General features: G+C 63.2%; 54 protein-coding genes and 1 tRNA gene. 23 read left to right on the top strand and 32 right to left on the bottom strand.

Features of this window, described 5'->3' with window-relative positions; all coding sequences use genetic code 11:
- Positions 1–4: 4 nt before the first annotated feature.
- Entirely contained in the window at positions 5–94 is a 90-nt protein-coding gene (locus BraRD5C2_RS36980) for a K(+)-transporting ATPase subunit F (RefSeq protein WP_016846764.1), read from the bottom strand.
- 496 nt (positions 95–590) lie between these two features.
- On the opposite strand from BraRD5C2_RS36980, the gene BraRD5C2_RS36975 reads away from it, so the two are divergent.
- From BraRD5C2_RS36975 to BraRD5C2_RS36950, 6 genes are all read left to right on the top strand, one after another.
- Positions 591–1,055, top strand: coding sequence for a hypothetical protein (locus BraRD5C2_RS36975; RefSeq protein WP_223976964.1), 465 nt, complete (start codon positions 591–593; stop codon positions 1,053–1,055).
- A gap of 13 nt (positions 1,056–1,068) precedes the next feature.
- Positions 1,069–1,344, top strand: a complete 276-nt coding sequence (locus BraRD5C2_RS36970) for a hypothetical protein (RefSeq protein WP_223976961.1) — start codon at positions 1,069–1,071, stop codon at positions 1,342–1,344.
- A 114-nt stretch (positions 1,345–1,458) separates the two neighbouring features.
- Entirely contained in the window at positions 1,459–1,713 is a 255-nt protein-coding gene (locus tag BraRD5C2_RS36965) for a hypothetical protein (protein ID WP_223976959.1), read from the top strand.
- 9 nt (positions 1,714–1,722) lie between these two features.
- Positions 1,723–2,640, top strand: coding sequence for a 4-hydroxy-tetrahydrodipicolinate synthase (gene dapA / locus BraRD5C2_RS36960; protein ID WP_223976957.1), 918 nt, complete (start codon positions 1,723–1,725; stop codon positions 2,638–2,640).
- A gap of 121 nt (positions 2,641–2,761) precedes the next feature.
- Positions 2,762–4,156, top strand: a complete 1,395-nt coding sequence (locus BraRD5C2_RS36955) for an NfeD family protein (protein WP_223976955.1) — start codon at positions 2,762–2,764, stop codon at positions 4,154–4,156.
- On the top strand, positions 4,153–4,914 hold the full coding sequence (locus BraRD5C2_RS36950) for a slipin family protein (RefSeq protein ID WP_223976952.1): 762 nt from the start codon (positions 4,153–4,155) through the stop codon (positions 4,912–4,914). Before BraRD5C2_RS36955 ends, BraRD5C2_RS36950 begins: the two co-directional genes overlap by 4 nt.
- Here BraRD5C2_RS36950 and BraRD5C2_RS36945 read toward each other — a convergent pair.
- Both BraRD5C2_RS36945 and BraRD5C2_RS36940 read right to left on the bottom strand, forming a co-directional pair.
- Positions 4,884–5,075 (bottom strand): hypothetical protein, encoded by a 192-nt coding sequence (locus BraRD5C2_RS36945; RefSeq protein ID WP_223976950.1) that lies wholly within the window; start codon positions 5,073–5,075, stop codon positions 4,884–4,886. The genes BraRD5C2_RS36950 and BraRD5C2_RS36945 overlap by 31 nt on opposite strands.
- A gap of 1 nt (position 5,076) precedes the next feature.
- Complete coding sequence (locus BraRD5C2_RS36940; protein WP_223976949.1) at positions 5,077–5,352, bottom strand: hypothetical protein; 276 nt, start codon at positions 5,350–5,352, stop codon at positions 5,077–5,079.
- Between the two features lie 263 nt (positions 5,353–5,615).
- Here BraRD5C2_RS36940 and corA point away from each other — a divergent pair, with 263 nt between their 5' ends.
- From corA to lon, 3 genes are all read left to right on the top strand, one after another.
- Positions 5,616–6,632, top strand: coding sequence for a magnesium/cobalt transporter CorA (gene corA, locus BraRD5C2_RS36935; protein ID WP_223976947.1), 1,017 nt, complete (start codon positions 5,616–5,618; stop codon positions 6,630–6,632).
- Positions 6,633–6,811: 179 nt separating this feature from the next.
- Positions 6,812–7,219: an Hsp20/alpha crystallin family protein gene (locus tag BraRD5C2_RS36930; protein ID WP_223976945.1), complete on the top strand. Its 408-nt coding sequence runs from the start codon at positions 6,812–6,814 to the stop codon at positions 7,217–7,219.
- An 11-nt stretch (positions 7,220–7,230) separates the two neighbouring features.
- A complete protein-coding gene (gene lon / locus BraRD5C2_RS36925; protein ID WP_223976943.1) occupies positions 7,231–9,606 on the top strand; it encodes an endopeptidase La in 2,376 nt (791 codons plus the stop codon).
- 172 nt (positions 9,607–9,778) lie between these two features.
- On the opposite strand, the gene BraRD5C2_RS36920 is transcribed toward lon, so the two are convergent.
- The 5 genes from BraRD5C2_RS36920 to mobB all read right to left on the bottom strand — a co-directional run bounded on the left by BraRD5C2_RS36920 (position 9,779) and on the right by mobB (position 13,377).
- Positions 9,779–10,054: a hypothetical protein gene (locus BraRD5C2_RS36920; protein ID WP_223976941.1), complete on the bottom strand. Its 276-nt coding sequence runs from the start codon at positions 10,052–10,054 to the stop codon at positions 9,779–9,781.
- 124 nt (positions 10,055–10,178) lie between these two features.
- Positions 10,179–10,457 carry a hypothetical protein gene (locus BraRD5C2_RS36915; RefSeq protein ID WP_092116219.1) on the bottom strand — a complete coding sequence of 93 codons (279 nt, stop codon included), beginning with the start codon at positions 10,455–10,457 and terminating at the stop codon, positions 10,179–10,181.
- 89 nt (positions 10,458–10,546) lie between these two features.
- Positions 10,547–12,199: an OFA family MFS transporter gene (locus BraRD5C2_RS36910; RefSeq protein WP_223976939.1), complete on the bottom strand. Its 1,653-nt coding sequence runs from the start codon at positions 12,197–12,199 to the stop codon at positions 10,547–10,549.
- 324 nt (positions 12,200–12,523) lie between these two features.
- Positions 12,524–12,793 (bottom strand): sulfurtransferase TusA family protein, encoded by a 270-nt coding sequence (locus BraRD5C2_RS36905; RefSeq protein ID WP_173638168.1) that lies wholly within the window; start codon positions 12,791–12,793, stop codon positions 12,524–12,526.
- A 56-nt stretch (positions 12,794–12,849) separates the two neighbouring features.
- Positions 12,850–13,377, bottom strand: a complete 528-nt coding sequence (gene mobB, locus BraRD5C2_RS36900) for a molybdopterin-guanine dinucleotide biosynthesis protein B (protein ID WP_223976937.1) — start codon at positions 13,375–13,377, stop codon at positions 12,850–12,852.
- Between the two features lie 256 nt (positions 13,378–13,633).
- On the opposite strand from mobB, the gene BraRD5C2_RS36895 reads away from it, so the two are divergent.
- Together BraRD5C2_RS36895 and BraRD5C2_RS36890 are read left to right on the top strand one after the other, a co-directional pair.
- Positions 13,634–16,195 carry a fused MFS/spermidine synthase gene (locus tag BraRD5C2_RS36895; protein WP_223976935.1) on the top strand — a complete coding sequence of 854 codons (2,562 nt, stop codon included), beginning with the start codon at positions 13,634–13,636 and terminating at the stop codon, positions 16,193–16,195.
- Positions 16,196–16,309: 114 nt separating this feature from the next.
- Positions 16,310–16,618 (top strand): hypothetical protein, encoded by a 309-nt coding sequence (locus tag BraRD5C2_RS36890; RefSeq protein ID WP_223976933.1) that lies wholly within the window; start codon positions 16,310–16,312, stop codon positions 16,616–16,618.
- A gap of 167 nt (positions 16,619–16,785) precedes the next feature.
- Here the strand turns inward: BraRD5C2_RS36890 and BraRD5C2_RS36885 are convergent, their stop codons facing one another.
- Both BraRD5C2_RS36885 and BraRD5C2_RS36880 read right to left on the bottom strand, forming a co-directional pair.
- Positions 16,786–18,735, bottom strand: coding sequence for a molybdopterin biosynthesis protein (locus tag BraRD5C2_RS36885; protein ID WP_223976931.1), 1,950 nt, complete (start codon positions 18,733–18,735; stop codon positions 16,786–16,788).
- A 9-nt stretch (positions 18,736–18,744) separates the two neighbouring features.
- Positions 18,745–19,866 carry a molybdopterin-binding protein gene (locus BraRD5C2_RS36880; RefSeq protein ID WP_223976929.1) on the bottom strand — a complete coding sequence of 374 codons (1,122 nt, stop codon included), beginning with the start codon at positions 19,864–19,866 and terminating at the stop codon, positions 18,745–18,747.
- 183 nt (positions 19,867–20,049) lie between these two features.
- On the opposite strand from BraRD5C2_RS36880, the gene BraRD5C2_RS36875 reads away from it, so the two are divergent.
- Positions 20,050–21,261 carry an ABC transporter substrate-binding protein gene (locus BraRD5C2_RS36875; protein WP_374708094.1) on the top strand — a complete coding sequence of 404 codons (1,212 nt, stop codon included), beginning with the start codon at positions 20,050–20,052 and terminating at the stop codon, positions 21,259–21,261.
- Positions 21,262–21,387: 126 nt separating this feature from the next.
- Here the strand turns inward: BraRD5C2_RS36875 and BraRD5C2_RS36870 are convergent, their stop codons facing one another.
- Positions 21,388–22,356: a TAXI family TRAP transporter solute-binding subunit gene (locus BraRD5C2_RS36870; protein WP_223976927.1), complete on the bottom strand. Its 969-nt coding sequence runs from the start codon at positions 22,354–22,356 to the stop codon at positions 21,388–21,390.
- Positions 22,357–22,475: 119 nt separating this feature from the next.
- On the opposite strand from BraRD5C2_RS36870, the gene BraRD5C2_RS36865 reads away from it, so the two are divergent.
- From BraRD5C2_RS36865 to BraRD5C2_RS36840, 6 genes are all read left to right on the top strand, one after another.
- Positions 22,476–23,444, top strand: coding sequence for a Bug family tripartite tricarboxylate transporter substrate binding protein (locus tag BraRD5C2_RS36865; RefSeq protein ID WP_223976925.1), 969 nt, complete (start codon positions 22,476–22,478; stop codon positions 23,442–23,444).
- Positions 23,445–23,559: 115 nt separating this feature from the next.
- Positions 23,560–23,635: transfer RNA gene (locus BraRD5C2_RS36860), tRNA-Ile, on the top strand.
- 128 nt (positions 23,636–23,763) lie between these two features.
- A complete protein-coding gene (locus BraRD5C2_RS36855) occupies positions 23,764–24,504 on the top strand; it encodes a Csu type fimbrial protein (protein ID WP_223976923.1) in 741 nt (246 codons plus the stop codon).
- Between the two features lie 84 nt (positions 24,505–24,588).
- On the top strand, positions 24,589–25,332 hold the full coding sequence (locus tag BraRD5C2_RS36850; RefSeq protein ID WP_223976921.1) for a fimbrial biogenesis chaperone: 744 nt from the start codon (positions 24,589–24,591) through the stop codon (positions 25,330–25,332).
- Between the two features lie 40 nt (positions 25,333–25,372).
- Positions 25,373–27,772 (top strand): fimbria/pilus outer membrane usher protein, encoded by a 2,400-nt coding sequence (locus tag BraRD5C2_RS36845; protein WP_223976919.1) that lies wholly within the window; start codon positions 25,373–25,375, stop codon positions 27,770–27,772.
- Between the two features lie 87 nt (positions 27,773–27,859).
- On the top strand, positions 27,860–28,852 hold the full coding sequence (locus tag BraRD5C2_RS36840; RefSeq protein ID WP_223976917.1) for a Csu type fimbrial protein: 993 nt from the start codon (positions 27,860–27,862) through the stop codon (positions 28,850–28,852).
- Positions 28,853–28,962: 110 nt separating this feature from the next.
- Here BraRD5C2_RS36840 and BraRD5C2_RS36835 read toward each other — a convergent pair whose 3' ends face one another.
- Genes BraRD5C2_RS36835 through BraRD5C2_RS36825 form a run of 3 tightly spaced genes read right to left on the bottom strand, consistent with a single transcriptional unit; the run spans position 28,963 to position 31,217 of the window.
- Complete coding sequence (locus BraRD5C2_RS36835; protein WP_223976915.1) at positions 28,963–30,090, bottom strand: iron-containing alcohol dehydrogenase; 1,128 nt, start codon at positions 30,088–30,090, stop codon at positions 28,963–28,965.
- A 26-nt stretch (positions 30,091–30,116) separates the two neighbouring features.
- On the bottom strand, positions 30,117–30,554 hold the full coding sequence (locus BraRD5C2_RS36830) for a cupin domain-containing protein (protein ID WP_092116247.1): 438 nt from the start codon (positions 30,552–30,554) through the stop codon (positions 30,117–30,119).
- Positions 30,555–30,557: 3 nt separating this feature from the next.
- Positions 30,558–31,217 carry a helix-turn-helix domain-containing protein gene (locus tag BraRD5C2_RS36825; protein WP_223976913.1) on the bottom strand — a complete coding sequence of 220 codons (660 nt, stop codon included), beginning with the start codon at positions 31,215–31,217 and terminating at the stop codon, positions 30,558–30,560.
- A 185-nt stretch (positions 31,218–31,402) separates the two neighbouring features.
- Here BraRD5C2_RS36825 and BraRD5C2_RS36820 point away from each other — a divergent pair, with 185 nt between their 5' ends.
- A complete protein-coding gene (locus tag BraRD5C2_RS36820; RefSeq protein ID WP_223976911.1) occupies positions 31,403–32,608 on the top strand; it encodes an ABC transporter substrate-binding protein in 1,206 nt (401 codons plus the stop codon).
- A 46-nt stretch (positions 32,609–32,654) separates the two neighbouring features.
- On the opposite strand, the gene BraRD5C2_RS36815 is transcribed toward BraRD5C2_RS36820, so the two are convergent.
- The 7 genes from BraRD5C2_RS36815 to BraRD5C2_RS36785 form a co-directional block, all read right to left on the bottom strand.
- Complete coding sequence (locus tag BraRD5C2_RS36815) at positions 32,655–34,208, bottom strand: MFS transporter (protein WP_223977048.1); 1,554 nt, start codon at positions 34,206–34,208, stop codon at positions 32,655–32,657.
- 401 nt (positions 34,209–34,609) lie between these two features.
- Positions 34,610–35,275, bottom strand: coding sequence for an isochorismatase family protein (locus BraRD5C2_RS36810; RefSeq protein WP_223976909.1), 666 nt, complete (start codon positions 35,273–35,275; stop codon positions 34,610–34,612).
- A complete protein-coding gene (locus BraRD5C2_RS36805; protein ID WP_223976907.1) occupies positions 35,272–36,330 on the bottom strand; it encodes a M29 family metallopeptidase in 1,059 nt (352 codons plus the stop codon). The genes BraRD5C2_RS36810 and BraRD5C2_RS36805 overlap by 4 nt, the downstream gene beginning before the upstream one ends.
- Positions 36,317–37,168, bottom strand: coding sequence for an alpha/beta fold hydrolase (locus tag BraRD5C2_RS36800; RefSeq protein ID WP_223976905.1), 852 nt, complete (start codon positions 37,166–37,168; stop codon positions 36,317–36,319). Before BraRD5C2_RS36800 ends, BraRD5C2_RS36805 begins: the two co-directional genes overlap by 14 nt.
- The gene (locus BraRD5C2_RS36795; RefSeq protein ID WP_275945294.1) at positions 37,165–37,965 is read right to left on the bottom strand and encodes a maleate cis-trans isomerase family protein; all 801 of its coding nucleotides are present in this window, start codon (positions 37,963–37,965) and stop codon (positions 37,165–37,167) included. Before BraRD5C2_RS36795 ends, BraRD5C2_RS36800 begins: the two co-directional genes overlap by 4 nt.
- 19 nt (positions 37,966–37,984) lie before the next feature.
- Positions 37,985–38,953 carry an amidohydrolase family protein gene (locus BraRD5C2_RS36790; RefSeq protein ID WP_223976903.1) on the bottom strand — a complete coding sequence of 323 codons (969 nt, stop codon included), beginning with the start codon at positions 38,951–38,953 and terminating at the stop codon, positions 37,985–37,987.
- A 78-nt stretch (positions 38,954–39,031) separates the two neighbouring features.
- Positions 39,032–40,231, bottom strand: a complete 1,200-nt coding sequence (locus BraRD5C2_RS36785) for an ABC transporter substrate-binding protein (protein ID WP_223976902.1) — start codon at positions 40,229–40,231, stop codon at positions 39,032–39,034.
- Positions 40,232–40,411: 180 nt separating this feature from the next.
- Here BraRD5C2_RS36785 and BraRD5C2_RS36780 point away from each other — a divergent pair, with 180 nt between their 5' ends.
- On the top strand, positions 40,412–40,957 hold the full coding sequence (locus tag BraRD5C2_RS36780; RefSeq protein ID WP_223976900.1) for a MarR family winged helix-turn-helix transcriptional regulator: 546 nt from the start codon (positions 40,412–40,414) through the stop codon (positions 40,955–40,957).
- Positions 40,958–41,046: 89 nt separating this feature from the next.
- Here BraRD5C2_RS36780 and BraRD5C2_RS36775 read toward each other — a convergent pair whose 3' ends face one another.
- The 10 genes from BraRD5C2_RS36775 to BraRD5C2_RS36730 form a co-directional block, all read right to left on the bottom strand.
- Positions 41,047–42,186, bottom strand: coding sequence for a xanthine dehydrogenase family Fe-S subunit (locus tag BraRD5C2_RS36775; RefSeq protein ID WP_223976898.1), 1,140 nt, complete (start codon positions 42,184–42,186; stop codon positions 41,047–41,049).
- Complete coding sequence (locus BraRD5C2_RS36770) at positions 42,183–43,022, bottom strand: FAD binding domain-containing protein (RefSeq protein WP_223976896.1); 840 nt, start codon at positions 43,020–43,022, stop codon at positions 42,183–42,185. Before BraRD5C2_RS36770 ends, BraRD5C2_RS36775 begins: the two co-directional genes overlap by 4 nt.
- Complete coding sequence (locus BraRD5C2_RS36765) at positions 43,019–45,397, bottom strand: xanthine dehydrogenase family protein molybdopterin-binding subunit (RefSeq protein WP_223976894.1); 2,379 nt, start codon at positions 45,395–45,397, stop codon at positions 43,019–43,021. The genes BraRD5C2_RS36770 and BraRD5C2_RS36765 overlap by 4 nt, the downstream gene beginning before the upstream one ends.
- Positions 45,398–45,477: 80 nt before the next feature.
- Positions 45,478–45,990: an aromatic-ring-hydroxylating dioxygenase subunit beta gene (locus BraRD5C2_RS36760; protein ID WP_223976892.1), complete on the bottom strand. Its 513-nt coding sequence runs from the start codon at positions 45,988–45,990 to the stop codon at positions 45,478–45,480.
- 21 nt (positions 45,991–46,011) lie between these two features.
- Positions 46,012–48,864: an FAD-dependent oxidoreductase gene (locus tag BraRD5C2_RS36755; RefSeq protein ID WP_223976890.1), complete on the bottom strand. Its 2,853-nt coding sequence runs from the start codon at positions 48,862–48,864 to the stop codon at positions 46,012–46,014.
- A 403-nt stretch (positions 48,865–49,267) separates the two neighbouring features.
- Positions 49,268–49,828 (bottom strand): hypothetical protein, encoded by a 561-nt coding sequence (locus BraRD5C2_RS36750; protein WP_223976888.1) that lies wholly within the window; start codon positions 49,826–49,828, stop codon positions 49,268–49,270.
- 138 nt (positions 49,829–49,966) lie between these two features.
- Complete coding sequence (locus tag BraRD5C2_RS36745) at positions 49,967–51,076, bottom strand: ABC transporter ATP-binding protein (RefSeq protein WP_223976886.1); 1,110 nt, start codon at positions 51,074–51,076, stop codon at positions 49,967–49,969.
- Between the two features lie 12 nt (positions 51,077–51,088).
- A complete protein-coding gene (locus BraRD5C2_RS36740) occupies positions 51,089–51,910 on the bottom strand; it encodes an ABC transporter permease (RefSeq protein WP_223976884.1) in 822 nt (273 codons plus the stop codon).
- Complete coding sequence (locus BraRD5C2_RS36735) at positions 51,910–52,761, bottom strand: ABC transporter permease (RefSeq protein WP_223976882.1); 852 nt, start codon at positions 52,759–52,761, stop codon at positions 51,910–51,912. The genes BraRD5C2_RS36740 and BraRD5C2_RS36735 overlap by 1 nt, the downstream gene beginning before the upstream one ends.
- 25 nt (positions 52,762–52,786) lie before the next feature.
- Positions 52,787–53,800 (bottom strand): ABC transporter substrate-binding protein, encoded by a 1,014-nt coding sequence (locus BraRD5C2_RS36730; RefSeq protein ID WP_223976880.1) that lies wholly within the window; start codon positions 53,798–53,800, stop codon positions 52,787–52,789.
- A 199-nt stretch (positions 53,801–53,999) separates the two neighbouring features.
- Here BraRD5C2_RS36730 and BraRD5C2_RS36725 point away from each other — a divergent pair, with 199 nt between their 5' ends.
- From BraRD5C2_RS36725 to BraRD5C2_RS36715, 3 genes are all read left to right on the top strand, one after another.
- Entirely contained in the window at positions 54,000–54,524 is a 525-nt protein-coding gene (locus BraRD5C2_RS36725) for a thiamine pyrophosphate-binding protein (RefSeq protein ID WP_223976878.1), read from the top strand.
- Complete coding sequence (locus BraRD5C2_RS36720; RefSeq protein ID WP_223976876.1) at positions 54,518–55,147, top strand: thiamine pyrophosphate-dependent enzyme; 630 nt, start codon at positions 54,518–54,520, stop codon at positions 55,145–55,147. The genes BraRD5C2_RS36725 and BraRD5C2_RS36720 overlap by 7 nt, the downstream gene beginning before the upstream one ends.
- Before the next feature lie 177 nt (positions 55,148–55,324).
- Positions 55,325–55,654: a hypothetical protein gene (locus BraRD5C2_RS36715; protein ID WP_223976874.1), complete on the top strand. Its 330-nt coding sequence runs from the start codon at positions 55,325–55,327 to the stop codon at positions 55,652–55,654.
- A 66-nt stretch (positions 55,655–55,720) separates the two neighbouring features.
- Here BraRD5C2_RS36715 and BraRD5C2_RS36710 read toward each other — a convergent pair.
- Positions 55,721–56,081, bottom strand: a 361-nt coding sequence (locus BraRD5C2_RS36710; protein ID WP_223976872.1) for an NAD(P)(+) transhydrogenase (Re/Si-specific) subunit beta, incomplete at its 5' end; no start/stop codon positions are given.

Below are 56,081 nucleotides of genomic sequence, written 5' to 3'. Positions count from 1 at the left end.
CCGCCTAGAAGCGTTCGGGCCGCAGCAGTGCGTAGGTGAGGTAGAACAGCAGGCCGAGCGAGACGAGGCCGGCGAGCGAGTAATCGAAGATCATCGCCGCCTCCCTTACAGCCGTTCGCAGGCGTAGGCGTAGCCGATGCCGGCCGCGAAGAAGCCGATCGCGAGCGCCGCCATGAGAATGTCCATCATGAGAGACTCCTATGCGTCCAAGGGGCGCGGGCGACCGTATAAGCGCTCCGCGCCGGATGACCGTGAGGTGCCATCCGGGGCATAGGTTTTCGAGATGTGACGCATAAGGACGTTATAGGAATCCTATAAGTGGCAAAGTGCCGGCCACGTTCTCAGCCGTCGTCCCGGCGAAGGCCGGGACCCATAACCACAGGGCGAAATTTTTGCGATGGCTGGGGCCCCAGCGTGACGCAACAACCAAATTCGGTGGTTATGGGTCCCGGCCTTCGCCGGGACGACGGTTTGGTCTTTATGGAATCCCTATATCTCCGTCCCTCGGCTCATCTCGTTTTCAAATGGCTATCCGGCCATTTTGGGCCTGCGGCCAATATCTTCGGCCGCATCTTCGACGAGATGACGCCATGTCCGTGCTATCCCAACCCACCTCCACCGATCTCGGCGAACGGCTGCGCGACGCCTATGCAGTCACCGCCGAGTTCATGGCCGACATCGTCAGCCAGACCTGCCGGCGGTTTCCGTCGGCCGGACAGAGCGGCAAGAGCGCCCGTGTCGAGCGCCTGATCCAGTCCGGCGCATGGACTGATGCAGCGATCGCGCTGCTCGACCTCGAGCTGCCGCAATGGCAGATCCGCCGCCTGGTCTATGACGAGGGCGAGTGGCACTGCGCGCTGTCGCGCGAACGCGAGCTGCCCGACTGGCTCGACCAGTCGATCGAAACCCACCATGCGGATCTCGCGCTCGCAATTCTCAGCGGCTTCGTCGAGGCGCAGCGGATCTCGACGCCCGAGAACCGCACCAGCGTCCCGACCGTCCATCGTAACACCAGCTCGCTTTACGAGCCGCTTCTCGTCGACAATATCGGCTGATGGCGGCGCCGTCGTGAACGCAAAACAACTGCCGCAGCAGCTGCAGTCGGTCCAGGTCATGGTTCGGTTCGGTTTCCGGATTGCCATCATGATCGGCTTTGCCGTGTTCGCCGGCGCGGGCTTCGGCAGGGGGATCGTCGCGCTGCTGTGGATGTCGGCGCTGATCTGCGCATTCGCCGGGCTCGTCAAGCGCGAGATGCCGTTTTCCGCAAACCTCAATCACTGGGACGAGATGACCGCCTATGTCGCGCTGTGCGCGCTCCGCACCGGCATCGTCCAGCACATCTAAGCCCACCCCTCAAATCCTATGCCGCTCCTATGAAGTCGGCCGTCCGCCGCGCTCGATTTCATATCCGGCAATACAGACATTGAACGCGTGATTTCCACCTGAAGGACTGCAATCGTGAAACTCGTCGAACCTCCCTCGTGTAGCGCAGCGTCCACCATCGTCTTCATCGGCCGCAACCACCGCGGCCAGTGGGTCGCCCAGCAGCAGAACGGCCTCTATGGCGGTCTGTTCGTCAACCGCGCCCAAGCCGTCAAATACGCGCTGTTCGAGAACGGCCAGCACCCCGAAATGATCGTCGAGCTGTCGCGCGAGCTCGAGCTCGACATGCGCGGCGAGACCGCGCCCCTCTCCGCAAGCCGCGTGGCCTGAGCCACCCCCATGACTGCGAAAGCGGATTCGGCGGCATGGCTGTCGGGCTTCATCCCCGATCTTCCGTCCCCCTTCAACCATCGAGACGAAATCGACACCGATGCGTTCGGCCGGCTGTGCGAGCGTCAGATCGCGGCCGGCGCCTCGGCGTTGGTGGTCGGCGAGACCGCCGGTGAGAGCTCGACGCTCGAGCTCGCGGAACGCGCGGAGCTGGTTCGCATCGCAGCCCACGTCGCGCGCAGGCGGGTCCGCATCATCGCCGGCGCCGGATCGAATGCGACGGATCGCGCCGTCACGTTCACGCGCGCGGCGGAAGCGGCCGGCGCCGATGCGATCATGTCGGTCGTGCCGTATTACAACAAGCCGATGCCACGGGGCATGGCGGCGCATTTCCGCGCCGTCGTGGACGCCACGGCATTGCCTGTTATCCTGCACGACATCCCGGCACGGACGGTGAAGGAGCTGGCAGACGAGATGCTGGTCGAGCTCGCAGCATCGCCACGCTTCATCGGATTGCGCGACAGCAGCAGCGATGTCGCCCGCCTCAGGCGCCTGCGTCCACGCCTGCCGTCGACGTTCCGGATGCTGACCGGCGACGACACGGTGTCGCTCGCCTATATGGCCGCCGGCGGTGATGGCTGCATCTCATCGGTATCGAACGTCGCGCCCGATCTATGCGTGGCGGTGGCCCGGCATCTGCGTGAGGGCCGCCTGTACCAGGCGCGTGAGCTGCATCAGCGCCTGGTGCCGCTCGCGACCATGCTGGAGCGCGAACATCCCGCCGCCCTGAAATTCGCACTGACGCTGTTGGGCTTCATGCAGCCGGCGACACGACTGCCGATCGTTCAGCTGGGTACAACGGCAAAGGCCGAGGTCGCGCAGGCGATGGCTGAGCTTGCCGACGAGTACCTCGCCGCCGCGCAGTGAGCCTTACCGACCCGACGCCCGCCATCGCAACGCACAATGGAATCAGCCCCACGTCCGTGACACCGCGCCATATTGAGGTTCCGGAACGCCATCCCATATCCACGGCAAGGGAGTGCTTGCCGTGCAGACCTTCAAGGCGGCTCTCGTTGTGGCGATCACCCTGGTCGCTCTGGTTGTTTCCATTGGTCCCGGTACGGCCGCGGACAACAACCGTCTTGCCCTGACCATTTCGATCGATGGAGCGATCGGGCCGGCATCGGCCAGCTACGTCAAGGACGGCCTGGCGAAGGCCGCCGAGCGGCGCGCCGAGATCGTCATTCTGCGGCTGAATACGCCGGGCGGTCTCAGCACCAGCATGCGCGAGATCATCACCGACGTGCTGGCCTCACCCATCCCCGTCGTCGGCTATGTTGCGCCCTCCGGCGCCCATGCCGCGAGCGCCGGGACCTACATTCTCTATGCGACCCATCTCGCTGCGATGGCGCCCGGCACCAATATCGGCGCCGCGACGCCGGTGCAGATCGGCCCGATGCCGAGTCTGCCGGGCGGCACCCCGGACAAGGACGGCAAGGACCAGAAGGACGGCGGCAACCCGCCCACGACCAAGGATACCATGACGGCGAAGATGACGAATGATGCCGTCGCCTTCATCCGCAGCCTCGCCGAACTGCGCGGCCGTAATGCCGACTGGGCCGAGAAGGCGGTCCGCGATGCCGCCACCCTCTCCGCCAATGCCGCGCTGCAAGCCCATGTCATCGAGTTCACCGCACATGATCCGGCCGACCTGCTCAGGCAGATCGACGGCCGGACAGTGGAGCTCGCCGGCGGCAAGACGCAACGGCTGACGACCAAGGATGCCGTGATCGAAGCCCTCGATCCCAACTGGATCTCGCGCGTGCTTGCTGTGATCACCGACCCCAACATCGCATTCGTGCTCCTGATGGTCGGCATCTACGGCCTGATCTTCGAATTCATGTCCCCCGGCGCCGTGGCGCCCGGAGTGGTCGGCACGATCTGCCTGCTACTTGGCCTATATGCGCTCAACATGTTGCCGATCAACTATGCCGGCTTCGCCTTGATGCTGGTCGGGATGGCGCTGCTCGCGATCGAAGCCTTCAACCCGACCGTCGTGATCGGCCTCGGAGGCATCGTCGCCTTTGTCCTCGGCGCCGCCATGCTATTTCGGATCGAGGCGCCCGGATACCATCTGTCATGGCCGCTCATCGGCATTGTTGCGGCGATGTTCGCAGGTCTCATTCTGGTCGTGCTCGGGGCGTTGCGCCGCGCGCGTAACGGTCCGCTGCGGACAGGTGCGCAAGCCATGCGCGGGTTATCGGCCGAGGTGCTCGACTGGTCCGAGACATCAGGTCACGTCTTCACCAACGGCGAACGCTGGCAGGCGCGCGGCACCGAGGCGTTCAAGGCCGGAGAGAAGGTCCAGGTGGCCAACATCGTCGATTTGACGCTGGTGGTGCGGCGTGCGCCGGCTTCCGCCGGCGAAGGAGGTACAGCATGATGCTTGATTATTTCACCTATGCGGCGGTCGTCCTGCTTGTCATCATCTTCCTGACCCAGGCCGTGCGCGTGCTGCGCGAATACGAGCGCGGCGTCATCTTCACGCTCGGCCGCTTTACCGGGGTGAAGGGCCCGGGGCTCATCATCCTGATTCCGGTGGTGCAGCAGCTCGTGAAGGTCGATCTCAGGGTGATGGTGCAGGTCGTGCCGCCGCAGGACGTGATTTCCCGCGACAACGTCTCGGTCAAGGTCAACGCTGTCCTCTACTTCCGCATCGTCGATCCCGAACGCGCCATCATCAAGGTCGGCGACTACATGGCTGCGACCAGCCAGCTTGCCCAGACCACGCTGCGCTCGGTGCTCGGCAAGCACGAGCTCGACGAGATGCTGGCGGAACGCGACAAGTTGAACGCCGATATCCAGGAGACCCTCGACAAGCAGACCGACGTCTGGGGCATCAAGGTCACCGCGGTCGAGATCAAGGATATCGATCTCAACGAAACCATGGTGCGGGCGATCGCCAAGCAGGCCGAGGCGGAACGGTTGCGCCGCGCCAAGGTGATCAACGCGATGGGTGAGCAGCAGGCCGCCGAGAAGCTCGTCGAGGCCGGCCGGATCCTCGCCCAGGAGCCGCAGGCGATGCAGCTCCGCTATTTCGCGGCGCTCCATGACATCGCCGGCGAACGCTCATCGACCGTGGTCTTCCCGCTCCCGATGAATCTGCTCGATCACCTGATGCGGCGAAGCGAAGCCACCTGACCCGGCTGATGCTTGGCCCGCCACGCCGGTCCTGGGCCGCGCATGTAATGCGCCTCGGGCCGGTAGCCTCTGATCGGCTCCTCGCCGATCCAGGCGAGGAATTTGAGCAGTCCCTCCGCGGCGCGACGCAGCAGGGCAGAGATGAATGAAGCCGCGCGCATCTCAATAGTCCCACTTCTCGCCGAGCACGACCGGCGGGCGGGGATATTTCTCGGCATCGCCGCCGAGCATGCCGACATGGAGATGGGTGCGTGCCCAATCCTCATGGCCGCGATGCAGCAACAGCTCGTTGCGCAGCCGGTGGATCTTGGCGGCGGCGATGGCGCGGTGAACGGTCCTGAAGGCGAGGCCGATCCGCCGGATCGCCCGCCGCAGCGTCGCCGGCATGGCGCCGACCGAACCATGCGACCGGGCATCGTGGTAATGGAGCAAGGTCATGTCCCACCTTCCTGTTGGAGGCGCGCGAGCGCACCGCGTCAGGCCAAACATGCTGGCAAGACCGTAGGAATTCGAGAGGGCCCGCCGCGGTGCGGCATAGGCGCCGTATAAAGACCAGCCGCGCCGCCTGCTGTGACGGGGTGCCCACGGACCGTCGGAACAGGACGGACCCGCGCGTGTTGACCAGCGCCCATTCGGTGCTAGCCTTTTTGATCACGAATTGTCATCAAGCGGATTCGATAACCGCGTCGAGGGTGGAGACCATGAACCTCGCATCGCCAACTGTCGCAACCGCCGGGCCCGTCCACTCTGATGGCGTCATCGCGGCAGGCGTCTACGTCGAGGGACGGCGCGTTGCCAATATCGGGATCGATGAAGCGGCGGACTGGCGCAACAAGCCGGATCACGTCGTGTGGATCGGCCTGCACGAACCCGATATGGCAATACTCAGCAGCTTGCAGCGGCAATTCCAGCTGCACGACCTGGCCATCGAAGATGCGGATCACGCGCATCAGCGACCGAAGATCGAGCAATACGGCGATGCGCTGTTCATCGTGGCCCGCACCGCGCAGCTCGACGGCGAAAGTATCGCATTCGGCGAGACGCATCTGTTCGTCGGCGAGGGATACATCGTCTCGGTCCGACACGGCGCCTCGACGTCCTACACGCGGGTCAGGGAGCGCTGCGAGAGCTGCCCGCGCGCGCTCGCCCGGGGCGAGGACTACATCCTCTATGCCATCCTCGATTTCATCGTCGACAACTACTCGCCGGTGCTCGAGACGATCCAGGACGAGGTCGAGGCGATGGAGGCGGAAGTGCTGGCGAGCGCGATGACGCGGGCGCAGATCGAGCGGCTCTATCTGCTGCGGCGGGATCTGCTCCGGCTGCGCAACGCGATTGGACCGCTGGTGGAGGTCTGCCGCAGGCTGGAACGCGACGACTTGCCGATGGTGCGCGACACGATGCGGCCCCTGTTCCGCGACGTCACGGATCACGTCCGCACCATCCAGGAGCGGATCGACTCGCTGCGCGAAGTGCTCGCCTTTGCGTTTGAGGCAAGCCTGCTCGTCGGTCAGGCGCAGGAAACGGCGATCTCCAAGAAGCTCGCCTCATGGCTTGCGATCGTTGCGGTGCCGACCGCCGTCGCCGGTATCTACGGCATGAATTTCAAGTACATACCGGAGCTACAATGGGAGTACGGCTATTTCGTCGTGATGGGCCTGATGCTGGTCGCATGCGGCGGGCTGTTCTGGCAATTCCGACGTTCCGGCTGGCTGTAGGCGGCGATCCGAACATCGAGCCATTCCGGTCCGGGCAGAGTGCGGCGGCGCATCGCGCGCCATGCCGCAAATCGCGAGATTTCGGACAATTTTACCCTCGATCGGCGGCACGAGGGGCCGGTTTACGGTCGGCGGCAAGACCGGTAACCTCGCCTGTAAATGCGACGTGGAGAGTGGCGATGCGGCCCAAGGATCAGATCAACTGGATGCTGACGGATGCGATCGAGGCGCTCGCCCGCGCCGAACGGTTGCACCAGAGCTTCCTCAATTTGCACCCGCGCGCGGGCGGCAGCGAGCCGAGCTGGGAACCGCCGATGGACGTGATCGAGACCGAGGAGGAGATCCTGATCCTGGTCGCGCTACCGGGGGTCGACCCCGACGAGGTCGAGGCCGCGCTCGACGGCGGCACGCTGGTGATCTCCGGCCGCCGCATCTTGCCCGCTGAACTCCGCAACGCCCGCATCCTGCGCCTCGAGCTGCCGCAGGGCCGCTTCGAGCGCCGCATCGCGCTGCCGACCGGCCGCTACACCATCAGCCGCTTTGCCGCGCATGGCTGCGTCGGTCTGCGGCTCGGAAAATCGAGCTGAGGGATTTCGACATGGCCGCTTCAGACATTTCAAATCCGGCGAACTCGGCGCCGATCCCGAGCGACGCGACGATCATCGTCCCGGTGCGCAACACCGTGCTGTTTCCGGACGTCATCATCCCGATCACGATCGCGCGCGCAACCTCGATTGCCGCCGCCCAGCAGGCGGTGCGGGAGCAGCGGCCGATCGGCATCCTGCTGCAGCGTGATCCCGAAGCCAACGATCCCGGCCCCGACGGGCTCTACCGTGTCGGCACCGTCGCCAACATCGTGCGCTACATCACCGGCGCCGACGACAGCCATCACCTGGTCTGCCAGGGCGTGCAGCGCATGCGCGTGCTCGACTATCTGCCCGGCACGCCGTTCCTCGCCGCCCGCGTGCTCCAGATTCCCGAGCCGACCACCACCTCGCCGGAGATCGAGGCGCGCTTCCTTAATCTGCAGCGCCAGGCGCTGGAGGCCGCGCAATTGCTGCCGCAGACGCCGCCCGAGTTGATCGCCGCGCTGCAGGGCACGACCTCGCCGGCGACGCTCGCCGACCTCGCGACCTCCTATATGGACATCAAGCCGGCGGAGAAGCAGGACATCCTCGAGACCGTCGATCTCGTGGCACGGATGGACAAGGTCTCGCGGCATCTCGCCGAGCGCATCGAGGTGCTCAGGCTGAGCCAGGAGATCGGGCAGAAGACCAAGGCGGTGTTCGACGAGCGGCAGCGCGAGGCGATCCTGCGCGAGCAGATGGCGACCATCCAGCGCCAGCTCGGCGAGGGCGACGGCAAGGCCGCCGAGGTCGCCGAGCTGACCAAGGCGATTGCGGATGCCAAGATGCCGCCGGAGGCCGAGAGCCAGGCGCAGAAGGAATTGCGCCGTTACGAGCGGATGCCGGAGGCGGCGGCCGAATCCGGCATGGTGCGCAGCTATCTCGACTGGCTGATCGACCTGCCCTGGAGCATTCCGGAGGAGAAGCCGATCGACATCGCCGAAGCGCGCAAGATCCTCGACCAGGACCATTATGGCCTGGAGAAGATCAAGAGCCGCATCATCGAATATCTCGCGGTGCGCAAGCTCGCGCCCGGCGGCAAGGCGCCGATCCTCTGCTTCCTCGGGCCGCCCGGCGTCGGCAAGACCTCGCTCGGCCAATCGATCGCGCGCGCGATGTCGCGGCCGTTCGTTCGTGTCAGCCTCGGTGGCGTGCATGACGAGGCCGAAATCCGTGGCCACCGCCGCACCTATATCGGCGCGCTGCCCGGCAATATCATCCAGGCGATCAAGAAGGCCGGTGCGCGCAATTGCGTGATGATGCTGGACGAGATCGACAAGATGGGCCGCGGCATCCAGGGTGATCCGTCGGCCGCGATGTTAGAGGTGCTCGACCCCGAGCAGAACTCGACCTTCCGCGACAATTACCTCGGCGTGCCGTTCGACCTTTCGCGCGTCGTCTTCATCGCCACCGCCAACATGCTCGACGGCGTCCCCGGGCCGCTGCTCGACCGCATGGAGCTGATCAGCCTTCCCGGCTACACCGAGGACGAGAAGCTCGAGATCGCCAAGCGCTACCTGGTGCGCCGCCAGCTCGAGGCCAACGGAATCAAGGCCGAGCAGGCCGAGATCGAACCGGACGCGCTGCGGCTGATCATCAAGAGCTACACCCGCGAGGCTGGCGTCCGCAATCTGGAGCGCGAGATCGGCAAGGTGCTGCGCAACGTCGCGGTGCAGATCGCCGATGGCAGCACGAGCCATGTCACGATCGCACCGAAGGATATCGTGTCGCTGCTCGGCCAACCGAGGTTCGAGAACGAGATCGCGATGCGCACCAGCATCCCGGGCGTTGCCACCGGGCTTGCCTGGACGCCGGTCGGCGGCGACATCCTGTTCATCGAGGCCTCGCGCACGCCGGGCCGCGGCGCGCTGATGATCACCGGACAGCTCGGCGACGTGATGCGCGAGAGCGTGCAGGCCGCGTTGACGCTGGTGAAGAGCCGCGCGACGCAACTCGGCATCGATCCCGCCGTGTTCGAGAAGAGCGACATCCACGTCCACGTTCCCGCCGGCGCCACGCCGAAGGACGGCCCGAGCGCGGGTGTCGCGATGTTCACCGCCCTCACCTCGCTGTTGACCGATCGTACCGTGCGCAGCGACACCGCGATGACCGGCGAGATCTCGCTGCGCGGCCTCGTGCTGCCGGTCGGCGGCATCAAGGAAAAGGTGGTCGCCGCCGCGGCCGCCGGCCTGACCCGGGTAATGCTGCCGGCGCGCAACAAGCGCGACTATGACGACATCCCCGCCGGCGCCCGCGCCAAGCTGGAGTTCATCTGGCTGGAGCGCGTCGACGAGGCAATCGCCGCGGCGCTCGAGCCCGCCAAGGCGACACCCGCGGCTGCGGAGTGAGGCCATCGCCGGCGGGTTAGGGGATGATCTGGAAGAGTGGAAACCGGCTTTCCCTCGCGACAGACGCGAGGGTGTTAGCGCGAGATCATGCGCAAAGAAGAAGATTGAGTGCGATGACGATTCAAAGAGAAGTCATCACGCCCCTCTCCGACGCCAGCAGTGCTTCGGCCAACTACTTGACCCTACGCCCCTTGAAAAAACCGGCGTTGGTTGTGTTCTGCTTGACGTTGGCGGTGTCGCCTTGCTCCGCAAAGTTATCGACCGCCTTCTTCGATGAGGTATCCTTCTTGACGTCCGCTTCGCCGCCCGTTCCCCTGTTGCTGCGATTGGCGGGCGGGATCGGCGGCATCTTGTTGTGACGTGACATGGCTAGGCCTCCATGTGTTGCCTGCTTCTGGGTGTAGTAGTCGCCGCGATACTCCTTCTCGCATGCGGACAGCACAGCCATAACGCCTTCCTGATGTCCGACGCCTCAACCTTATTTGCAGTAATGCGACAGCGTTACTGACTTGATTTTCGTGTTGGCTCTCTCGTCGACCGAGCCGCACGCCGTGACGGCGAACCGGACGGGGTCAGCTCTTGGCCATGCAGTCCGAGATATAGAACCAGCGGTCGTCGCCGGTCAGTCCCTTCTGCTTCACCTCTTTGCGGCAGGCCTTGAGCTTGGGCTTGTTGGCGCGCCACTGCTCCTTCATCGCCTTCAGTTTCTCCATCGTCAGCTTGATCTTCGACGGCTTGGCCGTGGTGGTGGCGGCCGGTGCCGGTGCTGTCGGTGCCGCGGTCTGGGCCGACGCGGCATGCAACCCTAGGGCGAGCAGCGCGGCGGCAAGGCAAATCCGGGTGCGAAACATTGATATCCCCCAATCCGATTTCTGTTCATGAAATAGAGCGAATGCCGCGGGCGCCGGGAATCGGCGGCCCGCGGCGTTGATGATCGCGATCAGAGGATTTTGACCGCGCTGAGCAGCGTCATGTAGATACCCCAGGCCAGCGGAATGCCGACGAACAGCCAGAACAGCGCCGCCCTGCCGTCCAGACCGCCCTTGCCGATGCCGAACGATCCGGTCGCGCCGTTGCCGCCGGTCGCCGTCGCCGCCTGCAGCTTCGCCACTTCCGCATCGCTCATGTGCCACTTCGGATCGACCGGCTTGATCATGTAGTTGCAGATGAAGCCGGCGATCAGCATGCCGCACAGGATATACATCGTGGTGTTGTAGAGCTGATCGCGCGGCACGCCGGCAGCCAGCTGGAATTCACGGATGTAATTCACCACCACCGGACCGATGATGCCCGCGGTCGACCACGCCGTCAGCAGACGGCCATGGATCGCGCCGACGAACTGGGTGCCGAACATGTCGGCGAGATAGGCCGGCACCGTGGCGAAGCCGCCGCCATACATCGACAGGATGATGCCGAAGCCGAGCACGAACAGCAGCTTCGATCCCATCACGGCAAAGGTCGGCGCCAGCGCGTAAAGTACGATGCCGAGCACGAAGAACGTGTAATAGGTGTTCTTGCGGCCGATCTTGTCCGACAGCGACGCCCAGAAGAAGCGGCCGCCGATGTTGAACAGCGACAGCAGGCCGGCGAAGCCTGCGGCGATCGCCGCGATTTGTGCCTTCTGCGATACGTCGAGCCCGTTGAAGGGAACGTTGGGCAGCCCGATCAGCTTGCCGGCGAAGATCTCCTGCAGCATCGGCGAAGCCATGCCGATCACGCCGATACCCGCCGACACGTTCAAGCACAGCACCCACCAGATCAGCCAGAATTGCGGCGTCTTGTGCGCATTGCCGAGATGGACGTTCTTGGTCGAGATCATCGCGTTGGTCTTGGACGGCGGTGTCCAGCCGTCCGGCTGCCAGCCAGACGGCGGCAGGCGATAGCGGAAGGCGCCGATCATCATGAACACGAAATAGATGACCGCCATGGCCAGGAAGGTTTCCCAGACGCCGACCGAGGTGGGCGTCTTGAAGTAGGTCATCAGCCGGTCAGCGAGCGGCGCGCCGATCATCGCGCCACCGCCGAAACCCATGATGGCCATGCCGGTCGCCATGCCGCGGCGATCGGGGAACCACTTCACCAGCGTCGACACCGGCGAGATGTAGCCGAGGCCGAGACCGATGCCGCCGATCACGCCGGAGCCGAGCCACATCAGCCAGAGCTGATGGAAGTAGATGCCGATGGCGCCGAGCACGAGGCCGCCGCACCAGCACAGCGCGGCGACGAAGCCGGCCTTGCGCGGCCCGACCTTCTCGAGCCAGCCGCCCCATACCGCGGCGGCGACGCCGAGCACCACGAAGAACAGGGTGAACATCCACCCCAGGCTCGCGACCTTCCAGTCACAGGTCGTCGTGAACAATTCCTGCATCAGCGAGATATCGGGGCAAGCCTTCGGCGCGGTCAGCCCGATCGCGCGCGACAGCGGCAGCCAGAACACCGAGAAGCCATAGGCCATGCCGATGCACAGATGGATGCACAGCGCCGCCGGCGGCACCAGCCAGCGGTTGAAGCCGGCGGTCGCGATCGTGTGTTCCTTGTCGAGGAAACCTGCGCCTGCCGCGGATACGCGTTCGGCGCTGCTCACTGTGGTCATTGACTCCTCCCCTGCAGCCGCCGTTACGTCAGGCGCATCTGCGTCTTCGATCCCGTCTCAGCCCTTTGCGGTCACCGTCAGGCGACTGCTCCGCACATTTCCTCGATGCGCCGGGACCAACCACGCGCATTCCGCAAATGCTAACCCCCAATACGACCGGATATGCCCAGCCGTGCAGCCCGTGATCTGGACGCAGGCCGACCGCCGTCCGTCGGTGTGCCCAAATCCGGGCGCACCTCCATCTCCGCAACCCGGCGGAGATTATCAATTCGCGCAGAATGGAAAATAGGTGTCGATTGGCAAAAGGTAGATATCAGGCCGGATCTAGCGCATACGCGGCGCTGCAGCATTTGGGTTATCTATCGTTCCATTCGCCTTTTCGATCAGGAAAACGATCCGGACGTCGCTTCGCTCGGTGATTTCGACCTTGTCGCCGGTCTCCTGGATGAGGGCCGGGATATCGATCACCGAAAGCGGATCGGTGCAGTGCACTTCGAGGAAATCACCCGCGGTCACGCTCTTCAGCGCCTTGCGCGTCTTCAGCGCGGGGAGCGGGCATTTCAGGCCGGTGAGATCGAGCTTTGTCGTGGTCATGGTTCGACCATGGCGAAGCCGTCATGCATCGTCAACGGCGGCACTTTCTCGCCTTGTCAGCTTTCCGCCGCGGCCGCAGCCAGCACATCGTCGACCGGAATAGCCGAGCGCAGCATCAATTCGGCGACGTCCTCGATGTCATCGAGATGCACGACCGGCAGCCTGGTTTCGACTGCGACGTCACTGGCGATCCCGACCACGCGCGGGTCGTCGGGGAACAGCAGCGGCTTGCCGTTGGCGGCGCGATAAACCTCGATCTTGTTGACCGGCTCGCGCTTGAATCCCTCAACCACGACCAGATCGACCTGCGCCATCTTGGCGAGCAGTTCCGGCAGCCGCGGCTCCTGAGCTCCGCGCAGCTCGTGCATCAGCGCCCAGCGCCGCGTCGAGGATACCAGCACCTCCGTCGCGCCGGCCTGCCGGTGCACCCAGGAGTCCTTGCCGGGCACGTCGACATCGAATTCGTGATGGGCGTGCTTGATCACGGAGACGCGCAAGCCCCGGCCAAGCAGATAGGGGATCACCCGCGACAGCAGGGTGGTCTTGCCGGCTCCGCTCCAGCCCGCGAGGCCTATCACCTTCATACGCAATCTCCGCAGACATATAACGTCCAATGCTGCTTATATCAGCCTTGACGCAATGTCATGCTAGCCCCGCCGGCGGATGGCGATCGATCAGGCTCCCGGGAGGAGCGCCTTGGGAGTCGCCTTAGGAATCGCCTTGGGAAGCTCCCGGAGCAGCTGCGCCCGCGGCAGCGCAAACGCCAGTAGACCGCCCCATAAGGGCAATATTAACGGCATTTGCCGTACCAGTTCTCCCGATCAATGGGAGGCCTGTCCAGTGCCCAATCGTGATGGTGTTCGAGACGCCATAAGCCTGAAGAACCGGGTTCTGGTCACCACTATCTTCCTGGCGTCGGGCGCGGCATCCCTGATCCTCCAAGTTCTCTGGTTCAAGCAACTGCAATTCGTGCTGGGAAGCGCGACCGTCTCCGTGAGCGTCACGGTGGCGAGCTTCTTCTTTGGCCTCTCGCTGGGCAGCGCCGTCGGGGGCCGGATCACCGACACCGTCAGGCGCCCCCTGAAAATCTACGGGTTTCTCGAACTCGCGCTCGCCGTCGTCTGCCTGGCGGTGACCGCGTTCCTGTCGCACTGGTCGACATGGGTGGGCTGGCTGTCGCCCATGCTGGACCTGGAGTCTCCACTCCGGTTGCCGCTCATGGTCGCGCTGTCGCTCGCCATCCTGTCGCTGCCGACGATGCTGATGGGCGCGACCCTGCCCTTCCTCGTGAAATTCCTGACCCGCACGCAAACCGACCTCGCCAATCGCATCGGCCTGCTCTACGGGTTCAACACCCTGGGCGCCGCGATTGGCACCCTGGCCGTCGGCTTTGTCCTGATGGGCCTCTGGGGGATCACAGGATCGAGCCTGGTCGCAGCAGGCCTGTATGTCTGCGTCGGCGGCGTGGCCCTGCTCCTCGCGCGCGGCACAAGCCCCCTGTCGCCGGTCGCGGCGGAAGCGCCGATGCAGACCGCCGGGCCGGGGCATCGCGGGACGTCCATCCTCATCGGGATCTTCGCGTGCTCCGGATTCGTGTCCATCGCCTATGAAGTCGTCTGGTTCCGCTTCCTGACCAATGTCAGCACCTCGAGTGTGTACGCCTTCTCGGGCATGCTCGGCGTTTACCTGCTTGGGCTGGTGATCGGCGCCCTGATCTGCGCGAGGCTGCTCGCACCGCGCAAGGATCAATTGCTGCGATACTTCGCCGTGACGCAGCTGCTCATCGCGGTTGCGGCCACGCTGACCATTGGAATCCTCGGCAAGGCGCGCACAGTGGAAGCAGTGCTGTCTCCCATCGTATCAGGCCTCGTTCCAGTCCCGGCGCAGGAGCTTCTGGGAGGTGACGTCTCATTCTTCCTGATCTGCGCCGTTGCGCTGTTGCTGCCGACCACGCTGATCGGCATCAGCTTTCCCCTGGCCAGCGAACTGACCGTGATGCAGATGAGCGCGCTGGGCCGCCGGATCGGCACGCTCTACGCCTTGAACACGATTGGCGGCGTGGTGGGCTCCCTGTCGGCAGGGTTTCTTCTGATCCCCTATCTGGGCAGCCAGGGGGCGCTCACCGCCCTGATCGTTCTGAACGTCCTGCTCTTTGTCGCGACGACCGCATCGCAACCGGGTCTTGTGAAGGAAAGCAGCCTGTGGCGGCAAGGCGCAGTAGCCGCAAGCATCATCGCCGTAGCGCTGCTGCTCTTCACCCCGCACTATCTGGAACGGGTCCTCACCGCGATCGAAGGCGGTAATGTCCTCGAGTTGCGCGAAACCAAACAAGCAACATTTGCAGTGGTCGAGTATCGCGAGAAGGCGGCGGGAACCTATCAGCAACTCGTGGTGAATTCGAAGAGCTATGCCAACAACCGTCCCGAAGGCCGACGCTACATGGCCGCGATGGGGCACTATCCCATTCTGCTGCACCCGAGCCCGGTTGAAACGGCTGTTGTCATTTGCATCGGGACCGGCACCACGGTGGGTGCGGTCAGCACCCATCAGGAACTAAAATCCATCGACGCGGTCGATCTGGCCCCGACGGTTTTCGAATTCGCGCCCCGTTTCGTGCCGATCAACAAGCAGTTCTATCAAAATCCCAAGGTCCATCAGATCGTCGCGGACGGACGCCACTTCCTGCTGGGAACGAACGAGACATTCGACGTCATCACCCTCGAGCCCCCGCCGCCCCATGACGCCGGCGTCATCAACCTCTACACAGAGGAATTCTATGCGCTGGCAAAGCAGAAGATGCGCCCCGGCGCCGTTCTCGCGCAGTGGGTGCCGCTGGACTTCAACCGCGGCATTCTTCCGAAGATGATCCTCAAGGCCATGATGGGCCAGTTCAAACACGTTTCCCTGTGGTTGCCGTCCAGAATGGAAGGCGTGGCCATCGCCTCCGATGAACCGCTGACAATCGATCCTCGCGTGCTCGCCACGCGCATGTCGAAGCCGGGCGTGGCTGAAGACCTGACAGCCAACGGCCTGCGCTCGCCCGAGGATTTCCTGGCGACGTTCATCGCCGCTGATGAAAAGCTCGCGGCCTTTGTCAGGGATGTGCCGAGCCTCACGGATGATCGGCCGCGGCTCGAATATTACAACTGGTATCCGCTGAGTTCGGTCAGCGTGGACGAACTGAAGCGCCTCCGCGAGCCCGTCGAAACCTATCTTGCCGACAAATCCATCGACGAGGCCCGTCTCGACACCGCGCGCACGGTGGCCAATGCGATTCTGGATGAGCACCAGGCCACGGCTGAGGGCGACAAGTCCGCCGCCCGTGCCGCGCTTCGCCTGGCCGTCAAACTCGATCCGGATAATTCCTATGTCGGCTTCCTGGACCGCAAGCTGCGCGAGTGATCGGGCAACCTGCTCGCGGAGCGCCGTCGGAGACTTATCCAGCGGATATACCTCGAAGTTTCCAATGCACCGGGCGCCCGGAACACGATATTGTGGCGTACCGGAGCACCACCTATGCCTCGCTCGCCTTCGATCGTGCCGCACCAAATCGACCATGACACCTATCTGGTGCTGAACGATTTTGGCCGGCTTGGCCGCGCCTGGTGCGAAACCGATGAAGGCACCGACCGGAAGACGCTGATCCGCCGTCTGCTGGATGACCACTACAACCATCCGGTCCGCATCGTAGCCTTCAATACCAGCGAAGGATGGTCGCGCGACGTCACAACCGATATTGCCGACGAGCTGCGGCGCCGTTTCGTCGAATACGACGAGATCCCGCGCTCCGTGCTGGAGTTCGTCGAGATGGCCATGCGGCACTGAGCAGGATCCGCGGGCGCAGCAAAGCTCGACAATTAATGTCGCGAAATTGCGGGGCTGCATACCCACCACAACTGTCATCGCGTGGCGGGGCAACTTGGATTGCGAACGATCCTCATCGTCGTCCTGGCCTTCGCCAGGACGACAGCGGTGGAGCTGGCGCGGACCGGCTACGCCGGCCTGAACCCCGCCTCAGTCAACGCGGCGCGGCCTCTATCCGATGCCAGCGCGTCGAGAAAGGCCTGCACCGCGGGCCGCTGCTTGCGCACTGTGACCAGCGCGAAGTCGTAATGCTCTTCGGCCAGCGGAATGAAACCGAGCCCGGACGCGCGGGCTACCGGTGCGATGGTCATGCCCCAGTCGGCGCGATGCTGCGCCACCGCGGCCGCGACCGCATTGTGCGAGCGCGGCTGGTTCCAGTAGCCATCGGGCCGGCTGCCTGCCAGCAAGCGGTCGATCAGGATGCGCGTGCCGGCACCCTGGTTGCGGTTGACCATGATGCAGGCGGGATCGGCGAGCGCGGCGCGCACCGCCGCTTCTGCGCTCAAGCCGGCAAAGCGCGTGTCGTCTTTGCGGAACACGATGCCCTGCATACGCCGCCAGCCCGGCACGAGCTCGAGACCGTCGGCCAGATACGGCGTGTTGTAGGTCTCGGTCTTGTCGTCGAACAGATGGATCGGAGCGAGATCGCATTCGCCGCGCCTGGCGGCGGCGAGCCCGCCGAGACTGCCGACCGCGATCGAACGCACCACAAGGCCCGCATGCGCCAGCGGCGCGGTGACGAGATCGAGTCCGGTACAATGGCTGCCGACGATCACGAGATCGGGCACCCGCACATGCGGCGTGAACAGCGTCACCTCGGCGTCGCTGCCGGCCGGCAGCTGGTCGGCGAGCGCCTCGATCTTCAGGAAGCCGTCGGCCTGCGCGAACGACGTGATCGCGCCCGAGCCCTTGCCGCCGGGATAGGCGATCAGGCCGTCGGCGCCTTCGACCAGCGACACCATCACGAACTCGGTACGCCCGAGCTCGGAGGCGATCCGCACCGGCACCTTCGCCGCCACCTTGGCATCCGACCGCGGCGGCAGCCCGGCCATCCGCCGCAGCACCGGCACGATCATGTCGTGGAAGGTGAACATCGCCGAGGTCGGAAAGCCCGGCAGGATCACCACCGGCTTGCCGTCGCAGACCGCAAGGCACAGCGGCTTGCCCGGCTTCAGCGCCACGCCATGCGCGATGATGCCGGGCTTGCCGAGCCGGGCAATGATCCGGTGCGAGACGTCGCCTGCGCCCTTGGAGGTGCCGCCCGACAGCACCAACATGTCGCTGTCCGCCAGCGCCTTGCGCATCGCGGCCTCGAGCATCGCCTCATTGTCAGCGATCGCGCCGAGGAACGACGCGTCTGCGCCGTTCTCGGCAATCGCCGCGGTGACGATCGCACCATTGGTGTCGTAGATCGCGGCCGGCCGCAACGTCTCACCGGGCTGCACCAGTTCGTCGCCAGTCGAGAGGATCGCAACACGCGGACGCCGCACCACCGCGACCTCGGCGATGCCGCAGGCCGCGAGCATGCCGATCTCGCGCGACCCGATGATCGTTCCTGCGCGCAACAGCGCCGCGCCGCGCGCGATGTCGGAGCCGGCATAGGACACGAACTGCCCGGGCGACGCTGCGCGGCGGACCTCGATGGCGCCATTTCCGGCCGGCTGGGTGTGCTCGACCATCACGATCGCATCCGTGCCGCGCGGCACCGGACCGCCGGTCGCGATTGCGGTCGCGCTGCCCGGGAACACAGGCCGGGTCGGCGCGGTGCCGCACGAAATGATCTCGTCGTTCAGCGCGAGGTGCACCGGCGCGCCCTCGCCTGCGCTTGCGAGATCGGCCGAGCGCACGGCAAAGCCGTCGACATTGGAGCGATCGAACGGCGGCACGTCGATCGGCGCCACCACGTCCTCCGCCAGCGCACGCCCGAGCGCGTCAGCGAGCAGCCGCGTCTCGGATGGCAATTGGCGCGGGAACAGCGCCGCCTCGAAGCGCGCGATCGCCTCCTCGCGCGACAGGATGGTCAGGAACTGGTCCTGCTCGACGGATGAGTTGGGTTTCGGCGTGAAAATATTTGTCATCTCGGGAACTCACTCCCGCAACATATAGGCATCGACAACCGTGCCTGCAGCGAAGCCCTCGGCGGCTCCAGGCACGATCAGCAGCCCTTCGGCACGCGCAATGGCATCGAGCGACAGGTCGCCGATCGCAAGCGGGGTCCAAAAATCCTTCTGAGGACCCTGCTGACGCGTCAGCAGCACGACCTCAGCGATACCGACGCCGGAGGCGATCTTGCGTTCCAGCGGCAGCGCCAATGTCTGACGCGGCCGTCGGCCCGACAGTCGGTCGAGCACGGGAAGCGCAATCGCCCACCAGGCCGCGAAAGCCTGATCCGGCCCGCCCGGCAAGGCAACGACCGGCGTCGCATCGATCCGGCCGACCGCTGCGGTGCGCCCGGGCTGCAGCGCAATGCCGTGCGCGAGCAACGTGCCGCACCTCGCCAGCGCATTCACCGCCGCATCGGTGTGACCAACGCCGGTGCCACCGATCGTGATGATCAGGTCGCAGCCGGCGGTCTCGAGTGCATCTGCAATTTCCGTCACATCGGGCGTCGCCTCGGCATAGACGACCTCGGCGCCCGCGAGGCGCGCGATGTCGGCGACCAGTTGCGCGGTCAGCTGACCGTTGCAGATGTTGACGATGCGAAGCCGAGGCCGCCGGACGCGCAACAGCTCCAGTCCGGCCGCGCGTGCGAGCAGCAGACTGCGCGGCAGCAGCGGTTCTCCCGCCGGCATCACGGCACGCCCGGCGGCAATGTCGCTGCCGGCACGCCGGACGCCCTGCCCCGGAATGGCTTCGGCGAGCACCTGCGGCAGCGGACCGGATGTGTCGATGGCATTCGCATCGACCACGCAGTCGGTACCATCGGGCATCGCCGCGCCGGCCGCCACCCAGACCGGCAGCCCGGCCAGCGGCAGCGGCGCATAGGACGACGCGCCGACCAAATCATTGGCGCGCATCGGCCATCCGTCGGCGACGGCGACATCGTGCAACGGGTATGCGCGCAGCGCCGGCATCTCGGCTGCAACGCAGCGCAAGGCGTCGGCCGGCGGGAGCTCGACCGGCTGGACCGGTGCGAGGTCACGCAGCACGGCGGCCAGCGCCGCATCGAGCGGGGTGAGCGAAGCCGGAAGGCGCTGGGCGGTGACCATGGCCCGCTATGGACTGAATCGACCCCGAAAGAAACCGCCTCGGGCCGGTCCGACCCTCCGTCATTAGACCGATGGCGCGTTGACGCGGACCCCAAACTAGTTGCAAAAGAAACCAATATGACCGGGTCCCGGAGGCCCGGCACAAACAAAATGGCCAATGCGCCAATTCAGGAGGGAGACAGAATGATCGCCACCAGACTAGCCATGTTCGGGACGCTCGCAGCCGCGCTGCTGGCCTCCTCGGCAGTATCGGCACAGGTATCCGACGACATCGTCAAGATCGGCGTACTGACCGACATGAACGGCCCGGCCTCGACGCCGACCGGACAGGGCTCGGTCACGGCCGCGCAGATGGCGGTCGACGATTTCGGCGGCAAGGTGCTCGGCAAGCCCATCTCTGTGATCGTCGGCGATCACCAGCTCAAGCCGGACATCGGCGCGACCATCGCGCGGCGCTGGTATGACGTCGATCAGGTCGACCTGATCGTGGACGTGCCGGTGTCGGCGGTCGGGCTGGCGGTGCAGAACATCGCTAACGAGAAGAAGAAGCTGTTCATCACGCATTCGACCGGCGCGACCGATTTCCATGGCAAGTTCTGCTCACCCTACGCGATGCAGTGGGTGTTCGACACGAGGGCGCTCGCGGTCGGCACCGCCCAGGAGGTGGTGAAGCGCGGCGGCGACAGCTGGTTCTTCATCACCGACGACTATGCGTTCGGCCACTCGCTGGAGAAGGACGCCTCCGCGATCGTGACCAAGAACGGCGGCAAGGTGCTCGGCGCGGTGCGGCCGCCGTTTGCGACGCCCGATCTGTCGTCCTTCATTCTGCAGGCCCAGGCCTCGAAGGCCAAGATCATCGGCATTGCCGGCGGACCGCCGAACAACACCAACGAGATCAAGACCGCCGCCGAGTTCGGAGTCTTCGCCGGCGGGCAGCAGATGGCGGCGCTGCTGGCGCTGATCACCGACATCCACTCGATCGGACTGTCGGCCGCGCAGGGCCTGTTGCTGACCACCTCGTTCTACTGGGACATGGACGACAAGACCCGGGAATGGTCGAAGCGCTATTTCGCCAAGATGAACCGGATGCCGACGATGTGGCAGGCCGGCGTCTATTCCTCCGTGACCGCCTATCTGAACGCGATCAAGGACAGCGGCACCGACGATCCGCTCAAGGTTGCGGCCAAGATGCGCGAGAAGCCGGTCGAGGATTTCTTCGCCCGCAACGGCAAACTGCGCGAGGACAATCTGATGGTGCACGATCTCTGGCTGGTGCAGGTCAAGACCCCGGCCGAGTCGAAGTATCCGTGGGACTACTACAAGATCCTGGCCAAGATCTCGGGCGAGGACGCGTTCGGCCCGCCGGACCCTGCGTGTTCGATGATCAAGAAGTGACGACCGAAGGTCGTCATTCCGGGGCGATGCGTCAGCATCGAACCCGGAATCTCGAGCTTCCGGGTTCGCGCTTCGCGCGCCCCGGAATGACCTCTGCATAGACGCGACGACGCGCCCATGCAGAGATCATTTCGCCACCCCGATCTCCCTGAAATACTTCAGCACGCCGGGGTGGATCAGGTTGATATCGGGCGCGGCGGCGACGGTGTTCGCTGCCGTGGTCTCGCAAGCTTGGGCAAGCTTCTTGCAGAAGTCAGCCTCGACGCCCTGCAACGTCTTCGCCAGCCGGTAGGCGACATCGTCGGGCAGGCTCTCTCGCACCAGGATGTAGCTCCAGGAGCCGACCGAGGAAATCGCGGCGGTCTGCTTCGGGTAGCTGCCGGCCGGGATCGTCAGCGGCTTCAGGAAGGTGTGTTTGGCGCGGATGCGGGCGATCTCGTCCGCGGTCGGCGCGATGAAACGCGCGCCGGTCGCGCTCTCGGCCATCTTGCTGAAGCCGGGCCAGCCGATGCCGGCGCCCCACAGCGCCGCGGCGCGGCCGTCCTCGACCATCGCAGGGCCATCGCCGGCACGATCGAGATAGATCGACTTGAAGTCCTCGTCCTGCTTCAGCCCGATGCCGTCGAGGATATAGCGCGACAGGATCGGCAAGCCGGAGCCCTTGGCGCCGAACGCGACGGGCTGGCCGACCAGGTCCTGGATCGTCTTGTAGGGGCTGTCGGCCCGCACCACGAACATGCCCGGGCTCGAATACATCGCGGTGAGGATCTTCAGCCTGGTCGCCTTCGGCCGGCCGATGCCCATGAAGGCCTCGTAGGACGGCTCGCCGGCAACGGTTGCGATATCGACGCTGCCGGCCTCGAGCAACGGAATGTTCTCGTTGGAGCCCTTGGTGTTGCGCGGCTCGATCGACAGCGTCGCGTCGGCCGCGTTCATCACCTCGGCGAAGGCGTTGCCATAGAGCGGAAAGCCGCCACCCGGCGTCGCCGTGGCGAAACTGATCGTGGTTTTGGAAATGGTCTTGCTCCCCTCTTGCGCCGCCGTGCCGCCCGCGAGCAGCAGCGCGCCGGCGCAAATCATAACAGCGAATTTCATCCCGAGCCTCAAGCATTGCACGTGAGCGCGACTATGGTCGCACGGGCGTGGTCGTAGGCAAAGCCAGCGTTTTGTGAAACCATGAAGGCAACAGTCACAAGAAAATGACGGGAGAGACGATGTTCCGGTTCGCACGTGCCGCGTTGCTTGGTTTGATCTGCTGCCTTGCCTCGATTGCCCCCTCCTCGGCGTCCGACTATCCGAACCGTCCGGTGCGCTGGCTGATCGGCTTTGCCGCAGGCGGCCCGGTCGACATCGTGGCGCGCATCATGAGCCAGTGGCTGTCGGATCATCTCGGCCAGCAATTCGTGGTCGAGAACCGCGCCGGTTCCGGCGGCAACATCGCAGCCGCTGCTGCGATCAACTCGCCGGCTGATGGCTATACGCTGTTGTTCGTCGCGCCCAACAACGCGATCTCGACCTCGCTCTACAAGAAGCTGCCCTACGACTTCCTGCGCGATACCACCCCGGTCGCCAGCATCATGCAGCTCACCAACATGCTGGTGGTCTCGAATGCGATGCCGGTGAAGACCGTTCAGGAGTTCATCGACTACTGCAAGGCCAATCCAGGCAAGATCGCCTACGCCTCGTCCGGCAACGGGACCTCGGTGCACATGTCGGCCGAGCTGTTCAAGGCAATGACCAAATGCGACATGCAGCACGTGCCGTATCGGGGATCCGCGATCGCCTTCCCCGACATCATCTCCAATAAGGTGCAGCTGATCTTCGACAACCTGCCGTCGGCGCTCGAGCAGTCGCGCGGCGGCAGCGTCCGCGCGCTCGGCGTCACCTCGCCGCAGCGCTGGCCCGGCGTGCCCGACGTGCCGGCGATCGCCGAGACCGTGCCGGGCTTCGAGGCGGTCGGCTTCTACGGCATATCGGCGCCGAAGGGCACCCCGCCGGAAGTCATCGATACCCTCAACAAGGCGGTCGGCGAGGCCCTGAAGGACCCCAAGCTGGTGGCGCGCCTCGCCGAGGTCGGCGGCATCCCGAAGCCGATGACCCCGGCCGAATTCGGCAGACTGGTGACCGACGAGACCGAGAAATGGCGCAAGGTGGTTGAGTTCGCCGGCGTCTCGGTGGACTGAGCGGCCGATGGTGCGGCGGCGCCGGGGCCTCGCGGCGGCATTGCCGAAACCCCACGCACCCTGTAAACGGAGCCCGCACCGTTGCCGGCCGCGCCTCGCGGCCCGCAAGGCGGCGGGGCCTGTAGCTCAATGGTTAGAGCCGGCCGCTCATAACGGTCTGGTTGCAGGTTCGAGTCCTGCCGGGCCCACCAATGAGTTCAGAGGGAGGCAGGCTAAGCCCAAGCGCGGCCAGAGCCGACGTGGCCCCGAATTCGCCGGCCGACTTTGCTGGCCATCATAGCTTTTGATGGGGCCATAGTTCTCGATAGTTCGATCAGGCATGGCGAAGCTTTTGCTCATGCAAAATTTACCCAATTTTGATTTTTTGGTTGACGACGACGGCCTGCGTGTTCGGGCACAATTGGCGATGAAAAAGAATTCATTGGAAGATATCGAAGAAGTTTGCCGGCTGACCACGAGAGCGGCCTGCCGGGCTTTCGATTCTTGTCGAACGATTCGCATTCGCGACGACCGTGGACCATTGCTGAAGCGACGAATCGGGCAGGCTTCGCGAATGGGAGCGGTCGCACTCTTCGTTGCCGTGGCATCCAGTTATCAAACGTTCGCCCAGGCCGGCACATCGACCGCAAACTTGACCGTTCAGATCACCATCACGGCGGCTTGCACAATCAACGCTGCGACGCTCAATTTCGGGAGCGTGTCCGGAACAACGCTCGCGACCACCTTGCAGTCGGGCAGCACAACCGTCTCGGTCACCTGCACCAATGGCAGCCCGTACTCCATCGCCATGGACAACGGAGCAAATGTGTCCGGCAGCCAGCGGCGGATGACGAATGCCGGGAATTTTATCAACTACAATCTCTATACTGATTCAGCCCATACCAACCCCTGGACCACGGCTACCAGCAGCACCACCTGCACGACCACGAACGGCTGCTTTCTCGGCACCGGTAACGGATCGGCGCAGACGGTCAACATTTACGGCACCGTTCCCGCTACCGGCACCGCACCGAGCACCGGCACCTACACGGACACGGTGGTCATGACCATCACCTATTGAAGAAGGGGCCGCGGCAGCGGCCCGCTGTTCCGTTGCATCTGCGTATCGACGAAACGCCTTCCTGGCGCACGATTTCGAAATCGATTGGGCATCGCGATGCATCAAAATTCGACTCTACTGGCCGCGTTTGCTGCAAGCCTGGCATTCATGGAGGTTGCCCATGCCACCGCGCTTCGCGTTGAACCCGTTCTCCTGGAACTGAATGCACCGGCGGCGGCGGCTTCCCTGACGCTACGCAATGACGAAGATGCCGACGTCGAGGTCCAGACCCGCGTGCTTCGCTGGTCGCAGTCCGACGGCAAGGAGAGTCTTGAACCGACAACCGATGTGGTGGCATCACCTCCGGCCGTCAGGATGGCACCTCATTCAGACTACGTCGTGCGGGTTGTGCGGGTGTCGAAACAGCCGGTCAATGGCGAAGAAAGCTATCGTGTCATCGTCGACCAATTGCCGCGAGCGGGCGGCAGCCAGGGTCGCAGCGTCAATCTTTTGGTACGACAGTCGATCCCAGCGTTTTTTCGTGGCCGCGAGATCAGCCGGCCACAAATTACCTGGGCGCTCCGTACTGAAGCTGGCCAACTAACCGTCGTGACCAGCAATGCCGGCGACGAGCGGCTACGCATCGCAAACCTGCGGCTTAAGGATTCATCGGGAACTACCTTGTCCTTTGGCAACGGTCTCCTCGGCTATGTCCTCGGACATTCCTCCATGAGTTGGGCCACGCCGAAATATCCTCGCGGCTTTGGATCTGGCGGATCCATCTCCGTCACGGCGGAAACGGACAAGGGCCAGACTCATGCGGTTATTGAGTCGCCGACTCGGCGGTAGAAGAGGCTCCGCGCTTGTGTCCATCCTAGCACTCCTCGGCATGGTCCTCTGTGTCGGGCGTTCGCGCGCGGGGGAAAACCAGACAAATCTGCAACTCGATGTCGTGATCAATTCCATGCCTGCCCGAACAATCGGATCATTCGTGCGGTTCGACGACGGTCGTATCGGCGGAACGGTAGAGGAACTCGAAAGCCTCGGCCTGCAACCGGGCCCGTCGCATCGACCGGGCGAGATCATCGCACTGGATGATATCCCGACCCTAAAGTATCGATATGAGGAGAGAACACAGCGGATATTCATTGCCGTCGACGAAGCCGGACGCAAGCCGCAGCTCTTTGACGCAGGCGGCTCCAGCGGGAACCTGCCAAGGGCGCGGGCCGATCCCGGTGCGGTACTAAATTATGACCTGTTGAGTTCAACCAGCAACGCAGCGACCCCGAGATTGATCGGGCTCGGTAACACATCGCTCTTGCTCGATGCTCGGGCGTTTTCGCCTTACGGCACCGCCGAACAGTCGGCGATCGTCCGCACTGGTCCGCAGCAGCCTGCGCAGGCGACACGACTGAATTCGTCTTTCCAGTATTCCGACCAAGACCGGATGATCGGCTACGTTGCTGGGGATACGATCAACGGCGGACTGGCCTGGTCACGGCCGATCAGGATCGGTGGCCTCCAGGCTCAACGCGATTTTACCCTGCGGCCCGACCTCATCACTGCGCCGCTCGCGACCATCGGCGGTAGCGCGGCAGTGCCGTCAACCGTCGATGTCTATGTCAACAACATCAAGACATTTTCTCAGGACGTCGCGTCCGGCCCTTTCAGCGTGAACAACGTACCGCTGATTTCCGGCGCCGGTACGACGCAACTCGTGGTGCGGGATTCGGCAGGTCACGAAATCCAGACGTCGGCGCCGTTCTATGCGACCTCGAGCCTGCTTGCGCCCGGGCTGAGCAGTTGGTCGGTGGAGGGTGGATTGCCGCGGCTGTCCTACGGCTCGAGCAGTGACGTCTACGTCGGCTCGCCGGTCGGCTCTGCAACCCTGCGACGAGGTATCTACGATGGCTTGACGGCGGAGGCGCACGTCGAAGGCGGAGCCGGCGTCATCAACGGTGGCATCGGTGGTATCTTCAGGACCGGGACGATCGGTGTCGCCGCCGTGGCCCTGGCCGGCAGCGGAAGCGGCACGAACCGCGGTCTGCAGAGCTACGCTTCCTATGAGACCCGGCTCTTTGGCGTGAGCATTTCGGCGAGTTCGCAACACACCTTCGGCACCTATGACGACCTTGCCTCGGCGACCGCAAGATTGCAAAGCATCGTGACGTTGAACGGCGGCCTGCAAAACCTGAACGGTCTGTTCAACTACCTGCCCGGCAGTATCGCCCCGTTGTCGAACTCGTTTGCTTATGTGACCGGCATCTATGGCAGCGCCCGTGCCCCGGTCGCACTCGATCGCATCACTTTCAGCGCTCCGATGCCGTTCGACCCCCGGGCCAGCCTGAGTGCAAGCTTTGTCGGTCTACGCGATGACTCAGGCCATCGTTCCAATATCGTGACGGCCTCTTACTCGCGTTCGTTGCCCTATAATGCGTCGATATTCTCCACCGTCTTCCACGATTTCCGCTCCAGGAAAAATACCGGCGTGTTTGCCGGTTTGAGCATCCCTTTTGGCCACTCGGCTTCGATCACGACCGGGGTTTCCAGCGGACGGAGCGGTACAACCGGCAGCGTTGATGCCGTCAAGTCGCTTGGGCCGGAGCCCGGCAGCTACGGCTGGCGCGTCCACGATTCCGAGGGATCATCGAGGTACCGGGAGGCCACAGCTTCCTACAGGTCGAGCTACGGCACCGTCCAGGCAGGCGCAAGCCAGGCCGGATCCGGCAGCGTGGGATCACTGGAATTGCGTGGGTCGATCACGACCATGGGAGGCGGCGTTTTCCTTTCGAACTGGATCGACGACAGTTTCGCGGTGGTCGCGACTGGCGTGCCGGATGTCGAGGTCCTCAGCGAGAACCGCCGGGCGGGTGTCACCGATTCCAGCGGCATGCTGCTGATCCCGACGCTCCGGTCCTACCAGAAGAACAAGATTGCGATCGACCCGACGAACCTTCCGGTCGACGACGAAGCAGCAACAACGCATGACATCGTCGCTCCGGCCGATCGCGCCGGGATGCTCGTCAGATTTGACGTCCGCAAGGAGACGACGGCTGCGCTGGTTGCCTTTGTCGGACCTGACAATCGCGTGCTGCCGGCCGGGGCCGTCGGCCACATGACCGGCGGAGGCGGGTTTGTCGTCGGCTACGACGGACAAGCCTATATCAAAGGGCTAACGTCAATGAACGAAGCCGAAATCGAGTTAGCCGACGTGCGCTGCCACGCAACGTTCGCGTTTGTTCCAAGGCCAGGCGAACAGGTCCGGATTCCTGGCGTCGCGTGCCGATGATGCAGTCATTCATACGTAAACAGTGTCTTCATACATCAATCTCCTCGATCATCCATTCCGACCAACGCGCATTGTGAGATCGAAATCGTGGTCATCGGCTCAAAGCGAACATTGCTCGTCGCCTTGCTCCTGCAATTTGCGGCATCGTTTTCGGCCCACGCCCAAAGCTGCTCCGTTACCTCGGCGTCCGGCAACTACGGATCTGTCGACATTCTGGCGGGCAGCGCCGTCGATACGACCTCGACATTTACCGTAACATGCAGCGGCTGTGCGCTCGGCTGCACGGTTAATGCGTGTGTGCAATTCAACCAGGGGGCGCCCAACAGCAGCAGCTCGGTTCGATCGCTGGGAAGTGGAGCGAATACGGCAATACACGAGCTCTATACGGATTCCGGGCGCACGCAGGTCTGGGGTTCCTGGGGATACGGAACCACCGCGTACGGCTCCGGTGGCGTCAGCATCAATCTCAGCCTTCCTCTCTTGGGCGGGCCCGCGCAACAAAGCCTGACCGTCTATGGGCGCTTCCTCGCCAATCAGCAGGCAACGATACCCGGGACCTACGTCTGGAGTACGGCCTCTCCGGTCATCGCCTACGCGGCCTATCTTCTTACAAGCCCGAATTGTTCGTCGAACCCGGGAACGACGACAAATGCAGGCTCTTCACCATGGACGGCGACAATCGCCGGAAATTGCATTGTTTCGACCACGCCGCTCAACTTCGGTAACGCTTCGCTGTTGACGTCGAATATTGACGGCGTTGGGACGATTTCGGTGAAGTGCACCAATACGACCCCCTACTCGATCGGCCTCGACAACGGACTACACGCAAGCGGCAACCAGCGGCGCATGCAGGCTAGCTCCAGCTTCATCAACTATAATCTTTATACGGATGCGGCGCGGACCGGTGCCTGGACGAGTACGACATCCGCCACAACCTGCACGTCCGGCGCCAATACCTGCGTGCTCGGCACAGGAACAGCGTTGAACCAGAGCGTTTCAGTCTATGGGCGCGTTCCACCGCAAATCTCGCCCCCTCCAGGAGCCTACGCCGACACCATCGTCGTCACCGTGACCTTCTAGCCCGATCTTCCCGGACCAGGGGCTTGAAAACTCGAAAGATAAAATCGACACGCCCGCTGCATCGAAGCAGCCGTTCGGCATCGCCGGCCAGAATCATCGCTGCGGTCAACTCACTCCCAAGCCGCCTGGAAAATGGCGCGGTAGCCGTCGGCATCCACAGGACGCGGATTGGTGGCGGTGGAATGATCCCTCGCCGCCTTCTCCGCCATGTCGTCCAGTACCGAGGCCGGCACACCCATGGCACGCAGACCGCGCGGCAGATTGAGCTCGGCATTGAGCGCAGCGAAGAACGCGGCGACGTCGGCATCATCAGCCAGACCGAGCGCCAGCCGCAGCCGCGGCAGCTTGACCGCGATCACTGGGCCATTATAGCGCATCACGGCAGGCATCAGCACGGCATTGAGTGTGCCGTGATGCAGGCTCGGCGACGCGAGGCTGCCAAGCGCGTGCGACAACCCGTGCACCGCGCCAAGCCCCTTCTGGAAGCACAGGCCGCCCTGCAGCGCGCCCATCATCACTTCGGCGCGGGCGTCGCGGTCGTCGCCCGCCGTCACGGCATGCTTGAGATGGCCGACGATGCGCGCCGCGCCATCGAGGGCGATCGCATCCGCCGGCGGATTGAAGCGCGGCGACAGATAGGTCTCGACGCAATGCGACAATGCGTCCATGCCGGTCGCGGCCGTCAACGCCGGTGGCAGGCCGAGCGTCAGCAACGGATCGCAGATGGCCCGCGCCGGGATCAGATGCGGACTGATCAGGCCGACCTTGCGGCCGTCCTCGAGCGTGATGAGGGCAGCGCGGCCAACCTCGCTTCCGGTGCCGGCGGTGGTCGGAATCGCGATCACCGGCGCGACGGCGGCGGTGATCCGCGCGACACCGCCGTCGATCGCGGCGTATTGCGCGAGCGGGCCTTCATGGCTGGCGAGCAGCGCCACCGCCTTGGCGAGATCGATCGGCGAGCCGCCGCCGAGCGCGACGAGGCCGTCGCATCCGGCCTCACGATAGCGTGCGAGCGCCTGCTGCGTCGCACGCTCGGTCGGATTCGGCGGCGTCGCGTCGAACACCACCGGCGCAGTGCCGAGCGAGGCGGTCACGCGCGCCGCCAGGCCGGCCGCGACAATGCCGCGGTCGGTAACGAGCATCGGCCGACGGATACCGAGCGCTGCGATCTCATCGCCGAGCGCGTCCGCCTCGCCGAAGCGGAAGCGAATGGTGGTGAGATAGGTGATCAGCGCCATGGCCTGTCGTCCGTTGCGTCGATCGATCAGAGATCGGTGCGTTCTTCGGCGATATCGCGACGCTGCTCCATGTTGAAGCGCCCCGCATAGATCGGCCGCCCGCCGGTGGTCGGACCGGGATATTGCACGATCAGGATATCGCCGCCGGTCGCGGTCTCGAACTTGCCTTCGAAATGCGGATCCGGATGAAAGATCATCGTGCCCGGCGTGTAGAGATTGTCGTCGATCCTGAATTCGCCGCTCAGGATGTACCAGACCTGCGCGAACTCGTGATTGTGGATCGGATGATGCGCGCCAGGCTCCAGCCGCAGGATGCCTGCGTTCGGCTCGGTCGGCCGCTCCGGCCGCGGGTGGAACAGCATCTTGCCGGTCTCGCCAGGCCAGCGGATGGTCTCCCACTCCACATCGTCGATGTGCTTCGCCTCATACGGCAGGTGCCTGCCGGTCGCGGTTGCGGTCTGCATGGATCAGTCTCCTTGGGGCTTGCTCTTGGGTGATCGAGGTGGAGCGGCGGCGCTCGGCACGCGCCACCAGTCGAAATGCTCGGCCTTCTGCGGCGACTTCGCGACCACCATCAGAATGCGCGCTTCGTCCTCGCTGATGTTGTCGGCGCGGTGCGGCAGCTCGGAATTGAGGAAAATGCCTTCACCGGGCGCGAGATCGAACACCTCGGCGCCGACGTGGAAGCGGATGCGACCGCTGATCACGTAGCAGTATTCCTGTCCCGGATGCGACACCATGAGGTCCATCCGGTTCTTGCGCGGGAACGAGAGGTGAAAAACCTCCAGATCATCGTTCGGCATGCCGCCCGCGAACAATCGCCAGCGATAGCCGGTGCTCGGGATGCTCTGGTCCTCACCATCGTCGCCATGGCGATGCAGCGTGACGTGGCTGCGCGACTGGTCCTGCGGCGCGGCGAACAATTCGCTGACGCCAATGTCGAGCGCCTGCGCGATCTGGATCAGATTGGCAACGGAGCTCGACACCTGCCCGCGCTCGAGGCGCGACACGAAGGCGTCGGACAACCCGGTGCTGTCGGCCAGATCCTTCAGCTTCATGCCACGTTCCTCCCGCAGCGAGCGAATGCGTGCTCCAAGCCTCGCCAGCGTCTCGTCCTGCGTCTTCATTGCTCCGACCCTCGCCTCAATTTGCTTCCCTGTCAATAAAAATTGCTCTACAAGCAATTTTTATTGACCCGATGTTGGGACTGCCGGAAACTCCGGTGGTTCTCCGCATCGATACACAAGCGAATTGCGTATCACGCAACAAAAGCAAACTGCAAACAACACGACTTCCGGAGGAGCACCCGACCATGACAACCACTCTCAGGGCCCTATGCGCGGCAATGACCGCGACGTTGCTGCACATTCACGTCGCGCACGCCGCGATGTCCGACAATGTGATCCGCATCGGCGTTCTCAACGACCGCTCCGGCGCCTATGCCGACCTCGGCGGCGAAGGCTCGGTCATCGCGGCGAAGATGGCGGCCGAGGAATTCGGCAACAGCATCGGCGGCGTGCCGGTCGAGATCGTCTCAGCCGATCACCAGAACAAGCCGGACATCGGGCTCGGCATCGTGCGGCGCTGGTTCGACACGGAGAAAGTCGACGCCGTTGCCGACATTTCCAATTCCGGCGTCGGTTTCGCGGTGACCGCGCTCGCCAAGGAACGCAACAAGGTCGTGCTGAACGCGTCGGCCTCCTCGGACTTCACCGGCAAGGCTTGCACCCGCACCTCGTTCCAGTGGGTCTACACGAGCTATACTAACGGCTACGGCCTCGCACGGGCGCTCACCGCGCAGAAGCTCGACAGCTGGTTCCTGGTCACGGTGGACTATTCGTTCGGCCACGCCTTCGCCGCCGACATGCGCCGCGCGGTCGAGAGCGGCGGCGGCAAGGTGATCGGCGAGGTGCGCCACCCGCTCAACACCGCCGACTTCAGTTCGGTGCTGCTGCAGGCGCAGGCCTCCGGCGCCAAGGTGATCGCGCTGGCCAACGCCGGCGCCGACATGACCAACTCGGTGAAGCAGGCCGCCGAGTTCGGCATCACCCGCGGACAGGCATTGGTGGCACCGACCGTATTCCTCACCGACGTCGACGCGATGGGCCTTGCGGCCGCGCAGAACCTGCAGTTCGTCACCGCGTATTACTGGGACCGCGATGCCGAGTCGCGCGCGTGGGCCAACAAGTTCTTTGAGAAGGTTGGGCGGATGCCGACCATGACCCAGTCCGGCGTCTATTCAGCAGTGCGTCACTACTTGCGTGCGGTGCAGGCCGCAAATTCCGACGATGGCCTCGCTGTCGCAGCCAAGATACGCGAATTGCCGGTAACCGACGCGTTCGCTCGCGGCATGGTCCGTACCGACGGCCAGTTCGTGCACGACATGTACCTGGCGCGCGTCAAGACACCGGCGGCGTCGAGCCGACGATGGGACTACTACGACATCGTCGCGACGATTCCCGCCGAGCAGGCCTTTCGCCCGCTCGGCGAAGGTGGCTGCGAGCTGGTCTCGCAGTAACGACGCAGGCGGACGGTGGCAAACGCCATCGTCCGCCATCGCAGCTTCAATCCAACGGACGGCCACGCGTCTCCGGCACGAAGCAGATCGCAACAACAAAGGCGAAGCCAGACACGATCACCGGATACCACAATCCAAAGTACGGATTGCCGGAATACACATTCATCGCCGTGACGACGAAGGACAGCATGCCTCCGACCCAGCCGGCGCCCACATGGAACGGAAACGAGAGGGACGTATATCGAATGCGCGCCGGAAACAGTTCGACCATGAAGGCCGCCATCGGGCCGTATACCATCGCCAGATAGAGCACGAGCACGAACAGAAGCCCGAATACCGCGGGGCGGTTGATCTTCGAAAGATCGGCGGACGACGGCCATCCCGCCGAGACCAACGCCTTCCTGAGGCTATCGGGGTTGAAGCCTTCGACGACCTGTCCCGCGATCTTGACCGTGGTCGGTGCGCCCGGGGCTGCTGGCTCCGATCGATATTGAACGCCAAGATCAGTCAGAAAGCCGGTGATCTTGTCGCATTCCGTGGTCGCCTCGGCAAACAGACGGAAATTGCAGTCGCGCGCCGTGACGACAATATCGGTGCTCTCGAGGAAGCGCTCCAGGGCAGGATTTGCATAGTGCGTCAGGCCTTTGAAGATCGGCTGGATGGTGACAGCCGCAAGCAAGCAGGCCATCGCCATGATGGGCTTGCGGCCGATGCGATCGGACAACCAGCCGAAGAAGACATACAGCGGCGTGACCACCACGAGGGCCGGCCCGATCAGCAATTGCACGTCGTCCATCGGCACTTTCAGGGTCTTGTTGAGAAAGAACATCGAATAGAAGTGTCCGGTGCCGAAGATCGCGCCAAGGCCTGCAGCAACGACGAACAACAGAACGACGTATTTGAGGTTCGCGGCGCGCGTAAAGCTCTCCGTGACCGGCGCCTTGGACGTTGCGCCGGCAGCCTTCATTCGCTGGAACGTGGGCGATTCATGCAGCCTCGCCCGGAAGTAGACCGATACGATGAGCAACAGCAGCGACAGCACGAATGGCAGGCGCCAGCCCCAATCGTGGAACTGCGCATCGGAAAGGATCAGCTTCAACCCAAAGACGACGATAATGGAACTCAGAAGCCCAAGCGTCGCTGTGGTCTGAAGTGAGCTGGTGTACGCGCCACGCCGGTTGACCGGCGAGTGCTCCGCGACATAGGTCACGGCTCCGCCAACCTCGCCGCCAAGCGCCAGCCCCTGCAGCAAGCGGCAAAGCACGAGTCCGTACGTCGCGGCTATTCCGATTTGATCATAGGTCGGGAGCAATCCCACGCCGACCGTGGCGACGCCCATGAGGATGATGGTCACCAGAAACGTCTTCTTGCGTCCGACCATGTCCCCCAGGCGGCCGAAGAACAGCGCCCCGATCGGGCGAATGAGGAAGCCGGCGCCAAACGTTGCGAGGCTTGCGAGGAATGCCGCCGTCTCATTGCCCTTCGGAAAGAAGAGGTGCCCGAGCTGAACGGCAAGCGCCGCGTAGATGTAGAAGTCGTACCACTCGAGCAGCGCGCCAAAAGACGACGCCAATACGACCTTCTTCTCTTCGGCGGTCATTGCGGAAGTCGCGCCAATGGCGCGCGCAGAATGCAGCGTGTCCGTCATCGTCCCTCACCTCTCATCTTATGCGTATTTGAGATGTATACTGAGTATATCACTTTTGTGGCAGCAGACAATACGGAATCGACGCAGGTTCTATTCAGCCGAAATAAGCATGTATTCCGCGACATAACCCGATCGGGGGAAAGTTGAATGCACCAATATTTCATCAGTATACAAACGAATTACAGACCCTGATCGACGCCTGACGACTGACCTCTGCGTCAAACCTCGACCAGCGCGGGCAAAAAAAATCCCGCGGAGACGCGGGATAGGCAGGGAGCTTGTCGTCGAAACGTGCGGGCACGATCGACGGCTATTGCGCAGTCGATTCTGCCGCCGAGCGGGCGTCGATATCACTAGCTGATGCCTGCGCTGCCACTCACAACGGCAGAACCAGCAGTCCTGGCTTCCACGAGCTTCATGGTATCGGCGAGATCCATGACGACCGCGTACTTCTCCGACATGTCGAACAGGTTCGCCTCGTGCGGACCGATCGCGCGGTCCCCGACGCAATCCCTGAGCACGAGCGGAAGGAAGCCCAGCGACATCGCGTCAACGACGCTTGAGCGGACGCAACCGCTGGTCACGCAACCGGCGATCACAAGCGTGCGGACGCCACGCTGCGTCAGCCATGGTCCCAGTCCTGTCGCAAAGAATGCCGACGGCACGGTCTTTCGGACGACCAGCTCACCCGGCTTCGGCGCAAGCTGCGGAACGATCGCACTGTTGGAGGACGACTCCTTCAGCGTGAGCAGCCCCGGCACCTTCATCGCGAACACGTTGCGGTCGGCATCGTCGTCGGCGAATACGATCCTCGAATGCGCAACCGGCCACCTTCGCCGGCGCGCTTCATCCAGCAGTCCGACCGTCCTCTCCATCGCGGCAGCGATGTTGCCGCCGCCGAAAACGGCGGGATCGAGAAATCCGTTGACGAAATCGACGATCAGCAACCCGAACGGTGCATCGAGGTCCAGGTCCTGACCGAAGCCCTGCCGGCGATATGTCGACGTATCGTCGGTCATTCGGCGGCCTCACGAACCGGTCCGCCATCGAGCACCTTTCCGTTTCGGACGACCTCCTCCCCGTCGAGCGCAATCGTGCAATTCCGCATCGGAATATCGATGTGGCAGGCCGTCGTCCGGCTCCCGCCGGCCTCGTTGTTGGGCCCGAACGAGAACAGGAAATTGCCCTCGAACGCCCGCGCGTCCATGCCGATCGTGGCCTCCCGGTCATAGAGACCGAGCGTCGACCACTTGGCTCGCGGCTGCAGTCCCCAGCCGATATGCGACATCGCATATGCGTCCCGATCGTTGTACGAGGCCATATACTCGCTCAGAATCTCGGCATCGACGCCGCCCTCGATCGAGGTCACAAAGCCCTTCTCGATCCCAAAGTGGATACGATCCTGGATGTAGGACTTCATCGGGAGCAGGATATCGCCCCGCTCCATCACGATCGTTCCATCGGCCTCGCCCTCATTGGCCCAGGTCAAGGCGAAACCGCTCGGCCAATGATCCCACCGCCCGGGCTCGTCGACGAAGCCATATTCGCTGATGGCCGGGAACTGACCGAGCTTGAAGCGGACGTCCGTGCCGGCCGGCGACGTCACATGCATCTCCTTCGCCTTGCCGAGCTTGGCACTTGCGGTGATGACGCGCGCACGGTCGGCCATTGTCGGCACCATCCGAACCAGGACTTCCGGTGGTTCGACAGCCAGCAGGATTTTCGTGCCGGCCTTCAGGATGTCGTGCTGCTCGGGCGAGAACAGCAGGGTCATGAGGTCCAGGACGAGGTCGCTCTCCTTCAGTGCAGCGATCGCCGCGCGATTCCCGGTCAGGGGTGTCGTCCCGAGATAGGCCAGCGAGTCGCGGCTCAGAGCCTTCTCGCCGTTGACCGGAAGCAGATCGAGCCGGTTGACGATTGCACCCATCGATGCAGCCGCGAGAATCGCGGTCGACAGGGTCTGCGGATGCGTCGACGAACTGGTGAGCACAGTGACGAGTTGGCCTCGCTCCAGCTTGGACAACGAGAGAACCTGCTTCCAGGCCTGTATCAGATCGTGATCACTGACCGACATGTTGCTTCTCCTTGCTGATTGCGGCGTCCAAGCGGGCGCCAAGAAACTCCTCGAAGGCAGCATAGAATCCCGCCTCGTCATCCCATGGAATCATATGTCCTGCGTCGACGACGCGCGTGGCCGAAGCGCTCGGCAACAGCCGCTGGATTTCGGCGATATCCTCATCGCGAATGACGTCACCACGTCCTGCAGCGATCAGTCGGACGGGAACGTTGATCCTCCCGAGATCGCTGTGAATGTCGTCATTGTGGAATCCGTCAAAGCTCTCGCGCACCGCGCGCTCGTCGCAGGTGTGTAGCCACTCCGCACGCAGCCTCAATTGATCCTCGGTCCAGGTCGGGCAGAACGCCCGCATCTTTTCAGCGTTGCAACCGGCGACCGCGAGCCGGATGGAATCGACGTACCAATCGAGCTTCGCCGGATAGGCGCGCCGGCCCGGTCCCGAGACCGGCGGATCCACCAGGACGAGTCCGGCCAGTCCGGGCAATCCGCTGCGTGCCGCACGTACGGCAATGCGGGCCCCCATCGAGTGGCCGACCACGGTATATCGCGGCAGTTTCAACGCCGCAGCCAGCGCGGCCAGATCGGCGGCCTGCGCGTCCAAACTGTAGTCGAGCATGGGGCCAGATTGCGACAGCCCCCGGCCCCTGATATCGAGAACATAGGTCTCGAACTGGCGTCCAAACCGCTCGCCGACGAACCCCCAGGTGATGGCTGGACTGGTGATGCCCGGCAGGATGATGACCGGATCACGCCCCGCTCGCGCCTGCCCGTAGAGCAAATAGTGCAGCCGCACGCCGTTGGCCTGGACGTTTGCGCCGTATCGAAATGTACTCATCCGGCGACCTGCAGCTTTGCGTTGGGAGTGGCCGCTGCATTGTTGCCAAAGGCGCCCGAGAGCAATGCGCCGGCGCCCGGCACTCGCGTGTTGAGGTCGAGCGCCGTCAGCATGGCGTAAGTGGTCGCCACCGCCGCGGTGATCACAGGTTTGCCGGTTCTTGCCTCGACCTCGGCGATCGAAGGCAACGACGGCATCTGCACGCACGCTGACAAGACGACCGCGTCGGCATCCTTGAGGTCCATCCCCGCCACGATCTTCGGCAGGTTCGCCGGGTCGTGCCGACCGACCATGATGTTGTCCGGAATCTCAAGCGCGCGGGAATCGGAGACCTTGATCCCCTCATGCTCGATGTAGTCGATGACGAGCTGCGTCAGCGGCTTCATATATGGCGCGACGACGGCAATGCGCTTGGCGCCGATGACATGCAGCGCATCAACCAGGGCGCCGGCGCTGGTCACAACGGGAGCCGGCGCGCCGTTCTCGACCGTGCGACCATGGAGCCGCTGCTGCGAGACGCGGTGATACGACTTCCCCATGCTCATGATCGCGACCAGGCAGGCGTAGCCGAGGACGTCGACACGCGCATCCGAGAGCTCGAGCGCGCAGCGATCGGACTCGCTGTCCATCGCCGCGAGCTCTTCCTTCTTGACCGTCTTCATCCGCATCCGGCTCGAATGGAAGGTGAAGCGCGTGCCATGCGCGAGCGAATGCGCATTGAGCATCGCGGGAATTTCAGTCTCCATGGTCGTGTTCGAGCTCGGAACGATCTGACCGATGCGATAGACCTTGTGCATGTGGTGTCTCCTCGGCCGATCAGGCCAGCTTCAGAATGCGTTCGGCGTTGCGCGAGCAGACCTGCACGCGGACGTCCTCGGATATCGGTGCCCGTTCGATGAAATCCGCGGCAATTGCCGTCGACTCGTAGGGGTAGTCGACCGAAAACATGACGGCGTCGTTGCCCATCTCGGCAAGCGCGCAGGCAAGCGCCGCAGACGAGCAGACGCCTGACGTCGTGATGAAGATATTGCCTCCGAAGTATTCGGACGGCTTGTGCGCAAGCCGAACGCCATGCGGGTAAACGGCGAACCGGCTGTCGAACCGCCAGAGCAGCATCGGCAGCCCCTCACCCATATGGCCGAGGATGATCTTCAACCGCGGAAAGCGATCGAAGATTCCCCCGAACAGCAATCTGAGCGCATGGGTCGCGGTTTCGACGCCCCACCCCCACACTGCGCCGGTGAGTTCAGGATGGCCGTCATAGGCTTTCGGAACCGGGCTTGGGTCCGTCGGATGCAGGTAGAGCGGCACGTCCAAATGTTGCATCCGCTCCCAGAACGCATCGTAGGCCGGATCATCATAGTAGATCCCGCCGGTATGGCCGTTGACCAGAGCTCCCTTGAAGCCGAGAACTTCGACGGCACGGGTCAGTTCGCTCGCAGCCGCCTTCGGGGAATGCATCGGCAGCGATGCGAAGCCGGCATAACGAGCCGGATGCCGCTGAATCTGCTGCGCCAAATAGTCATTGCCTTCGGCAGCGCGCCGGATGGCAACGTTTACGTTGGTTTCGCCCTGAACGCCTGGTCCGGTCTGCGACAAAACGACCTTGTCGATTCCGGCCCGGTCCATCTCGCCCAGCCGCAAATCTTCGAAGTCCCTGAGTTGGGACGACAGCTTTGATTGCGCCGCGGAGTCCATGTGCTTGGTGAAGACCTTCGAGTATTCCTCGAAGCCCGGCGCCGTGAAGTGCTCCTCAAGCGCGATCTTGCGGATTCTGGACGACATGAATTGCTCCTTGCGGATCTCGACATACGCGGATCCCGATCACGGTTGGGACGGACGCGACCGGGACGGCCCTGACTGTTACTTCACCAGCGGGCATTCGCTTTCAGCCAGAGGCTTGAACGCCTCGGCCGCGGGAATGGTCGCCAGAACCTTGTAGTAGTCCCACGGCGCCTTCGACTCCGACGGCTTCTTCACCTCGACGAGGTACATGTCGTGGATCATCCGTCCGTCGGCTCGCACCGAACCGGTCTGCGTAAAGGCATCGCGCACAGGCAGCTCGCGCATCTTTTCGGCGACCGCCATTCCGTCGTCGGTGCCGGCCTCCTTCACCGCCTTCAGGTAGTGGAGCACGCCGGAATAGACGCCAGCCTGCGCCATCGTCGGCATCGCTTTACGCTTCTTGTAGAATTTCTCCGCGAACGCGCGGGTCTGGTCGTTCAGATCCCAGTAGTAGCCGGTCACGAAGGTAAGCCCCTGAGCGACCTGAAGACCGAGACTGTGCACGTCGGTGATGAACGTGACCGGCGTGACGATCGTCTGCCCGCCTTGCACGATCTGGAATTCATTGGCTTGCTTCACGGCATTGACCGTGTCGCCTCCGGCGTTGGCGAACGCGATGACTTTTGCCTTGGAGGATTGTGCCTGGAGCAGGAAGGAGGAGAAATCCGGTGTGTTGAGCGGATGGCGCGCGGCGCCGACCACCTTGCCGCCGGCGGCCTTGACGGCTTTCGAGGCTTCCGCCTCGAGCGAAAGACCGAACGCATAGTCGACCGTCAGGAAATACCAGGTGTCGAACCCCTTCTTCACGAGCGCAGAGGCGACGCCCGCAGCATTCGAATAATTGTCGTAGGTCCATTGAAACCCGGTCGGCGAACAGGCCTTGCCGGTAAGGTCCATCGTTGCCGCCGTAGAATAGATCGCGATCTTCTTTTTCGCTCTCGCGACCTCCTGCACGGCCAGCGCCACGCCCGAGTTGGGGAAGTCGATCACCATGTCGACGTGGTCAACGTCGAACCATCGGCGCGCCAACTGCGAGCCGACATCGGCCTTGTTCTGGTGATCTCCCGACATCAGCTTGATCGGCTTGCCGATCACGGTTGGCCCGAACTCCTCCACCGCGATGTCCGCGGCCGCAACGGAGCCGGGCCCGCCGAGATCCGAGTACACGCCACTGAGGTCGTTGAGGACACCGATCGTCACGGCGTCCGGGCCAGCCTTGGCCGGTCCCAGACCAGATATGAGGGTCAGCGCGAGAATTGATGATGCGAGCCTGTTCATGAGCCATCCTCCGTTTGCCTCGCGCGCCGCCATCTTATTGTTGTTATTCTCAGGTCAATCCTAGAATCGGCAGTACCGTTCGCGATAAAGAGATGTATACTGAGTAATTAGGTCGCCCGTCAAGAGGCCTTCGGCTCATTTGCTGACCGCGGACGGCTTAAAGAATGGAAGGAATGCACGTTGAAGAAGCAATCATCCACCAATTCCACGAGGTCCGAGGTCAAGGTGGAGATGGCGCGGATGCCACTGGCATCGCGCCCAGGCTACCTGGTCCGCCGCCTGCATCAGATCCACTCGGCGATCTTTCTTGAGGAGTGCCAGGAATTCGGCATCACGCCGGTGCAGTACGGCCTGATCACGACCCTGCTCAACAACCCCGGGATCGATCAGGTCACGCTGGGTGGTGAAGTGGGCATCGATCGCACGAACGTAGCAGATGTTCTGAACCGCCTGTCGGAACGCGGCCTGGTGCGGCGCGAACGCAGCCAAACCGACCGGCGTTCGATGGTGGCCTTCCTGACCAAGGAGGGCGAGGCGGTCGCCGACAAGATGTACGACAGCATGCGCCGTGCGCAGGATCGCTTCCTCGCGCCCCTGCGGCCCGAGTTCAGGGCCGCGTTTCTGGCGATGGTGACCGAATTGATCGAGGGCAACAGCAAATACAGCCTGCCCGAGAGCAACTCAGCATCCGGACGGCGGAAGTCGACGGCCGACCGGGATGAATAGCCGGAAGCGACCTAATTTTAATCAGTATACATCTCTATTGCAGGAGTAAGTCTGGCAGTTGTACGGTCGATGGGGCCGCCTCGGCGGCCCTAGCTCCCTGAGAACAAGCGCGCCTTGATGACGGACCAGATCAATCCGAGGCCACCGAGCGCCTTTCGGCGAGGCGGAGCCGCCCCGGTAATGGCGGCTTCGAGGTTCTCGGCGAATGTCGCCGCCAACCGACGCACAACGTCATGCACCAGTCCGGCTCGGTTGAATTGCGCGAGCGGCCCGCTCAGCTTCCAGGTCAGGACGACCGCAATCACAGACGCGCTTGCCCCGTCAGCGACGACGGTCCAGCGCGCGCTGCCCTCCGCGGACGAGCCCTGCCCGGCATCACGCCCGCGGCCGGTCAGCCATCCCTCCCGCTTGGAGGTATCCATCCCGACCTTTGCCTGGCCGTTGAAAGTGACCTTGATCGGGCCCAGTGCGATCCTGACCTTGCCGACAAGATCTTCTCCGTCGAGCGACGTGATCTCGGCTCCGGGCACACACGGGACCACCCGTTGGAGGTCCGAAAGCAGGCTCCAAACCTTTTCGGCCGGCGCAGCAACCCGCACCCGTTCCTCAATTGAGGTGCCGCCTGCGGATTCACCAACCGATGCCGCCATGGCTGGAACAGGCGTGCGCGTCACCGGGCCATTTGTCTGTGGAGACGACGGCGCCGGTGGCGACCTTGGGCCGTCGAGCCTGCTGATTACCGGAGCCGCAGCCGCCGCGACATCGGGCTTCTTCCCAGCGGCGACTTTCTTGACCGCGGCGACGATCCCGACATAACCGGTGCATCGGCAGAGATTGCCGGAGAGTTCCTCACGCAGGGCGCGCTCATCGATATCGCCGAGCCGAAGCACGATATCTCGTGCCGTCGTCAACATTCCCGGTGTGCAAAAGCCGCATTGCAGGGCGTGGTGCTCGGAAAACGCCTCCCGCAGTTCCTGCATGGTTGGATCATCGTCAAAGCCTTCGATCGTGGTGACGTCGGCGCCATCGCAATCGGCGGCAAATGTGATGCACGACCGCTGGATCCTGCCGTCGAGCACAACGGTACAGGCGCCGCAGACACCCTGCTCGCATCCGAGATGCGTTCCGGTGAGTTGCATCTCGCCGCGCAGGAAGTCGGCCAAGAGCGTGCGCGGCTCGACGTCCGCCACGACGGCGCCTCCATTGACCGTCATCGACACCTGCGTCATCGGCGCTGTCCTTCACCCAAGGTTGCCAAAGCCCGGCGAACCGCGACCGCGTGCAATTCCTGCGTGTCGAGATCAAGATTCGGCAGAACGACGCGGATTTCCTCTGCGACGATCTCGCATGCCGCGCGTGGCCCCGCCTCGGCGAGACGTGCGGCGGTATTAGGCAGCAGCACCGGTGAACCGCTGGTCGCACCGGCAAGAACCCGCTGCAGGCCTCCCTTCGGATCGAGAACGACAACGCCGATCGCACTGGCGAATTCGCCGGTCTTGCGGCAAATCTTGTGGTAGGCCCACGATGCATCCACCGACAGCCGCGGGACTTCGATCGCGGAAATGATTTCGCTCTCGCCGAGCTTGGTCGCAAATGCTCCGTCGACGAAGCTCTCGGCGGCATGACGCTTCGGCCGTTCGCCGCCACCCTGGACGACGATCGTTGCCCCCAGCGCCGCCAGCGTCGAGACCCAGTCTGCGGCCGGATCGGCATGCGCCAGGCTTCCGCCCATGGTGCCGCGATTGCGCACCGCTCTGTAGGCGATTCCGTGTGCGACGGATCGCAGCAGCCCGCGTGTCGGGTCCTCCAGCACGCCATCCTCGATCTCGGCGTGGGTCCATCCGGCGCCGATCGAGAACACCCTGTCGTCGGCCGCAAGCTCACGAAAGCCGGACGCGCGCTTGATGTCGACCAACAGTTTGGGCCGGGCCAGTCTCAGGTTCAGCATCGGGACCAGCGACTGGCCGCCAGCCAACACCTTGGCGTCGCCATCGGCCGCCGCGAGGAGTTCGGTTGCCTCGCCGAGGGTCCGTGCATGCTTGAGCTCGAACGCCGACGACTTCATCGCGCGACGCCCGCTTCAGGAGCTGCCGCCTGCGACGGACGCGCGCGCCGAATTGCGTCACGGATCCGCCGTGGGCTCGCAGGTACCTGGCGTATCGCAGCGCTGAGTGGCGACAAGGCATCGTTGATCGCGTTGACGATCGCAGCAGGCGGCGCGATTGCGCCGCCCTCGCCGACGCCCTTGATTCCGTGAGCCGAGTAAGGCGACAGTGTCTCGCGATGGTCGATGCGGAAGCTCGGCAGCTCGGTCGGACCAGGCAGAATATAATCGAGCAGCGTCGAGGCGAGCGGTTGAGCGTTGTCGTCGTACGGGCTCTCTTCGAACAGCGCGGTGCCAATACCTTGCGCCGCCCCTCCATAGGTCTGCCCCTCGACAATCATCGGATTGACCATGCGTCCGCAATCCTCGACGATCGCATAGTCGAGGATCTCGACGAGACCAGTCTCGGCGTCAACCGCGAGCCGCACGGCGTGCGTGGCATAAGAAAACACGCCCGTATCGACGTCCGGCTTGTATCCTTCGGTCGCCTCGAGGCCTGCCGTGTTCACGGTCTCGGGAAGCTGGTCCGGGCGAAGATACCAGGCACGTCCGACATCCTCGTAGGAGACACTGGCATTCGCCGCAAAGATCCGCCCCTCGGCAAATCCGACGGCGGCCGGCTCGACTTGCAGCAAATGCGCGGCAATCGACTTGATCCGGCCCGCAACGACCTCGGCGGCCCGCGAGACCGCACCGCCCGACATGACGATCCCGCGCGATGCGTAGGCACCGGTCGAGAACGGGGTCATCGCCGTATCGCCGAGCGTGACCCTGATGTGCTTGAGCGGAACACGCGTCTGCTCGTGAGCGATCTGCGCCAGCGTGGTTTCCAGGCCCTGCCCGATGGTATGGATGCCCGCCGCAACTTCCAGCGCACCGTCCGGCGTCAGCTTCACATGCGCCTGATCGAACCCCGGCACCAGCGGCAATCCCCAGGACGCAAACACCTTGGTGCCGTGCGCGGACTGCTCCGTGAAACTGGCGAACCCGATGCCGAGGTAACGTCCCTTGTCGTCGCGCTTCGGTCCCGCGCGGAATGCCTCGAGACCGATCATGTTCTTGGCAGCAACGAGCGCCTCCGGGTAGTCACCGGAGTCGTAATGCTTGTTCGTGATGTTGGTGTATGGCATCGCCGAAGCCGGGACCAGATTGTCCCGGCGGACTTCCCATGCTTCGCGACCGACCTTCTGCGCGATCGCGTCAATGACCTGCTCCATTGCAAAGCAGACGCCCGGCCGCGCGACACCGCGATACGGCGCGAAAGGCGGCTTGTTGGTCGCAACCGAATAAGTACGGCACCGGTAGGCAGCCAGATGATACGGTCCGGGCAGGTTTCCTCCAGCCTGCGCAGCTTCCAGGCAGGCGGTGAATGGCCACACCGAGTAAGCGCCGGTGTCGACGGACACTTCCGCGTCCAGCGCGAGAAGTCGCCCCTGCGTGTCAGCATAAGCCTTGATATGGTATTCGTGCTGCCGTGCGTTGGCGCCGGCGACGAGATGCTCCCTGCGATCCTCGGTCCAACGGAATGGCTTCTTGAAGGTCGCAGCCAGCCAGGCGACCGCAACCTCCTCGGGCTGCAACAGGCACTTGTAGCCGAAGCCGCCTCCGACGTCCGGCGGAGCGACCCTGATTTGCGCCTGCGCAATCCCGAGACACTCGGCGAGCCCGGCTCGTATCAAGTGCGGCACCTGGGTGGAGGTGTGCACCACGAGCTGATCGGCGCGATCATCCCACCAGGCCAGCACGCCCTTGCCCTCCATGGGATGCATCGCCTGCCGGGCGCACGACATCCCGAGCTCGACCGAGACCGGCGCGGTGGCGATGACCTGGTCGACGCCGCTGTCGAAGAAAGTCTCCAGGAACAGGTTGTCGCCCCACTCCGGATGCAGAAGTTCCGCGTTCTCGCGACGACCGCCCGCGCAAGAAGCGATCGCCGGCAGTTCGTCGTAGCCGATCTCGACTTGCTCGATCAGGTCTTCCGCGATCGCGCGATTTTTTGCCACGCACATGGCAACGGGTTCGCCGACGAAGCGCACCTTGTCGGTGGCCAGGATCGGATATTGCGAGACCTTGTACCCTGGAATGGACGATCGCGTAACGATCGGCGCGACCCCGACGAGATCGTCGGAGAAGAAGGTCTCGACGGCGTGATCCGGCGATTTTGTCTTCGACAGGATCCTCGCATGCGCGACTGGACTGCGCAGGAATGCCACTTCCCGCAGCCCCGGCATATGGATGTCACCGACGAACCGGCCCCGGCCGCGCAAGTGCCGGGCATCCTCCTTGCGCCGCGCTCGCGCCCCGATACCTTCACCGACCGCCCCGTCCCCGCTCATGATGATCCTCTCATGCGCTCTGCCAAAACGTTCCCGACGTCACGAAGGTCACAGTGATTGTCCCCTGATCGCAAGCGGCTCTACACCGGAATGCAAAGCGCGTTGGGAACGAGCAGATTGTCGTAAACGCAGCGCCGTTGCTTGAGCTTGAGGCCTTCGTCGGAACGCCGAAACACGTCGTGATAGGTTCCGACCTGGTGAATGGTCGCGTCAGGGCGATCGAACAGGACCTGCAGGACGATATAGTTCGCCCGGGCCTTGATGTTTCCGTGCTCATCTTCGCCGAGCAGCTGCAGATTGCTGATCAAGTGACGAAGGTACCGCGGCGCAAACATGGCGGTTTTCTCCAGCGCGAACGCCCGATCGCGAATCATGCCCCTATTCTCGCAATAGATGAGGCCGACCGGGTGGCCGCGATCCTCATTCTCGCGCGACAAAACGACATAGCTCGCGTCCGGCGTGAACATCTCGCTCCAGTCCGAGAGCCGCTGCTCGTCGAGGGCGGCCGCATATTCGCAATTGAACTGCTCGATTGCGCTCCGAAGCAGCAGCTGGTGAATTTGTGCCGTGTAGGTGGGATCGGTGGCCAACATCTGAATAGCCCGCATCTCTCGTTAGAGTTCCATCGCGCTGCGCCAATGCTGATACATCGCGCGTATCGACGCCTCGGAGATCAAGGTGTCTGCGGTGCCGATGACCCCGGGGTCCAGTTCGACCACATGTTGGCCATCGGGGACCGCAAGCATGCCGTCCTGCACGAACTTGATGGCTTCATTGTCTTCGAGGCCAAGGAAGCCTGCCGGCCCCATCAGATTGCCTTGCCGCAACCGATGACGGGTCATTTCCTCATCGTCACCCTCGAAGCCGAACATGGTCCACTTCATGATGAACTCGTTCGGTCCCGTCGGGACGATCTGCCGAACGCCCAAGGTGTTCATCTCCCGTTGCACGATGAGATTGGGCCAGATCGTCGTCATGGTCACCGACCAGGGACTGTCGAACTCATTGACGAAATCCATGAAGCGCGGCTCCTCGAGCTGCATGCCTTCCTTGTAGGCGCGCATCTCCTTCTTGGTGTTGTCGTCGAGCTTGCTGACGTCCGACTTTGCCGACGCCATCACGCCATGCCGGCCGGAGGGATCGGCGATCATCGACGACTTGTTGCCGGCCACCAGCAGGCCGAACGTCACCAGAAACGTGTGCAGCAGCGTTGCGTGATACGGGTCCTTGAGGTTCTCGTGATAGAGCTTCCAGTTTCCCGGAAGACTGTGGCGATAGTGACCGAGCACCTTGGGCTTCCGCCCGTCGAAGGTTGCCTCGAACTCGCGGAGAATCTCCGGTCCGAGATATTCGGCCAACGGCTCCATGTCGTCGCAGTACGACGCGAACACGACACCACGATGGGTCGTGACTTTCAGCTGCCTCAGCCCATGGTCTGCATTCTTGAAATCGCGCGGCATTCCGCCCTTGCCGTCGACCCCCCGGCGGAACGGCACCCCCGCCAGATTGCCCTTCAGGTCGTAGGACCACTGATGATAGGGACAGACGAACTCCTTGGCGTTGCCGCTCAGCTCGCGACAGAACTCGGCCGCGCGATGAGCACAGCGATTCTCGAAGACGTTGATCGAACCGTCCTCGGCGCGCGATACGACGACGGGCGTCGGCCCTACATTCGAACGGATGAAATCGCCAATTTCGGGAATCTCGCTCTCCAGCGCGACGTAATTCCATGTTCGCCCGTGAAAGATCTTTTCGACTTCGCGCCGGTAGATGTCGTTGTCCGTGTAGACCCAATCAGGCACCCTGGTGAGCCCCTCGGATGGCCAGACGAATTGCTTCGACGTCGTCGTCACCGACCTCTCGTTCACCACCTGGGTATTCTCCTCTTTGCCGTCACTCGTGAGCAGAGCAGCGGAAACCTTGGCGATATCGAACATGTCAGGGTTTTCGAGCTCCTTGCGCGCCTGCCGTATCGCGGCGGGATTGGAAAACGCGACCACGCTGGTAAGCCGTCCGGTGTCCGGATCAATCGTGCGGTAGACGGCGCCGGGTTCGCCATCGCGACCTGTGAGCGCGACCTTGTCGCCCGGTGACGAGACCCCGAGTATCTGAATGTTCAGGCCGAACTGGTCGGTCCAGAACCAGGGAGCCTGCGCATCCGTGTTCGGCGGCGCCCCGGCGATCGATTGCCCGGCGGCTGCACCTTGCTGCTCCGCATTGTGCCAACTCTCAAAACGGCGGGAGCGCCCGCTGACCGGACGGCAATGCAGTGCGCAGTCGCCCGCTGCCCAGATTCCCGCGATGCTGGTCCTTTGCTCGGCGTCGACAACGATCCCCCCATCCACCGCGCAGCCGGCCGCGGCCGCCAGTTCCGTCTCGGGGGCCAACCCGACACCGACGCAGATGGTATCTGCAGCGAAAGCGCCGGCGGAGGTATTGACCACCAGACCCTCACCGTCGCGGCGGATATCCTGAACCTGTACACCCCGCAGAACCGAGACGCCGTGGCGCTCACCAAGGGAGCGAAAGCTGCGTCCCAATGATGGAGGCAGCACGCGGGCCATCAGTTCGGTTTCGCGTTCGAGGAGGACGGTGGTGACCCCGAGCGTCGCAGCGACGGAAGCAAGTTCAAGACCGATGAAGCCGCCGCCGACGATAACGAGACGCTTCGCGCCTGCAAGCGATTGCCTGATAAAGTTGGCATCCTCGATCGTGCGCAGATAGTGCACTCCCGGCAGATCGGCGCCAGCAATGGAAAGCCGCCGCGGAACGCCGCCGGTCGCCAGCAGAAGCGCATCATATCGAAGCTCGGTCCCGTTACTCAGGAATGCGATCCTGGCGGCCGGATCGATCCGGGCAACGGAGCACCCGAGATGGGTCTTGACGTCGAGGGAAGCAACATCGGCTTCAGCCAGACGCCGGCAGGATTCGATCGCCGCTTTTCCAAGGAGAATATCCTTTGAAAGCGGTGGACGCTCGTACGGCAGATGCTTCTCTTTGCCGACGAGATTGATCGTGCCGGTGAAGCCACTGGCCCGCATGCTGCGAATTGCCACTGCAGCCGCCTGACCGGCGCCCACGACGACGACCGCCCCGCGGGACGGCGCCCCCCTCGGGGTGCAGGCCTCCGCCTGATCCTTCGGCGCAGCCTTCTTGTTTCCATCGAGATCGACAAATACCTCGCCATCCCTGACCTTGACCGCGTAGGTCTCGAGGTCCTGCGTGACCGGCGAGCAGAGCGCCTTTCCCGATCTGATATCGAAGATACCCTGGTGCAGCGGGCACTCGATCGTGCCGCCGTCGACGAATCCATCGGCAAGAAAGGCGAGCGCATGCGTGCATATGCCATGCGTGGCGAAGACCTCGCCATCAAGCAGATAGAGCGCAACCGGTTTGCCGTCGATCTCGACGCGCGCGACTCCGCCGGGCTTCAACTGGTTCACAGCAATTGCTTTTCGCCACGCCATCCCGCACCTCGGAACCGTCCCTGAATTTTCATCAGTATACATCTCTTTATGGAGGATGCAAGGAGAGATCAACTCTTCCAAGTCAGGCGCAGAAAATCGGCATTGTTGCTGTGTTTTACTACGTGAATGTTCAATCAATCGACGGAGAAAATCGCCACTATGTGGCGTGTATACAAGGAGCTATACTGATTATATAGGCCTAGCCAACGGAGACCAACGCCCGAGCGTCTTGACCGCAGCCGGGGTTACCGCACCGAGTTGTATGCCCTCGTCATTCGTGGGCCGGTTCTCGCTCGGCGCGCTCAGCTTGATAGCCAGCGGCGCCTCCTCGGCTACGCCAGGCGTGCGTTCGTCATCGAAGCCCAAATTCGATAGACCGGCATCCAGCGTTCAACTGCCGAAGTCAGTTGCGCGCGTCGCGTCGCAGAAATTGAGCAATCGGCGTCAAAGCATCGATCGAAGGCAAACCTGTGCGCGCCTCACCGCATGACGACCAGGGATAGGGGATCGCCGAAAGCCACTGCAGGACAGGCGTCTGATAGCTGGCCGGCAGCACGCACATGAACTCAATCTTGATCAGCAGCCGCTTGACGCGACCGTCTCCGGCGGCATCAAACTCCCAGGTGTACTCACCGCAACCGACGCGTACGTCACCATCGGACTTGTTTGACATCCCCACCAGCCAGTCGCATTGAAAGCGCGGGAGGCGATCGGACTCGGGGCGCGACAGGCAGAAGGTGCGCACATTCTCATACTGCAATCCAAAGTTCCGCACGAGAACATCGGTCACGCTCTCCAACCCGTGAACGGAGCTTGGAAACGAGATCGCGTCGGTCAGGAGTTGCATCTCAAGCTCGCAATCCTGCACGAATGCATGCTTCATGAGTTGGGGCCGGTTTCGGTCCTTTGCCTCGATGTACGTGCTGATCGCCTCGGCCGCCGTGATCGATTGGGACTGACTCAAGCATTCTCTCCAGAGTTGCGCGACCAGATGCCGAGTGATGCCGCAGGAAACGGCAAGGTAGGCATCGCTAAACCGTGCGGCACGATATATCGCAAGCTTGATGCTGTAACCCTCACAGCTCTGCGAAGACGTTTGCGATCAGCCTACCGGAAATACCGAGCACCGATCTGCTTGAATGGCAATGCCGACAGGCGCCCCCATCGGCCAGCGCAGAACGGCCTGCTCCCCGGGGGATCGCACCAGCAACCGATCCCCGGTGCCTCCAGAGCACTCGATCTGAAGATCGACGTGGCCACCCTGGTAGATCTGGGCAACAACGCTCCCCTTGATGGCGCACGGCTCCTCGGGCGCCACAATACTGAACTGCTCGGGGCGGACGTAGAGGTCAACCGCCGCAGACTTCTCCAGCCCGGACAGGCTCTCGCCCGGCACGTTCACCAAGGCATCGCCGAGTGCGACGATCGCTTGCTTCGCGTGCACACTCACAAGCTGGCCGCGCAGCCTGTTGTTGTCGCCGACAAAGCTGGCCACGAATGGGTCCGCCGGGCTGCGATAGACGTCGACAGGGCTTCCGAGTTGCCTGATACGCCCCTCCGACATGACAGCCACGCGGTCGGACATGCTCAAGGCCTCGCCTTGGTCATGTGTCACGAAGATCGTGGTCAGACCCAGCTTGCGCTGAATTTCCCGCAGCTCCACCTGCATCGAGGTCCGCAGGCTCTTGTCGAGCGCCGAGAACGGTTCGTCGAGCAGCAGGACGGTCGGATTGATGACGAGTGCGCGCGCAAGCGCCACACGCTGCTGCTGGCCGCCGGACAATTGCCGGGGCTTGCGGTTCTCCATGCCCTTCAACTTAACCAGCGCCAGCGCATCGGCGACGCGCTTGTCCCGCTCAACCCTGGGGACCCGCCGCGTCTTCAGACCGTAGGCGACGTTTTCCGCCACGCTCATGTGCGGAAACAGCGCGTAGTTCTGAAACATCATGCCGATGCCGCGCTGGTAGGTCGGAATGTCATTCACGCGCTTGCCTTCGATTGAAATCGAACCGCCATCCGGCCCCAGAAAGCCCCCGGCCAGCTTGAGCAGCGTGGTCTTGCCGCATCCAGATGGACCAAGCAACGTCACGAACTCGCCGCGGCCAACGCCGAGCGTAACTGCGCTCAGGGCCACGACATCATCGAATCGCTTGGTCACGGCGTCGAAATGGACCGCCGTTTGCTCACCTTCAGCACTCGCAGACGGCTTCAAGATCCGTGCTCCCTAGTGAGACTGTTCGATATTGAGAACCTTGCCGAGGCCCAGGAACGCATTGGCAAAGGCGATCAAGGCGGCGGTGCCGACGATGTACATGACCGACAATGCCGCCATCGACGGATCGGCGAACTCGCGTACGTAATTGTACATCGCGACGGGAAGCGTTTGGGTACGCTGCGAAGTCACGAACAGCGAGGCCGTGAACTCGTTGAATGAGAGGATCGCCGCGAACAGCCAGCCGCTGACCAGCCCGGGCAGCAACAGCGGCAGGGTGACGGTGGTCAGGACACGAAGCGGTCCGGCACCGAGGCTCGCTGCAGCGTGTTCGTAACTCTGATCGAGATTCCTCAGCGACACATACACGCTGCGCAGCACGAACGGCAGCACCAGGATGACGTGACAGATCACGACGACGGCAAAGCCACGGCTCAGGCCGACTTGCGCCGCGAGGATGAGAAAGCCGAGCCCCACCGTGAAGTGCGGAATCACCAACGGCGAAATGAGGATTCCCTCGATGGCGGACTTGAGCGGAAACTTGTAACGGTCGATGGCAAAGGCGAACATGCCGCCAACGCACAGCGCGATCGTCGAGCTCCAGGCTGTGACGATCAGGCCGTTGAAGAACCCTTGCCGGAAGTCTTCATAGGCGAGGGCCCGACCGAACCACCGCCACGACCAGGTCTGCGGCGGAAACGACAGGATCGGCTTGTCGTTGAAAGCGGCGATCGTCACGACCGCCGCCGGCAGGACGAGAAAGGCGACGATGACGAGCACCGTCAGCAGTCCGACCCAGCCGAGCACTCTTTGATAGGTCGAGCGCGGGATCATCAGTGCACCTCGATCTTCCGAAGCGGGCGGGAGGCGAGCTGAAGAAGGCCCAGCACCAGGGCCGTCAAAGCCAGCCCGGCCACGCACAAGGTCGCGGCGAAAGGAAAGTTGAAGCTCGAGAATCCAAGCTGGTAGACCAGATTGGAGATCATGTTGACGCGGCCGCCGCCGATCAGCTGCGGCGTGGCGAATGCCGAGAACGTCCACGCGAATGCCGTCGTGGTGCCTGCCACCACGCCCGGCAGCGACAGCGGCAATGTCACGGTCAGGAACACGCGGATGGGACCGGCTCCCAGGCTTTCAGCCGCTCGGGAATAGTCGCGGTCGATATGGGATAATCCGGCAGCCAGCATGATGACCATGACCGGCAGCGTGACGTGGACAAGCGCAACCACAACGCCGAATGGCGTGAACATCAGCTGGAGCGGCTTACCGATGAGGCCGAGCGACATCAGCAACGAATTGATGAAGCCGTTGTTGCCAAGGACGATGATCCACGCATAGGTGCGAACGACCTCGCCCAGAAACAGCGGCGTCACGACAATCACGAGGAGAATGGAGCGCAGGATCGGTTGTTCGACACGCACAAGCGCATAAGCCAGCGGATACCCGACGATCAACGTCACGACCGCGGTCATCGCACACACGACGACGGTATCGAGAAACACGCGCGCGTAGAGCGGCTTGAGAAGGTCGGCGAAATTCGCCAGCGTGAACCCGCCGGGATCCAGCGATCCCGGCACGTAGGCCCTGAGGCTGTACTGCAGAACCGCAACCATCGCCGCGACGAATCCGACGGCACACAACGTCGCCGGCGCCGTGAAGATGCGCAGAAATGGCTGCTGATTCATGATGCGGGGCCGATCTGGCAACGGATCAGTTCATGATGTTTTCGGCGAACCATTTGCGCCATTCCGCCGTCTTGTTGGCGCGCAGCTTGGCGTCGATGTTGATCTGCTGCTTCCATTGCTCCGCCGCCGTGAAGACGCCCGGAAGCTTGGCGATTTCAGGATCGATCTTCGCGTTGAGGACCGCCGGGCTCCCCTTCTTCTGCTTCGAGATCTCGGCCTGGATGTCGGGGTCGTAGAGCGCGTTGATGAACTTGTAGGCGAGGTCAACCTTCTTTGACCCCTTCATGACCGCGACGGTGTCGATTCCCAGCACCGCGCCCTCTTTCGGCATCGCGAGCGTGATCGGAATGCCCTGCCCGATCATGTAGTAGGCGTTCATCGAAAGCACGATCTGCACCGGCGTCTCGCCGCTCGCGAGCAGTTGCTGGCTGTTGGCGTCATTGGTGTAGAACGCCTTGAAGTTTGGCTTGAGCGCCTTGAGCTTCTCCTCGCCCTTTTCCCAGTGGGCCGGGTCGGCGCCGGCAAGAATGGCGGAGACCGCAATGATGTGGCCGGGATCGAAATCCGGCGCAGCAAGCTTGTCTTTCAGCTCCGGCTTCCAGAGATCATTCCAGCTTTCGAACTTGGTGTCCTTGATGAGATCGGTACGGTAGCCGATTGTGTAGACATAGGCCCAGGCGCCGAGGTGGTAGGGACTGATCCGCGCCTCGTCCGCGAGATTCTTCGCATTGGGGATCTTCGAGGTATCGATCGTCTCGAACAACCCGTCATTGGCATAGAGCCACCCGACATGCGACGTCGTGAACGTCAGGTCGCTTTCGGGATTTCCCTTGGCGAGCTTTTCCTTGTTCAGTCGATCGATGGTGCCGCCGGTGATGAATTCAACGGGGACGCCGGTTTCGGCGGTGAATTTCTTGGCAACCGTCTCGGCCACCAGATCACGCCAGCTGCCGCCCCAGATACTGACAACGAGCTTGTCTTGTGCGTGAGCCGGCAACGCAATCAGAACAGCGATCACTACAGACCAAAGGCGAAGCATAGGTGCAGTCTCCCTCCAGCGACGAAATGCAGTGGCCGGCTCCAGCTGCAATCCTCAGTCATGAAATTAAACTTATCATCTGCTTAATAGTACCTTCTATCAGGCACCTCATCGGCCCGCAATAGGTTTATCTTATCGACAATAGTACCTTTTGCAATTAGCCTGCGTCGCACGTTGGTTGAAATCACGGAGGCAGTCGATGACGACATCGGCGGAAACTCTAGAGACCCATCGGCCGTCTGCCGTTCTGAATGCGCTCAAGCGTCTTGGTTTCGGCACCGTCGTCTCCGTCCCCGACAGCTGGCTGGGCGAAATCCTTATTCGCATCGACCAGGAGCCGGGCATGACGCTGGTGCGCGCAACCCATGAAGAGGAAGCGCTCGCAATCGCTTGTGGAAGCCGGCTCGGTGGCGTTCGCACCGCCCTGCTCGTGCAGAATGCCGGCGTCCTCAGCATGGGCGCGGGCATGGTGTCGCTCGCGCAGCGTTATCAATTTCCGCTTCTGATGCTGGTGTCCTACCGGGGCACGCCCGATGATGCGGTGTTCTATCATGTGCCGAAGGGCCGAGCGACAGAGCCGGTCTTCCGCGGCATCGGCCTCGCCCATGCCTGCACCGATCGATACCGTCCGATCGGTCCCCAGGTCGAACATGCCGCAACCTATGCGGAAGAAGCTTCGTGTCCGTTTGCCCTGCTGATGGGTCGGGAGGATATCCAGTGGTGACCAATGCACGACCGACCCGGGCGGATCACTACAGGGCGCTTGCCGGCAGTCTGCCTCCCCGCGCGCTCGTCGTGACGTCGCTCGGCAATGCTTCGTATTTGTGGGCATCGCTGCACCACGCGCCGGAGAACTTCTACTTCGAAGACGCCATGGGACTGACACTCCCCCTGGCGCTGGGCCTCGCCATCGCTCAACCGGACCGTCCGGTCATTGCGGTCGAAGGCGATGGCGCCCTGCTCATGCATATGGGTGCGCTCGTCACGATTGGCGCGATGAACCCGTCAAATCTCACCATCCTCCTGATCCAGAACGGTGTTCACGCAGCTTCGGGCGGTCAAACCTTGACCAACGCGACACTCGATCTGGCACAGCTGGCGCGCGCCTCGGGAATCAAGCACGCCGAGAACCTGAATGCGCCGAGCGCACTCGCCGCCGGCATCGCCGCGGCGGAAAAGCGAGACGGTGTCGGAGTCCTGGTTCTGGCGACCGAGCCCGACGTCGAAGTCGTGCGGCCGTCGATCTCGCTCGATCCGGTCGCGACAAAACATCGCTTCATGGCTGCGATTGAGGCGCCACGTTACATCCCGACAATGTTCGGCGGCGGGATGCTCGAGCAACCCTAGCCGACCAGCATTTGCATTGTGCAAATCCATGCCCGTCCGCTTCGTTGCCGAAGCGGGCCGCTTTTTTACGCGCTCCCACATACCACCAGGCTATCGGACGACGCTGCGATCTTAGGCACACGACGTCGAAATTTTGAACTTGTCGGTCGTTCATCACATAGTACGATGTGTAGGACCATGGACTATTCGCTGGTTCGCTCGCTCTTGATGAGGACGACGACAACGATGCATCGCAACCACGACGCCCTGCGGATCGATGTGGCCGCGTCGATTTCCGTCGGCATGCCAGTTATTCATTTCAATGACGGCGGCTCTCCGGTCCAGACGAATGAGATTGGTGAGACGGCGGGTGCAGGTCATCCGCAACACGGTGAGCCTCGAATGCCGGCGTCTCAGGCCTTGCTGATGTGGATTTGCTCGTCGTCCGGTGAGGCATGGCCTTCCCTCGAGCTCATCCTGGGCCGCACTCTGTCGGCGCGGAACCCGGTCGGATCCGGCGCTTCATAGGCCATCTGCTTCCGGCTTAACCAGCCGCTAGGCCCTGGCACAGGCGAGCGCCATTCGCCGCCCGCCCTACATCGCCTTGACGATGTTCTCGGTGACCTTCTTGGCGTCGCCGAGCAGCATCATGGTGTTGTCGCGGTAGAACAGCGGGTTGTCGATGCCGGCATAGCCCGAGGCCAGCGAGCGCTTGATGAACATCACGGTGCCGGCCTTCCAGACCTGCAGCACCGGCATGCCGTAGATCGGCGAGGTCTTGTCCTCTTCCGCCGCCGGGTTGGTGACGTCGTTGGCGCCGATCACAAACGCGATGTCGGCCTGGGCGAACTCCGAGTTGATGTCCTCGAGCTCGAACACCTCGTCGTAGGGTACGTTGGCTTCGGCCAGCAGCACGTTCATGTGGCCGGGCATGCGGCCCGCCACCGGGTGAATG

Source organism: Bradyrhizobium sp. RD5-C2, assembly GCF_019972155.1.
Taxonomy (GTDB): domain Bacteria; phylum Pseudomonadota; class Alphaproteobacteria; order Rhizobiales; family Xanthobacteraceae; genus Bradyrhizobium.
The sequence above is the reverse complement of the archived record's forward strand: the minus strand, read 5'-3'. Positions and strand labels throughout refer to the sequence as shown.

What these genes read in the sequence shown, in the direction of transcription:
- BraRD5C2_RS36980 (WP_016846764.1), bottom strand. Translation starts at nt 94, where the DNA reads ATGATCTTCGATTACTCGCTCGCCGGCCTCGTCTCGCTCGGCCTGCTG.
- BraRD5C2_RS36975 (WP_223976964.1), top strand. Translation starts at nt 591, where the DNA reads ATGTCCGTGCTATCCCAACCCACCTCCACCGATCTCGGCGAACGGCTG.
- dapA (WP_223976957.1), top strand. Translation starts at nt 1,723, where the DNA reads ATGACTGCGAAAGCGGATTCGGCGGCATGGCTGTCGGGCTTCATCCCC.
- BraRD5C2_RS36950 (WP_223976952.1), top strand. Translation starts at nt 4,153, where the DNA reads ATGATGCTTGATTATTTCACCTATGCGGCGGTCGTCCTGCTTGTCATC.
- BraRD5C2_RS36945 (WP_223976950.1), bottom strand. Translation starts at nt 5,075, where the DNA reads ATGCGCGCGGCTTCATTCATCTCTGCCCTGCTGCGTCGCGCCGCGGAG.
- BraRD5C2_RS36940 (WP_223976949.1), bottom strand. Translation starts at nt 5,352, where the DNA reads ATGACCTTGCTCCATTACCACGATGCCCGGTCGCATGGTTCGGTCGGC.
- corA (WP_223976947.1), top strand. Translation starts at nt 5,616, where the DNA reads ATGAACCTCGCATCGCCAACTGTCGCAACCGCCGGGCCCGTCCACTCT.
- BraRD5C2_RS36930 (WP_223976945.1), top strand. Translation starts at nt 6,812, where the DNA reads ATGCGGCCCAAGGATCAGATCAACTGGATGCTGACGGATGCGATCGAG.
- lon (WP_223976943.1), top strand. Translation starts at nt 7,231, where the DNA reads ATGGCCGCTTCAGACATTTCAAATCCGGCGAACTCGGCGCCGATCCCG.
- BraRD5C2_RS36920 (WP_223976941.1), bottom strand. Translation starts at nt 10,054, where the DNA reads ATGGCTGTGCTGTCCGCATGCGAGAAGGAGTATCGCGGCGACTACTAC.
- BraRD5C2_RS36915 (WP_092116219.1), bottom strand. Translation starts at nt 10,457, where the DNA reads ATGTTTCGCACCCGGATTTGCCTTGCCGCCGCGCTGCTCGCCCTAGGG.
- BraRD5C2_RS36910 (WP_223976939.1), bottom strand. Translation starts at nt 12,199, where the DNA reads ATGACCACAGTGAGCAGCGCCGAACGCGTATCCGCGGCAGGCGCAGGT.
- BraRD5C2_RS36905 (WP_173638168.1), bottom strand. Translation starts at nt 12,793, where the DNA reads ATGACCACGACAAAGCTCGATCTCACCGGCCTGAAATGCCCGCTCCCC.
- mobB (WP_223976937.1), bottom strand. Translation starts at nt 13,377, where the DNA reads ATGAAGGTGATAGGCCTCGCGGGCTGGAGCGGAGCCGGCAAGACCACC.
- BraRD5C2_RS36890 (WP_223976933.1), top strand. Translation starts at nt 16,310, where the DNA reads ATGCCTCGCTCGCCTTCGATCGTGCCGCACCAAATCGACCATGACACC.
- BraRD5C2_RS36885 (WP_223976931.1), bottom strand. Translation starts at nt 18,735, where the DNA reads ATGACAAATATTTTCACGCCGAAACCCAACTCATCCGTCGAGCAGGAC.
- BraRD5C2_RS36880 (WP_223976929.1), bottom strand. Translation starts at nt 19,866, where the DNA reads ATGGTCACCGCCCAGCGCCTTCCGGCTTCGCTCACCCCGCTCGATGCG.
- BraRD5C2_RS36875 (WP_374708094.1), top strand. Translation starts at nt 20,050, where the DNA reads ATGATCGCCACCAGACTAGCCATGTTCGGGACGCTCGCAGCCGCGCTG.
- BraRD5C2_RS36870 (WP_223976927.1), bottom strand. Translation starts at nt 22,356, where the DNA reads ATGAAATTCGCTGTTATGATTTGCGCCGGCGCGCTGCTGCTCGCGGGC.
- BraRD5C2_RS36865 (WP_223976925.1), top strand. Translation starts at nt 22,476, where the DNA reads ATGTTCCGGTTCGCACGTGCCGCGTTGCTTGGTTTGATCTGCTGCCTT.
- BraRD5C2_RS36855 (WP_223976923.1), top strand. Translation starts at nt 23,764, where the DNA reads ATGGCGAAGCTTTTGCTCATGCAAAATTTACCCAATTTTGATTTTTTG.
- BraRD5C2_RS36845 (WP_223976919.1), top strand. Translation starts at nt 25,373, where the DNA reads ATGGTCCTCTGTGTCGGGCGTTCGCGCGCGGGGGAAAACCAGACAAAT.
- BraRD5C2_RS36835 (WP_223976915.1), bottom strand. Translation starts at nt 30,090, where the DNA reads ATGGCGCTGATCACCTATCTCACCACCATTCGCTTCCGCTTCGGCGAG.
- BraRD5C2_RS36830 (WP_092116247.1), bottom strand. Translation starts at nt 30,554, where the DNA reads ATGCAGACCGCAACCGCGACCGGCAGGCACCTGCCGTATGAGGCGAAG.
- BraRD5C2_RS36825 (WP_223976913.1), bottom strand. Translation starts at nt 31,217, where the DNA reads ATGAAGACGCAGGACGAGACGCTGGCGAGGCTTGGAGCACGCATTCGC.
- BraRD5C2_RS36820 (WP_223976911.1), top strand. Translation starts at nt 31,403, where the DNA reads ATGACAACCACTCTCAGGGCCCTATGCGCGGCAATGACCGCGACGTTG.
- BraRD5C2_RS36815 (WP_223977048.1), bottom strand. Translation starts at nt 34,208, where the DNA reads ATGACCGCCGAAGAGAAGAAGGTCGTATTGGCGTCGTCTTTTGGCGCG.
- BraRD5C2_RS36810 (WP_223976909.1), bottom strand. Translation starts at nt 35,275, where the DNA reads ATGACCGACGATACGTCGACATATCGCCGGCAGGGCTTCGGTCAGGAC.
- BraRD5C2_RS36805 (WP_223976907.1), bottom strand. Translation starts at nt 36,330, where the DNA reads ATGTCGGTCAGTGATCACGATCTGATACAGGCCTGGAAGCAGGTTCTC.
- BraRD5C2_RS36800 (WP_223976905.1), bottom strand. Translation starts at nt 37,168, where the DNA reads ATGAGTACATTTCGATACGGCGCAAACGTCCAGGCCAACGGCGTGCGG.
- BraRD5C2_RS36795 (WP_275945294.1), bottom strand. Translation starts at nt 37,965, where the DNA reads ATGCACAAGGTCTATCGCATCGGTCAGATCGTTCCGAGCTCGAACACG.
- BraRD5C2_RS36790 (WP_223976903.1), bottom strand. Translation starts at nt 38,953, where the DNA reads ATGTCGTCCAGAATCCGCAAGATCGCGCTTGAGGAGCACTTCACGGCG.
- BraRD5C2_RS36785 (WP_223976902.1), bottom strand. Translation starts at nt 40,231, where the DNA reads ATGAACAGGCTCGCATCATCAATTCTCGCGCTGACCCTCATATCTGGT.
- BraRD5C2_RS36775 (WP_223976898.1), bottom strand. Translation starts at nt 42,186, where the DNA reads ATGACGCAGGTGTCGATGACGGTCAATGGAGGCGCCGTCGTGGCGGAC.
- BraRD5C2_RS36770 (WP_223976896.1), bottom strand. Translation starts at nt 43,022, where the DNA reads ATGAAGTCGTCGGCGTTCGAGCTCAAGCATGCACGGACCCTCGGCGAG.
- BraRD5C2_RS36765 (WP_223976894.1), bottom strand. Translation starts at nt 45,397, where the DNA reads ATGAGCGGGGACGGGGCGGTCGGTGAAGGTATCGGGGCGCGAGCGCGG.
- BraRD5C2_RS36760 (WP_223976892.1), bottom strand. Translation starts at nt 45,990, where the DNA reads ATGTTGGCCACCGATCCCACCTACACGGCACAAATTCACCAGCTGCTG.
- BraRD5C2_RS36755 (WP_223976890.1), bottom strand. Translation starts at nt 48,864, where the DNA reads ATGGCGTGGCGAAAAGCAATTGCTGTGAACCAGTTGAAGCCCGGCGGA.
- BraRD5C2_RS36740 (WP_223976884.1), bottom strand. Translation starts at nt 51,910, where the DNA reads ATGATCCCGCGCTCGACCTATCAAAGAGTGCTCGGCTGGGTCGGACTG.
- BraRD5C2_RS36735 (WP_223976882.1), bottom strand. Translation starts at nt 52,761, where the DNA reads ATGAATCAGCAGCCATTTCTGCGCATCTTCACGGCGCCGGCGACGTTG.
- BraRD5C2_RS36730 (WP_223976880.1), bottom strand. Translation starts at nt 53,800, where the DNA reads ATGCTTCGCCTTTGGTCTGTAGTGATCGCTGTTCTGATTGCGTTGCCG.
- BraRD5C2_RS36725 (WP_223976878.1), top strand. Translation starts at nt 54,000, where the DNA reads ATGACGACATCGGCGGAAACTCTAGAGACCCATCGGCCGTCTGCCGTT.
- BraRD5C2_RS36715 (WP_223976874.1), top strand. Translation starts at nt 55,325, where the DNA reads ATGGACTATTCGCTGGTTCGCTCGCTCTTGATGAGGACGACGACAACG.